The sequence below is a fragment of the Moorena sp. SIO4A1 genome, from assembly GCF_010672065.1.
Classification (GTDB): Bacteria; Cyanobacteriota; Cyanobacteriia; order Cyanobacteriales; family Coleofasciculaceae; genus Moorena.
On the sequence record NZ_JAAHHX010000001.1, the window covers coordinates 115343 to 173013 of the forward strand.

The following is a 57671-nucleotide window of genomic DNA, read 5'->3' on the forward strand; positions in this document are numbered from 1 at the left end:
TCAGGGCTTTGAGGTCAGTGAGGCGCAGTTGCGCTGGATTCCTAGTAATACGGTGGAAGTGACTGACCCAGATCTGGCGCGGACGCTTTTAAAATTAATGGATGCTCTGGAAGAGTTGGAGGATGTACAAAATGTTACCGCCAATTTCGAGATGTCCGATCAGCTGATGTCCCTGAGCATGATCTAGCAGATAAAATATTATAAACCACTATAGGTAATTTTAAATGTTTCTATCTGCCAAGACAAAGCAAAAGCGAACAGATCACCAAAAGGTCTTAATGGCTAGATGCGCAGGCATCGCTCCCCCCCGATTGCTCAAGAGGAGAGTTTTAGCTAAGTCTGGTGCTTTGTCCCAGCATGGAAACAAGCCAAACCATCTCATCTTCAAGCAGTTCTTAAATAACCAGCCTCTCACACTCACCTTCAAGAATGGGCAAACGGCTTGTGCTATTCAAGTGGATCATTCTATGGACTTGTCTGCTGCCCTGAACCAAATCGGTCTTCACGGCTCCCGTCCGGTTCTAGTGGTAGTCGGGGGGGCAAGTAAGATGAGTGATCAGAGTATGGCTCGTCTGCGCTTGTTGTTTGTCAATGTACTAGCTCCCATTGCTGAAACCCTCGGAGCATGTGTGGTGGATGGCGGTACCGATACTGGGGTGATGCAGATGATGGGGCAAGCTCGTGCTGAGATTGCTGGCACCTTTCCCTTAGTAGGTATTGCCCCAGTGGGCAAGATTGCGCTTCCTGATGCACCCCCCTCATCTTCTGATCAAACATCACTGGAGCCAAATCATACTCATTTTGTGCTGATTCCTGGATCTACCTGGGGTGATGAATCCCCCTGGTTGGCTCGTATAGCTACTACCCTGGCAGACGGAAAGCCATCAGTGACAGTAATGGCTAACGGTGGGCCGATTACCTTGCTAGACTTATTTGAAAACAAGAAAGCTGGACGACCATTGGTAGTTCTTGGGGGCAGTGGTCGGTTGGCAGATGAAATTACTATGGCAGTACGGTATCCAGAACAAGAAGCACGAGAATCTGTTACCGAACTATTACAACCAAATCACTTGCAACAAAATCATTTGACCTGTTACGACCTCTCACAACCATTCAGTGAATTGACTAAAATCATCATGGAGGGACAGACCAGACAGTCAAGGTACACAGTCAAGAGTACATAAGCTAAAACGCATTTTAAATCTGTTTTAGCAATGGCTTTAGGCATGCATGCTAAAGGCAAAAGGGGACTGAGATCTATCTTTTTTATGTGATTTCACGCGCTTATACAGTTTAAATGCACAACAGCTTAGACTGCCATGACGTCAGAAGTTGAGCCTACATACTCCCCTGGGCCAAACCCAACCCTCAAACGTGCTTGGGAACGTCAGCGTACCTACAGCAAAAATGCCACAGCGGCTCAGAAACGTTTCTTCCTGCTGCGGATAGGAATTCTGGTATTGAGTGTGTTGGCTACCTTGCTAGCTGTGGTCCACTCAGAGTTGGTAGACGTCCTTGGTGATTCACACCAGACGGTCAAAGTAATTCACTACATTCTTCTACTAGTGCCAATTGCTCTAAGTGTACTACTAGCAGGTGCAGTTAAGTTCGACAAAGGTGGCAATTGGATTCTGTTACGGGGTAGTGCCGAGGCAATTAAAAAGGAAATTTACTGTTACCGTGCGCAAGTTGGGGAATACAGTGATAACACGTCGCGGGATGCTAAGCTGGCACGCAAGGTCAAGGTGATTAGTCAAAGGCTAAAAGGAACCACAGTTCACCACACTAGTTTTAGCCCCTACGAGGGGGAAGTTTCCCGTAGAAAACGCTCATCCTTAAGCAAAGACAAGAAAAGCAAGGACAAGAAACATCAGGAAGCTCAACAGCATCATCAAGACGATAAGTTTTCTGACCTCACCCCCGAACACTACCTAGTCTGGCGAGTGGAAGACCAGTTTAAGTGGTACCGAAAGCGAACTAGGAAACTTGATATACAATTGCATGGCTACCAGTGGGGAGTATATATCTTGGGCGGTGTGGGTTCATTTCTGGTGGCGCTGGGTGAAGACATCTGGGTGGCGGTCAGTACAGCCTTTGCTGCAGCATTTTCGAGTTTCCTGGAATTGAAACGGGTTGAGACAACGCTGATTGCTTACAACCAAGCAGCTGATGATTTGTACGATATAAGCACTTGGTGGCATGGTCTCTCAGACGAGGAAAAATCGGAAAAATTTGAGTTATTGGTGATCAGTACAGAGAGAACTATCCAAAGCGAAAATGTAGGGTGGGTGCAAGAGATGAATGATGCACTAGCAGAACTCTATGGTGAAACCGAGCAGTCGGAGGATAAGGGAACAAACCCGTCTCCGTCTAAGAAAGTGGATACTAAATGAGATCATTTATAATATTATTTACGTGCTTGACAGACTGGCTTTCTTGTGGTGAGCATTGAGGCTATGGGCATAGCACCAGAGGTGACACCTAAATCCTGACCATTGTTAACCTGCTCCCCATCTGTTATATCCGTTACCCATCCGTTACCCATCCGTTGCCCCTATTTCCTTGCTCTGACAAATCTTCAAGCTTGCTCGATTTACGAAATCCAGGGTGTTACAAGTGTAGTGTGAAGTAGATATCCTCACTTAGACCCCTGGACAAATGACTACATTTTTCGATGCCTTCATCTCCTACGGACGTGCTGACAGCAAAGCCTTTGCTAGTAAACTTGAAGCTAGATTAACACAATTTGGCTTAACGGTCTGGTTTGACCAGAAGGACATTCCCCCTGCTGTCGATTGGCAGCATCAGATTGATAATGGCATTGAAAGAACTCATAACTTCATTTTTATCATTTCCCCCCATTCCGTTAATTCAAAATACTGCCTCAAAGAAATTGAACTGGCTATTAAATACAATAAACGCATTATTCCTTTAGTGCATGTTAAATCCCCTCGGGACAAAATTCCTACGATTATCCGTAAACTTAACTGGATTGATTTCCAAGATAAAATCAACGATTTTGAAGCATCCTTTAAACAATTAATGAATTCCATCCGTAAGCATGCTGATTATGTAGAACAGCATACTCGGTTTTTAGTTAAAGCTCTGGAGTGGGACAGAAATCAACAAAAAACGAACCACCTGTTAATCCAGTCAGAACGTATTCAAGCTGAATCTTGGTTAAAGGTGCGGTTTGAAAAAGAGCAGGCTCCTTGTGTGCCAACGGATTTACATTGTGATTTTATTTGTGAAAGCACCAAAAATGCCAATAATTTAATGACCCAAGTGTTTATCTCTTATTCTGATAAAGATCAAGATATAAAGGATAAACTTGGCAAAACCCTGATGCGGGAAGGAATCACAATATGGAAACCTGAAACGGATATTAAAACCGGTATAGAATTCCAAGCGGCAATCAACCAAGGAATTGAGGAAGCTGATAATGTCATTTACTTAATTTCACTTAATTCGATTCAATCAAAATACTGTCAGCAAGAGCTTGAACACACCTTGGCTCACAATAAACGGATTATATCCCTACTTATTGAAGACACTGATATTGACCAAATACCACCAAAAATTAGTTCATTACAATTCCTAGATTTTACTAAGTATAATAATGAAGCAAACTACCGCTTCATGGCTGCTCAATTATTAAAAGAATTAAATCAAGATGCGCTCTATTACGAAGAGCATAAGCTTTTGTTAGTAAAAGCCCTAAAATGGCTGAGCCAAAACCGCAACTCTAGCATTTTATTGCGGGGTCACAATTTAAACTATTACGAAAACTGGCTGAAAGTAAATCGGCAACGTCTGGAACATCCACCCCTAGGATTACATGAAGAATTTCTGGCGGCTAGCAGGAATCAACAGCATGAATCTTATCTAGACGTTTTTATTTCTTATTCCCGTACTGATTCGGATTTGGCTAGGAAGTTAAATGAGGCATTGCAGTTACAGGGTAAAACGACTTGGTTTGACCAAGAAAGTATTCCTCCGGGCAGTGATTTTCAAGAGGAAATCTATCGTGGAATTGAACATTCTGATAATTTCTTATTTATTATTTCCCCTGCTTCGGTAAATTCACGCTACTGTGCTGGGGAGGTAGACTATGCTCAGACATTAAATAAACGGTTTGTGACTGTGCTTTCTTCACAGGTACCAGCAAAAATGCTACATCCTGGATTAGCTAGCATCCAGTGGATTGATTTCAACCGGCATGGAGGAGATTTTTATCCCAATTTCAGTGAATTGGTCAGAACCCTTGATACTGACCGAGAGCATGTGCGCAGTCACACCAAATGGTTGCAGCGAGCTAGGGAATGGCAGCAGTCTAAGCAAGATACAGATTTGCTGTTGCGTGGCAGCGAATTTTCTATTGCCCAACAATGGTTGCTTGATGCCGAGACCAATGATAAACAGCCGACTGCGACACCTTTACACAAGGACTATATTGCTAAAAGTCGGGATGCCATATCGATTTTGAGAAAACGGGAAAAGCGTCGATTAGTTATCTTACGGTTGTCCCTTACTTTGATGAGTGCAGCATTTGCAGCAGCTGTTGGCTTTGGCTTGGTTGCTTTCATGCAATGGAAACGGCCAGAAACGGTTAGGGAAGGTCACATTAATGCTCTGAGTCGATATTCACTGGCTCTGAGAGAATCAAATCAGGAATTTGATGCCCTGATCGAAGCAATCAGGGCTGCACGGCAACTGCAAAAACAGATACGTAGTGTAAAACCTGAAACTGAGGGGCTGGTTAGGACAGCATTGCACGGAGCAATGTCTTGGGTTAGAGAATACAACCGTTTGGTAGGCCATAACAGTTGGGTTACTAGTGTTAGTTTTAGCCCTGACGGTAATCTGATTGCTTCTGCTAGTAAAGACCATACTGTCAAACTTTGGAGCCGCAAGGGTAAGCCACTCCAAACCTTTAAGGGACATGACGGTACCGTTTGGAATGTTAGTTTCAGCCCAGATGGCAAGACTATTGCTACAGCTAGTCAGGATAAGACGGTCAAACTGTGGAGCTTAGACGGGAAAAACCTCCAAACCTTTAAAGGACATCAGCGTGGAGTGCGGAGCGTGAGTTTTAGTCCGGACGGCAGGATGCTGGCTACGGCTAGTAACGATAATACTGTCAAGCTGTGGAGCCTCAATGGCAACCAACTCCAAACCTTTGAGGGGATTGCGGCTGGATATCGCAGCATCAGCTTTAGTCCGGATGGCAAAATTCTGGGTTCTGCTGGAAGTAACAATACTATCAAACTCTGGCACCTGGATGGGACAAGTATTGCAACGTTCAAGGGGCATAAGGCTGAGGTTAATAGCATCAGTTTCTCACCCCAAGGCAAGATGATTGCTTCTGCTAGTAGGGATAAGACTATCAAACTCTGGAGCCTTGATGGTCGGGAACTAAAGACTTTTCCAAAGAAATTCCCTGGAGTCAGAAGCGTCAGGTTCAGCCCGGATGGCAAAACCCTCGCCTCTGCTAGTCGGGATAAAACTGTTAAACTCTGGAGCCTTGATGGCTCGGAACTCCAAACCTTCCGAGGGCATCAGGCTGGGGCTTATGACCTTAGCTTTAGCCCAGATGGCAAGACCCTGGCTAGTGCTAGTGAAGATAAAACCATTAAACTCTGGCGCTTATATGCGAAAACACCTCGCACTTTCAAGGGTCATAGGAGTAATGTCTGGAGTGTGAGTTTTAGCCCAGATGGCAAAACCTTGGCTAGTGCTAGTGAAGATAAAACTGCTAAGCTATGGCATTTAGATTATACCTGTGGCAAGGAAGGATTAGGGGAGAGAAGGTTTAGTAAAACTATCAATGTGGTGGATTTTTGTTTGACTCCAAAGGTTCTAGAAAACCACAGGGATGTAGTGTTTAGTGTTAGTTTCAGCCCCGATGGCAAAACTATTGCTACAGGTAGCCGGGATAGTAAGGTTAGACTTTGGAGTAAGGATGGTAAAAAAATCCAAACACTCCAGGGGCATCAGGCTGGAGTCTTTAGCGTTAGTTTCAGCCCTGACAGTCAGACGATTGTATCTGGCAGTTGGGATAAAGCTGTCAAGCTTTGGACTTTTAAAGGAAGAGAACGCCAAAGGTTTAAAAAGCTTAGGGCTGCGGTTAGAAGTGTTAATTTTAGTCCCGATGGTATGATGATTGCTGCTGGTAGTGATGATAATACTATCAAGCTTTGGAGTCGGGGAAACTTATGTAATGGTGAATTAAAATCAGCAAACTTAAAATCAGTAAACTTAAAAGCAGCAAACTTAAAACCAGCAGTTGGCTCAGACCATAACACAAATTTTTTGCCTTTTTGCTTAACTCCTACTATCCTCAAAGGTCATGATGATGTAATTTGGAGTGTCAGTTTTAGTCCCGACAGTCAGATGCTTGTCTCTGGTAGTGAGGACGAAACAGTTAAACTTTGGAGTAGAGACGGTAAAGAAATCCGAACTCTCAAAGGGCATAAGGGTAAGGTGTTTAGCGTCAGTTTCAGCCCAGATGGCAAGATGATTGCTTCGGCTAGTGGTGACAAAACGGTTAAACTCTGGAATTTGAAGGGGCAAGAACTTGAAACTCTGATTGGACATAATGATGGCGTTTTTAGCCTCAGTTTCAGTCCCGATGGCAAAATCCTGGCTTCATCTGACTCCAGTGGCAATGTGATTATGTGGGATATGGATCTAAGTTTAGATTTCAATGACCTTCTGGGTCGGGCTTGTGATTGGGTAGGGGATTATCTCAAGCACAATTCTGCAATCGATGAAAGCGATCGCACTCTTTGTGATGGTATTAAACCCAAATCAAAATAGACTGGATTAAGGAAAGGCAAGAGGCAAGAGGCAAGAGGCAAGAGGCAAGAGGCAAGAGGCAAGAGGCAAGAGGCAAGAGGCAAGAGTTAATAAAGTAAGAGATAAATTGGGTATAGAAAGGGAGAGACACTTGTGGAAAAAGCATACACAAAAGACTTTAATTCCTGGACACAACAAACAGCACAGTTGTTGCGAGAAGGTCGTTGGCAAGAGATTGACTTAGAAAATCTGATTGAGGAGGTTGAAGACTTGGGCAAGAGTGAAAGGCGGGGAATTACTAGCCAATTGATTCGCCTGCTTTTGCATTTGCTCAAGTGGCAATACCAGCATCAGCGTCGCTCCGATAGCTGGCTGGATTCGATTACTGACGCTCGGACTCAGATTGAGTTAGCTATTGAAGATAGTCCCAGTCTCAGGAGCTATCCCGCTGAGCAGCTGGAACAAAGCTATCAGCGGGCTCGCCGTAAGGCAGCCCAGCAAACAGGAATGTCTGTTTCGGTTTTCCCAGAGGCTTGCCCCTATTCTCTTGAATTGATTTTAGATCAGGATTGGTTACCAGAAGCTGAAAATTAAAGCCTATTTTAGCATAATATAGTGAATATTAAATTAATTGATATTGGGGTGATTAAACCCATAACTTGGACTCAAAAACTAAAGGCACTAGAGGCACGGGTTGATAAATGGGAAACGGATAACCCCTCATACAATTAAGCTGTATTTTTAAAGTTAAGTTATCATGACCCTGATCAAAACTAAACGCTTTAGCCTAGCTGACTATCATCGCTTGATTGATAATGGTTTTCTAACAGAAGATGACCGGGTGGAGTTGATTCGGGGAGAGTTAATACAAATGGTGGCGAAGGGTACGTCCCACTCGGTTTGCAACACTAAGTTATGGCGAGAGTTGGACAGACTAGTAGGCGACCGTGGGGTGGTACGGGGACAGGAACCAATCATCCTATCGAACGACAGTGAACCGGAACCGGATGTTGCGATCGCATGGGGTCAGGCGGATGACTACTTGCCAAATCACCCTTATCCAAAGGATATATTCCTAGTGATTGAGGTGTCAGATTCAACCCTGGAGTATGACCAAACCGTAAAGCTATCCTTATATTCAGAAAACCAAATTCAGGATTACTGGATTGTTAACCTGGTGGCTGGTCAACTAGAGTGCTATACTCAGCCCTATCAAGATACTCAAAGAAATTTCGGCTATCGCTTGACACTCCCCGCCCTATAAGAGCGGGGATTCTTAGTTCTACGACATGCCTTAAAATTAGTTATCCTGAAAGGCAATACTTAAGCCAAATATCCGTCCAGAAGAACCAAATATTGAGCCTAATTTAACTAACCCCAGTGGGCTTGTCTCCCTAAGCGTTGGGATTTCCCGTTCCCGTGTGCCCCACGGTACGTTATATACTTTTAATTTGTACTTTACTGGTTTTCGGTGTCTGTTAAGACCCATGCGTTTTAGAGGTTTTTCGCGCCTCGTGTACTAGCATCGCTTTACGTCGTTGTTGAGTGAGGCAGTACCGACGAATCCTGCCTGTGCTAGGCTACACACTTAGATATATTATACACTATTTTTTTTATAACTTCTGGAAAAGTCGCCCTAGAAGGGCGTTCGCCTAGCGTGGCCATAGGCCAGGCTTGAAACCCAAAATTTTTGGTCAAACGGGTAGTGTTGCCCAATGAAACGGTTACCATTCCTGGTCTTGGAGATCTGTCCCTAGAGTTAAGTCGTGTGTTTCCAGGTTGAGCAAAATTGGATCAGTTGATGGGTTGATCTAAAAGCGTCACCGAAAGTTTTGGGTTTGAAGCCCCGTGCTTCTAGGACGGCTTTTAAAGATTATTGATATACGTCGAAGAGCGCTTCTATGGGTGCGCCACCAACAGATACAGCCAAATAACTTGGACTCCATAGCGCCGTCTTTCGGTATGGTTTGGGGTATCGGTTCTGTCCGTACCTACAACTTGATACCCCCTTTAAGGTATTAACTATTTTTGACACCGATAATTTGGGCAGGTATTCAACTAAAACCTGTACGTGGTCAGATTCTCCATTGAATTCTCGCTATCTCGAACCTAATTTTTTTAGCCACCTCTTAGAACGAGTCTTCAATGGTTTTGAGGCTTGCGTCTCTCAAAACTTTCTGAGGAAACTTGATAACGCAGACCAAGTGTATTTGTAAGTTTGTAAAGCTATGCCGCTCTTTCCGGAACCTCATTGTCACATCCTGTAGACTGATATATAATGGGAATAAATACCTATTATATAAAATGCATTGAAAGCTAGATATAAGTATCGTTTCTATCCGACAGACCAACAAAAGCAAGATTTAGCCAAATTGTTTGGTTGTGTTCGCGTGGTCTGGAACGATGCTTTGGCAATCTGCAAGGGATCTCAAAAGGTTCCGAAGTCTGGGGACTTACAAAAACTGGTCATTACTCAGGCTAAGAAAACTGAGGAGCGACGTTGGTTATCTGAGGTTTCTGTTGTACCCTTACAACAATCCGTTGCTGATTTGGGTGTTGCGTTCAAAAACTTTTTTGATTCCTGTAACGGTAAGCGAAAAGGTCGCAAAGTCAACTCCCCACGGTTCAAAAAAAGAACTAACAGACAATCTGCGCGATTAACTCGTAGAGGTTTTTCTATTCAAGGTGATGGGGTTTATTTGGCAAAAATCGGAGTAGTCAAGCCAATATGGTCTAGAGAATTGCCGTCAAACCCAAGTTCTGTAACCATCATTAAGGATTGCGCCAATAACTACTTCTTAAGCTTTGTCGTGGACATTGAACCCGTTCGAGTCCGTGCCGATAACCAAAGTATTGGAATCGATCTGGGTATCAAGACATTTGCTGTCATGAGTGATGGCACTCAAGCCAAAAGCCCCGATTATTCAAAATTAGATCGAAAGTTGCGCAAGGTGCAACGAAAGTTGGCCAAGCAACCGAAAGGATCTAATCGGAAAGAACAGACCCGCGTTAAAATTGCCAAGCTCAACAACAAAATTGCCAACAAGAGAAAAGATTTCCTGCACAAACTGTCAACCAAGATTGTTAGCGAAAACCAAGTAATTGTCTTGGAAGATTTGAACGTGTCAGGAATGGTTAAAAACCGCAAGTTGGCACGAGCGATTAGCCAGCAGGGCTGGGCTGAGTTTAGGACGCTTTGTGAGGCGAAATCTAATAAATATGGGCGAAATTTTCAGGTGATCAACCGTTGGGAGCCTACCAGTCAAATCTGCTCAGATTGCGGCTTCAAGTGGGGCAAGCTCGATTTATCTGTGCGTTCAATTCTCTGCGTAAATTGTGGAATCGAGCAGGATAGAGATGAGAATGCCGCTAGAAATATAGAAATGGTCGGCATGGGGCATCGGCACGACCTTAAACGGACAGGGAGGGTCGGTAAGACTACTTCGGTAGCACAGCCCGATGAGCTGTCAAGAATCACCGGAGCTTCAGCGGGCGTGAGTATGTCAAAATGAAAAAGAGTATATATTACTATTTACCGAGACACTTACTACTATAGTTATGGCGCTGGAACTGCTGATTCAAACTACCTCAGCAACCCATCAAAGTTTTGATTACGACCTAGCCATTGTCGGGGGTGGCATTACTGGTTCTACCCTGGCCTGTGCGTTGAAACATTCTGGGTTGAGCGTATTACTCATAGAAGCCAAACCCAAGTCAGTGGCAGTTGCCAGGGTACAAGCCTATGCTTTGTCTATCCTCTCAGGGCGTATTTTCGCAGGTATTGGGGTTTGGGATAAAATCCTGCCACAGATTAGCACATTTCGGCAGATCAGGCTTTCCGATGCTAACCATTCCGGTGTGGTGCATTTTTCCCCTTCAGATTTAGGTACCAACGCCCTAGGGTATGTGGGAGAACACCGTCCGGTGCTAACGTCGTTGCAAGAATTTTTGACAGATTGCCCCAATGTTGACTGGCTGTGTCCAGCAGAAGTAGTGGATGTAGACTATCAGGAGTCTGGGGTCGAGATTACTGTCAAGGAGGGTGATACTAAGCATCGAATCAGGACAAGGCTCGTGGTGGCGGCGGATGGAGCGCGATCGCAAATTCGGACTAGGGCTAGGATTACGACTCGTGGCTGGAAATACTGGCAATCTTGTGTGACTGCCCGGATTAAAACCGAAAAGCCCCACAATAATACGGCTTTTGAACGCTTCTGGCCTAGTGGTCCGATGGGGGTGCTGCCCTTGTCAGAGAATCGCTGCCAGGTGGTGTGGACAGCACCCCATGCTGAAGCCAAAGCTTTAAAAGAACTAGATGAAGAAGAGTTTCTCGCTAAGCTGGAATACTACACTGGTGGTCTGTTGGGTCGCTTGGAGTTGGAATGCGATCGCTATTTGTTTCCAGTGCAATTGATGCAGAGCGATCGCTATATTCAGTCACGATTGGCACTAATTGGTGATGCTGCCCATTGTTGCCATCCTGTCGGTGGTCAAGGACTAAACCTTGGGATTCGCGATGCTGCTGCCCTTGCCCAAGTCTTGACTGAGGCACACCAAGCAGGGGAAGATATTGGAGCCATAGAGGTTCTTAAGCGCTATGAAAACTGGCGCAAGCAAGAGAATCTTGTAATACTAGGGTTTACCGATACCCTAGATCGGATCTTTTCCAACAACTGGTTACCAATAGTCGGGATACGCCGTCTCGGGTTATGGATGCTGCGCCGGATTCGTCCAGTGAAGATTTATGCCTTGAAGTTGATGACTGGTTTAAGGGGAAATATTCCTGAAGTTGCTCAACACTAGAGCAGTGGCTCTCGCACTCAATTGCTGCTAGAGAGCGCTGCGATCAGAATTCTGGTTAAGGGTTCTAAATCGGTTGGTACCCGGTAGAGAGTCAATATTTGGGTGATTAATTTGTCTTGACGGTGCAGAATACCAAACTGCCAGATTGTTCCAGTTGAAACCGCTCCAAATAGCTGTGGCTGTTGCTCAACCGATGGGCATTTTTCCCATTGATCGAGGGCAATCAGTTCCACTGCCATCTGAGTGAAACCATTGGTAAGATCCTCTTGCTTTGCCTCAACCACTAACAGATTAGTCGTTGTCCTGAGCAAATAGTCCAACGCGCCTTGAAGCTGATTGCTTACCTTGAGTGAATACTCAATTCGCAACTGCGCCCTTGTGTAGTGAATCAAATCTGCCATCACAGGTGCAATTAACATCTCCCGCCGGGATTGTTCGTTGCTCAGATCCAGGTAAGGTAAAATTTCTTCGAGGCGTGATTGGCGCTCCTGCAATCGATCTAACTCACCCCGATATTGCCGTAAATCCAATAAGCTACGTTCTAGTGAATAGCCATATTCTGCCAAGATTTCATCCGTCGGAGTTTTCAGTTTGGCTATTTCACTGAAGCTATAAGAACGGTTGGGGTCGAGCAGAGGCATAGGATGGAAACCAGAAATCAGCGATTAAGGGGAAATATTCCTCAAGTGGATATACAATAAAGCATCACTTAAGTCAATAGAACACTTCTTTCTAGTTTGGCTTACCTCGTCAAGCCAGTAAGACCTCGACAAAAATGTTTAGTTTCGTATAGCGTTGTCGAGGATTTATTTTTTGTGTGTTAACTGACTCGATATTTTGAGCCATAAACGTCTCGATCCGGAACAAGTTTATTGATAGTTTATGATTATAAATTATAAGTATAACACAGATAGAATGTTTTTTTCGTTAATCGTCAGATAAAATTTCAACAATCTTGACACTAACTACCCGCCACACCCCTCACCCCATTACCAGTCGATATCTGTTATGGTATTGGTCTCAAAACTATTCATTTTAACTACCTAGACAGAGAAAAATATGGAAATTCGAGGGATCGATACACCACGGTTAGACTGGACTGGCGATGCCCTAGCCATTGGGTTATTTGAGGATGCTGTAGACCTGACTGGTGATTTAGCCGAGTTGGATCAGAAACTGGCTGGTACGATCACAGAATTGATCGAGGAAACAGAATTTAAAGCTAGCGCTAATAGTTCTGCTGTCACCCGTGTGGGATCCGGTAGCCCAATCCGTAAAATTATCCTGGTCGGATTGGGTAAACCAGATGACCTGAAGTTAGATACACTGCGCCGTGGGAGTGCCACAATTGCCCGGACTGCGAAACAGCAAAAGATTACAACTCTTGGAATTAGCCTACCCGTGGTTAATGATGACCCCACAGTAACGGCACAAGTGATCACTGAGGGGATAATCCTGGCACTACACCAAGACAATCGCTTTAAGTCGGAATCCGAGGATAAGGGCGCAAAGCTCGAACAGATTGATTTACTGGGATTGGCTGGGCAAGAAGCAGGGATTGATAAGGCTCAGAAAATCTGTGAAGGTGTAATTTTGGCACGAGAGTTGGTGGCAGCACCAGCTAATGAGGTGACACCAATTAGTTTGGCTAAGACAGCAGAGGAGCTGGCCTCAGAGTATGGTTTTTCCCTGGAAATCTTGGACAGGGAAGCCTGTGAAGAACTGGGAATGGGTGCTTTCCTAGGGGTTGCCAAAGCTTCAGATCTGCCCCCCAAGTTTATTCATATTACCTACAAACCTGATGGCACGCCAAAACGCAAATTAGCGATTGTGGGTAAGGGGTTAACCTTTGACTCCGGTGGCTTGAATCTTAAAGGTGCTGGTAGTGGCATCGAGACTATGAAAATCGATATGGGGGGTGCGGCGGCTACCTTGGGGACTGCTAAGGCAATTGGCCAGTTAAAGCCAGATGTCGAAGTTCACTTTATCAGTGCGGCCACGGAGAATATGATTAGTGGTCATGCTATGCACCCAGGGGATATTCTTACTGCTTCTAATGGTAAGACGATTGAAGTCAATAATACGGATGCGGAAGGAAGACTGACCCTAGCAGATGCTTTAGTGTTTGCGGAAAAATTAGAGGTGGATGCGATCGCAGATTTAGCGACCTTGACTGGTGCCTGTGTTGTAGCATTGGGAAATGATATTGCTGGTTTATGGACAACCGATGAAACCATAGCGCAACAGTTTAAAGAGGCAGCAGAAGCGGCTGGTGAAAAACTCTGGCAGATGCCCATGGAAGAGAAGTACTTTGAGGGATTAAAGTCTCAAATTGCTGATTTCAAAAATACTGGGCCCCGTGCAGCTGGTTCGATTACGGCAGCGTTGTTCTTGAAGCAATTTGTTAAGGAAACGCCTTGGGTACATATCGATATTGCTGGAACAGTTTGGACTGAGAAAGAAAATGGTTGTAATAATTCTGGTGCGACTGGCTTTCCAGTTCGTACTTTGGTGAATTGGGTATTGAGTGAGACTTAGAGTAATCGGTAATCGGTAATGAGTAATCGGTAACTGATCCAACTATACTTAAGATCATTACTTAAGATCATTAAGATCATTCCTTAGTTTAGCAATCCCATAGTAAGGCACGGCGGAAATAAAGATACTTTTCAAAGCGATGCAGCGCGGTCTTGGGGGTTTCCCCCATGAGCGACTGCCATAATTTTGAATTTTAAATTCCGCCCAGCATTACTAGCTATGGGTTTTCAAAAGAAGCAATTGGCTAAAGTACATAATTTATTAGTTTTAGGGAATAGGGAATAGTAAAAAACTTCTTTGTACCTCATAAGTATGGACAACACTATTATAAATCGAACTGAGGTATTACCAAATTTTGATTTGAGCTTTTTTTACATAAACAAACTGGGATCAACTTGAAAAAAAACTCCCAAGGTTTTGGCTTGATATTTGCTAATTTCTCGCTTCCCATTAACGATGTCATCAACGGTTTTTTGAGAGCCAATAATTCCCACTAAATCCGCTGGTTTTATGTCTTTTTGATCCATTAAAAAAAGTAACATAGACTGAGGCTCAGATCTAATCCCTGGGGAGTAATAGTCTTGTTCAAATTTTTCAATTAATGTAATCAGCAATTCATAAATTTCATCTTCTTCTGGTGTTCGTTTAGGTCGGTGCATCAACTCTTCTACAAAAGCTAAAGCTTTTTCATTCTCTTCTTCTGTTTTAATCATTTTAGGTTGATATTTTACTAACAGTTTTTTGTATGGCTTTTGATTAAAAGTAAGGGTCATTCTTCCAGTTATTATAGTCGTATTCTGCGTGATTCAGAATATACTTGATGTAAATTAAATGCTTTTCATAATCTATACTTACAATTAAGCGGTACTTATTCCCCTTAATATTAAAAACTGTAAAATTTCCTACTGCTTCAGCTTTTCTAAAAACTGATTGTACCTCAACTAAGTTAGACCAAGTAGCCTGATTGGCAATCTTATACCAGTTATCGAGAGCATCATGGCAATCAGCGTGTTTTTCACTAAATTCCCGCAAACGTCGATAGCTGATCACATGCATTTGATATCCTCTTTGGTGCCCTGAACCTAGACACAACTCTGATTTCCTGTCTTGATGCAATAGCGAGTGGGGGAAACCCCCAAGACCGCGCTGCATCGCTTTATTTTGAAACCAAAGGGAATAGAGCTATTCCAAGTTATGTTCACTAACCATTACAACGGTTGCTTAATCTGATTGCCTTGAATGGGACTGGTCTTGAACTGGAGGGACAAAAATGATTGATAACGCCCAAATTTATTTAACCTGGGAAATCCATATTATCTGGTCTTAAATGCTTCTATGGTGTTGTGCAGTGGTTTAATCACATCCTGATTTACCTGAGAGTGAAATGCTTTTTGGGGCTTGAAGCTCGAAGACAGATAAAATTATTATTCTTAAGGGCACAGTAGTTCTTACTTTGAATACCAACCAATGATCAGGATATCACAATAATGGTCATGGTCACACAGAACGTAGTGCGATCGCGTAGCGTGACCGTAGGTCAATCGCATTTTGGGAAGTCTGTAGTCTGTAGGATGGGCATTGCCTGGGCAAATCCGGGACTTATCACCATCAGCTAACCGTAAGTGATAGGTTAAAACAGAAGCCATCATTCTCCCGATTGACACTTGAAACCCCACTCTAGTTACTGGCAACTGCGACCTTACCTTCGTTCCCAACGCTTAACTCTGGCCCAGACATTGGTTTCTACATTAGTATTCACTGTCTGCTGGCCCCTACTCCTTTGGCTATCTGAGCCCTTTTTTGATGTGGTCGGACAGGGAAAACTGGTCAGGAGTCTTCAGCTAGCTGGGTTAGCTGCTGTTGTGTTTCTGACCCAGAAAATAGCGCAGTACTGTTTATATACCCTATCAGCAAAAGCTTCACTACAGATTGCCCTCCATTTACGCCAAAACGTTTTTAACCATTTGCAGCGCCTCAGTATTGGTTACTTTGAAGCTGCTAGAACTGGTGACCTTACCTACCGACTCACGGAAGACCTCGATCGGATTGGGGAGGTGATTTACAAAATTGTTCGTGATTTTATTCCTTGTGTCTTGCAACTGATTGTAGTACTAACTGCTGTCATCTATATTAATCCAGAACTGACCCTAGCCATAGTAATTATTGCACCATTGATGGGCTTGTTGATTGGTTGGTTTGGGGAACAGATCCGTAAATTCTCCCATCGCAGCCAAAATCGGATATCGGATTTGTCCGCAATGCTGACGGAAGTGTTTAGCGGGATTCGCTTAATCCAAGCTTTTGCCGCAGAAGACTATACCCTGGAAAAATTTAGTCAAGAAGCAGAAAACAACCGCAAAGCCAAGTATGCTGCTGAACGCCTCAGAGCAATTCAGTTTCCAATAGTTGGTTTTCTCGAAGCCTTGTGCTTCTTGTTACTATTATTGTTGGGAGCATGGCAAATTGCTGAGGGTAACCTCACTGCTTCCAAGTTTGTCAGTTACGGTATCGGTGTTGCCATGTTGATTGATCCGATCAATATCTTAACCCAAAACTATAATGAGTTCAAACAGGGAGAAGCATCGATAGACCGCATCTTTGAACTATTTGCCCTTGAGCCAACGGTAATCGAAAAACCAAGCGCTATAGTTTTACCCCCAGCAACGGGTAGGGTGGAATACTGTAATGTCAGCTTTGGTTATCAACCTGGTGAGCCTGTACTGAGAAATTTGAATTTAGAAATTGCTGCGGGAGAGGCGATCGCATTAGTAGGCGCTTCGGGTGCTGGTAAAACTACTTTGGTTAATCTCCTGCCTCGCTTCTATGATCCGCAATCTGGAGAAATCCTGATTGATGGGATCAATATCCAAGATATTACCCTCAATAGTCTACGGCGTCAGATTGGCATTGTCCCCCAAGATACTACTCTCTTTTCAGGTACTATTGCTCAAAATATTGCCTTTGGTCAGTTAAAACCTGACTTTAAAGCTGTTCAGGAAGCGGCTAAGATTGCCAATGCTCACCAGTTCATTATTAAACTATCCCAAGGATATCACACTTGGGTAGGGGAGAGGGGAATTAATTTATCGGGAGGGCAACGACAACGGATTGCGATCGCACGAGCGGTACTGCTCGATCCTAGAATCTTGATTCTCGATGAAGCCACCTCCGCTTTAGACTCAGAATCAGAAGCCTTGGTACAAGAAGCCTTAGAACGGATTATGAAAGACCGCACTGTTTTTATTATTGCTCACCGATTAGCAACAGTGCGCCGTGCTGACCGGATTCTGGTAGTAGAACAAGGACGAATTGTTGAATCCGGAAACCATGAGGGACTGTTAGATAAAGGTGGTCGTTATGCTCGGTTTTATGCTCAGCAATTTAATTGATCTAGTAAATATAATCGGGAATCGGGAATCGGGAATCGGGAATCGGGAATCGGGAATCGGGAATCGGGAATCGGGAATCGGGAATCGGGAATCGGGAATCGGGAATCGGGAATCGGGAATCGGGAATCGGGAATCGGGAATACACTGGAGCATGCCGAAAGGCCGGTCAAAAGACTGAGTTTACCCAGGAGCTGGGTGAGGTGAAAGTCTCACGCCCAGTTCTGAAGCGGAGGTGCTCCCCTTAATAGGGGACATCGACCGTAACTGATATCCGTAGCCCAGTACTCGCACTCAACCCCCTCTAACTGCTTCAAAGCTGAGGCTACTACCTCGGTAAGCAAGCCATTGCCTGCACCCACTTCGAGAATGCGTAGAGGACGCCCTTGCTGCTGGGAAGCCAGCTTGGCTACCAATTCTGCTGCCACCTGACGATAGATGGGTTCCCTACTGTGTTCAATGGTGTTTTCCATGGTTTTGGCTAAAAAGTCGGAGCGTCCTTCAGGGTAAAGCACGCTAATAGCCGGAATCTTTCCAGTCAAGGCAGCAGAGTAATGGATCGCACAATGGTCTAAGAGTTCAACCAAACCCCGAAAATCTGGATAATGACGACGCAGGTTTGCACTTAGCTCTTCGGGTTCCTTGACCCGATCTGCCTTAGCTCCGAGGTAATAGAGACCATCCTTATAGCTAATAATTTCTGCTGCCATTAGTAAGTCGAGGATATAAAGAACGCATCCCTCTAACTCCGGCAAAACCCTTAGGCTTTCCAAAATAGCTTTATACGAAAGACTTTGGGAAGAATCGGTTTGTACAAAGGCAGTCTTTACATAATTGAACCCATGGGCGCAGCACAAGTCCGTTAATTTTTCGGTCAATCCTGGATAATCGGAGATTGCTGCAATAGCTAGTTGATCAGAAAGCTTAGCTTCAACCTTTCGCAATTCCTCAATCGAGGAACTTAAATCCGGCAACCGCTTCTGCTTCAAAATTCCTTCCCAGGAATCCCGATCAGGAAATGACGAGCGGGTGAGGAGAGCAATTTTCCCTGCGTAGTACTTTGCCAGGAAGGTAGCCAGGGTAAGTCCAACTCCCCCTAGTCCTCCTGCAATCAGGTAAACCCCACCCTGTCTCAGTCGGGGTTCGGTTCGATCGTTGCTGCTCTCTGGGAGCTGCAGCGATTTGTAGGTTCGTGCCAACCGAGTTTCTTCCCGATAGGCAATGACTGCATCCTCCTCAGGGGCAACCGCTTCCGCCAAAATCCGATCGAGAAGGTTTTGTCTCTGAAGTTGGTTTTTTGGTAGCTCTATATCAAGACTGCGGCAGTTGATTTTGGCATATTCTTGGGGAATGACTAGGGCAGGACCAAGAAGAAGTGCTTTAGCTGGACAAGGTAGATCGCTTGGTTCAATTCCATGAAGATTTGTGGATATAATAGTTAAATTTGCTGTTGCTTGGGGACCTAATGCTTGTACCAAAAAAAGGAGGGAGTTAAAGACAACCTCTGGGTTGGGTTCTGTTTCAGGAGCAGTAACAGACCCAAAGTGGCAAATCTGTTGAGGGGTGCTATGACGTTGCTCCAAAATTTGGAACAGATCCCGATAGTGTTGGGCTCTATCGGGGTTCAGGCAATAGTCCCAATCTGAGAGGGCTTTAAATTCAGCACCTGGTTGAAGTTTTACCGTAGCCACCCCGATTTCAGCTTCCCGCAGATATCGGGCGAAACCCTCTCCAATGCTGCAATCATCCAAAAACAGCAACCAGAACTCTCCCCGTTGGGCGATGGTAGCAGGGCTAACAGGGGCTAAGGGCAGCTTCTGCTCCCAGTGAGGCCGATAGAACCATCCTCCCAGATCAGGCTGTTTGGATAGGGGGAAAGGGGTAATCGGTTTTGCTATGGGAGTAGGAACCGATTTAGCAACAATCGGACCAGCCGGTTTAGCCCAATAGCGTTGGCGATCGAAGGGATAGGTGGGAAGAGGCACTCGCCTTGGGGCTGCGTCACCCTGGAAAGCAGCCCAATCAATGGAACTGCCTCCACACCAAGCCTGAGCCAGAATATGACCGATGACTTCTTCACTGTCCTGAGGAAGGCATCCGACGCTGAAAACCTCAATTCCAGGAGAGTCATCCACAAGAACCGTCGGTCCGAGATAAATCGGTAATTGTTCCGGGGTCAGGGAAAATTGGGAAGTTGCCTGAGAGGATGGCTGTTGACTCCAAGAGTTCAGTCCTCCTCTTGAGCCATAATGATTGCTTGAGATCGGTCGAGGCAAACTAGCTCTGGTGCCACGTTGTTCAATTTTGCAGGCAGCAGTTGCGAGGTTTTACTGTCAGTAATAATGATCTCAAGCTCTGTATCTTGCACGATAAAACGGATTCGGGCTGCTGGATCTTCTGGGTTGAGAGGAACATAGCATGCACCAGCCTTAAGAATTGCAAGTTGGGCAATAATGCTGTCGATTCCACGTTCAAGGTAGATCCCGATCGGCATTTCTGGTTTCACACCCAGGGTTTTCAAATATCGAGCCAGCTGATTGGCCTTGACGTTCAGTGCCTCGTAGGAAAGTATCTGTTGGCCATATATTAGTGCAACTGCTTCTGCTTTTTCTTTAGCTTTGATTTCAAATAATTCGTGGACTGTCTTCTCGCGTGGGTATGGAATCTGGAAATTGTTAAGCCCCGCACCTATCAGTTCCATCTGTTCAGACGCCTCTAGGATTGGCACCTGCTGAATACTTTGACTCGAATCGATGCTTAGAGATTGCAGCAGAGTTACAAAGTTATTTGTTAATCCCTCGATTGTTGATGACTTAAACAGATCGGTGTTGTAAACTATATAGCCAGTTAATCCATCTTCAACCTGGAACAAATGTATCTCCAGATCAAAGCGTGCAGTGTATTCTTCAAAGGTTTCCAATGCGACATTGAGACCTGGCAAGATTGGTGGCTCCATTGGCGCGTTCTGAAGAGCAAAAATTACTTGCACTAGCGGATTTTGGCTGCTGTCTCTTTCTGGGGCAAGAGCCTCAACCACTTGCTCAAAAGGAAAGTCCTGGCGTGCATAAGCTGAAAGCGAGACCTGGCGTACCTGTTGCAACAAATCTGTTAAAGTCATGTCTCCAGAAACGTGGCAACGAAGTATTAGCGTGTTGACGAAGAAGCCAATGAGATGCTCGATTTCACGGCGGTTGCGGTTGGCAATTGGTGTTGCAATGGCTAGGTCTTCCTGACCTGAGTATCGATAGAGCAGAAGGAAAAAGGCCGCTACCAAAGTCATGAAGAGAGTTACACCGTGATCACGACTTAGCCTTTGGAGAGATGTTGTTATCTCGGGCTTAAGGCCAAACTGCACCGCTTTACCAACAAAGCTTTGAACCGCTGGACGTGGATAATCTTTAGGCAATTGTAAGGGAACAAGTCCTGCTAATTGGTCTTTCCAGTAAGCCAGCTGACTCTCCCGTACCTTACCCTGTAGCCAGGCCTGCTGACCTACAGTGAAATCAGTGTAACGAATTGGCAGTTCAGGAAGGTGCAACGCCTCTGCTGTTGTAGCTGCATGGTAGTACTGACCAAGTTCGCGGTTAAACACCCCAATCGACCACCCGTCGGCTATGATATGATGCAGATTGACGAAGAAAATGCGTTCCTCATCTGTGAGTCGAACCAGTGTAAAGCGAAAAAGTGGTCCGTTGTTGAGATCGAAATGCCAGAGATATTCGGTCTTCGCTATCTCTACAATTTTTGTTTGGGTCTCACTATCCCCCATACCTGTGAGGTCAATAATGTTAAGCCCTACTTCCACCGATGTCTCTATCCTTTGCACTGGATAGCCATTGACAACAGGGAAACTGGTACGTAGCGATTCTTGACGCTCAACAATGGTATTTAGGGCATTTGCTAAGATCTCCTCATTAAGGAATCCTTCAATGCGATAGGCGATCGGAATGTTGTAAGCTGGGTTGCCCGGAGCGAAATTGTTAAGAAACCAAAGACGTCCTTGAGCAAAGGAGAGGGGTACATCGCCCTCTCGCGAAACGGGAAAAATCTGGGGTAGGACCTCGGCAGGAGCACGGCGCATAGCTGCGATCCGGTCACTCAGTTGTGCTATTGTTCGAGCTTCAAACAGAGCTGATAATTGCAGTTCGACCGAGAATACTTTACGAATACGAAAGATAGCTTGGGTTGCTCGGAGGGAGTGCCCGCCGATTTCAAAGAAGTCCTCATGCAAACTGACCGACTCTAACCCAAGCACTTCGCACCAGATCGCCTGAAGAATTTCCTGTTCAGGAGTGTTCAGTTTTGTTGCTAGAGGCTCTTGAGTTAACAGCATTTCGGCCTGTGAATCCTCTAAGATATTACCGATAGGGTTGCTGGGATAATCTGGGTCTAACGGTACGTAACCTCCATTTGCTTCGGGGGTGCGCTTGTCCTGGTGCTCAAACAACTGGTGGATGGACATATCCTGGGCATAGTCGGCATATGCGTCATTCCACTCCTTCAGCAATTCTCGACCTTCTGGTTCTGTGGAGAGAGGCAACTGTGACAGTGGTGCCTCTGGATTTGCGGCTGCGCCCAATAATAAAGTTTGGAAATGACCCAGCCAGAGCCGAATTGTTTGGGAGTCGAATAGATCGCTATTGTAATCGCACATCACAATCAGCTCGCTGTTTGTCTGAAAAATATCGAAAACCAGATCAAACTTAGCTCCCTTCCCATGATTCGGTGCCAATTCAACTTCCAGACCCCAAAATTCTGGATCGGCGCTAATTTTGTTTAAATTAAATGTAGTTCCAATTAGGGTAGTTCGACTCAGAACGCGCGGTAGCTGTAACTTTTGACTTAAGTCGATAAAAGGATAAATTTGATGGTCGTAACCATTCAAAAACACCTTTTTGACCGTACTAGCATAGTCTTTAAACTTCGGATCGGAACCCACCTTCACGCGCAATGGCAAGAGATCGGCACAGTGACCCACCATATATTCACAACCTGCAGACAGTTGTCCTGCTGTGGGAATGCCTACAACAATGTCGTTCTGATCGCTCAACCGATGTAGCAACAAGATAAATCCAGCTAGCAGCGTTGTAAACAGGGTGCATTGACATTGCCCACTCAGGCTTTTGAGGCGATCGCACAGAGATTTACCCAGTTTCAGAGTTTTGCGATCGCCCCTGTATCGATTGACCAATGGTCTCTGGCGATCGGTGGGCAAATCCAGTACAGGAACGGAATCAGCAAATTGCTGCAACCAATAAGCCTCCGCAGAGGCCATTTCCGGACTTTGCCGCCGAGCCTCAATCCGTCGAACGTACTTGCTATATTGCATGGGTTCCGGCAGATCGTAGGAAACCCCTTGGCACTGCGCTGAATAAATTACACCCAGTTCTCGAAACAAAATTTCCATGGACCAACCATCAACAACCAGGTGATGAAAAGTTAGAACCAAAATATGGTGTTCTTCCGAGAGCTTTACAACCAAAGGGCGGAACAAAGGACCGACTTCAAAATCAAAAGTTTTTCCGGCTTCTTGCACCAAAAACTGGGATACTTCTGGATCGCGCAAGTCATTATCTAAACCAGAAAAGTCCACCAGAGGAATATCTAAGCCCCCGCTCGGAGCAATCCGCTGGTAATCTCCCGTTGGGCTAAAAGTGCTTCTGAGGGCTTCGTGACGATTGACCAATTCCCTGACTGCCTTGCCCATCACCTCCAAATTCAACTGGCCCCGCAAGTGAATCACCATCGATTCGTTGTAAGCTTTGGATGCTCCCTCTGCTATTTTAGAGGCCATCCAGACTGCTTTTTGGGGTTCTGTAAGGGGTAGCTGAACCTCTTTTTTGTCTTCATCACTCGGCTTACTTAGCTTAGATGGCGAACTCGGTAAAAATCCCCCTGCTTGCATATCTTCTATACTTGCTTTTACCGCCCGAATAATCTGTTCGATATCTTCATCGGTATGAGCCGTAGACAAAAGCAGGTTGCGCACTTCCGCCACGTAAATCCCTCGCTCCAGCAAATGATAAAAAAGCAAATTCATCCAGAGGTGCTCCGGGTAAGTAAACCGGAACAATGACCCGAAATGAACTACCTGAATTGGCAACTGCTTTTCCCTGAAGTAATCATTGAGATGGTTGGCTAATTTCGTGGTTTTCTTTGTTAACTCCGCTTGCAGTTGGGGTCCTTGGTCTTTGATGTGGTTGAGAACTGCCCATACAACACTCATTACAAGGGGATTCTTGAAAAAGGTGCCTGCAAAAAACGTGACGTCTGGGGAGGGAGAAGACTGATCTCCATAACTCCAAAATCCACCGTCCAATGCGTCCATAAAACTAGCCTTACCAGCTACTGCTCCAATGGGCAGTCCAGCTCCCAAGGCCTTGCCATAGGCAGTAATATCAGCTTTAATCCCCCACAATGCCTGGATGCCGCCGGGGTGCATCCGAAAACCTGTAATTACCTCATCTATAATCAATGCAACTCCCGTTGAGAGGGTTAATTCTCTGAGCTGGTGCAGGAACTCTCGGGGTTGTAAATCCGGCTTACGACTCTGTACTGGCTCTACTAAAACAGCTGCCAACTCGTGGGCATGAGCTTTGATAATATCCAGAGATTTGGGATTTCCGTAGTCAAGCATTATGACTTGTTCTGCCTTATGCTTTGGAACTCCTAGAAAAGCTGGAATGGTACGGGATGTTCCGTCTTGATTATCTATTTTGCCGACCAACAGCTCGTCTGAATGTCCGTGATAAGAATTAGCAAAAAAAGCAATTTTAGTGCGTCCTGTAGTGGCTCTGGCTATCCTGATTGCTCCCATCACTGCTTCGGTGCCTGAGTTGCAAAAGCAAACCCGCTCTTGACCAGTTAGCTCGCACATTAACTCGGCAACTTTGCTTATAAGATGCGGTTGCGGACCATTTTGGAGCCCTCGTTGAATGTGCTCTTGGATAGCCTCGATAACAAAAGGTGGCGAATGACCAAATAAGAGCGGACCAAACCCCATGGTCAGGTCTATATACTCATTGCCATCAACATCCCAGATTCTCGCACCAGCTCCGCGCTGAATGTGGAGGGGATATATCATCTCCTTGATAGAGCTATCGAACCATTTGGCTGCCCTAGGATTAGCTAATACTTTACGAGCAGCTTGGGTCAATTGTTTTGATTCTTGGGTGCGTTGGACTACTCGAGCTATTAAGCCATCCAAATGTTGTTGCTGCTGGACAGTGAAGCCTGCACCTTCTGATTTCTTGGTTCCCTGTTTAGACACCAGCTTGGAGGAACTAGACCCACTTACTTGAGCCAGTATCACCACCTGTCCCAGGTTATCGTCTGCTTCAACATCTGGCAGTATCGCTACCGAACTAAAACCACTCTCCTGCAAAAGCTGCAGCCATTGCCTTTTATCGATCAGGGGGTGATCCGATCGCAGATCCACATCCGCAAATCGCCACCATCCCTTTAACAACCCAAATGTTAGGTCAACCCACCGTTGTCGATGGGTTCCCTCTAAAAGCACTAAGACTCCCCCTGGTGCTAACAACTGCCTCACATTCGCCAAGGTCTGCCTCATGTTCTGCGTGGCATGCAACACATTTGCTGCTATCACCACATCTTGGCAATGAGGCTCAAATCCCTGCAAGCTGGGGTCTTGTTCAATATCGAGAGCTTGATACTCCACAAACCGATAGTCCCCAAAACGCTCCTGAGCCAATGCAGTGAACAGATCTCCCACATCGGTAAAACAATATTGAGTTCGATCCTCTGGCAGATGGGGTAAGAGGTAACTGGTGGTGCCCCCTGTCCCAGCACCAATTTCCAAGATCCGCAGTTCCCTTTGCTGGGGAGCCCCTGCCACTGCCGTGGTTACCACCTGCTGCACTAGCTTGTTGAACACCTGAGCCCTTGGAGAATCTTGATACAGTTGGGTAGCGGTGCTCGTGTCCCAAGCAGGAAACATCAATTTCACCGGATCCACTGCTCCTCGCAACACTGAACTGAGCTGGGAGCCACAGCGATACAATAACTGCCATTCTGGCAGCTGCTGCAGAGCAGGACTATTCTGTAGGGCAGGGTCATCACACGTCGGCAACGGTTGCAGTACCTGCCATTGACCCTGATGTGGTTTGAGGATTCCTTCCGATGATAAAATCTGTAGCAATCGAACCAACAACCGCTGATGTTGGGGCACAACTCCCAACCGTTGAGCCACCGTAGCTAAACTAATAGACTCTCCCACCTGATAAGACCAACCCAGATTCCTTAGTGCTTGGATTATAAAGGTCAGACTCACCTGTTCCAGTTGTGGTACCAGTTGGGTGATGTAATGGTGTAACTTTTTGTTTTCCACCACCAGTTCCTGCACCTCGGGTTGCAAGCGAGTCGCTATAAAGGCTGGATTAGGTATAAAGTCAGGCGCTTCGACTAACCCTGCACCTTCTGATTTCTCGGTTTTTGGGGACAGTTTTATGCTCTCTGGACGACCCGTTTCCAACTCTAGGCTCTGCTTCTGTAGGCTCTTTTGTTTGTTGCTAGAGGGTTGGGAAGGCAGTCGTGCCTGAGTTGGGGTATTCCCCGAAGAACCGTTGCGTAGCAATTCTAGGTGTTTGGACATCAGCTGAAGCTGCTGGCTCACAACCCGTTCGATCGCCGTTTGAGAAGTTAATGGTCCGTGAGAAGTTAATGGCTCCGATATCTGTTTCGCTAGAGCCCTGCTAGCAGCACCGCCATTTTTACTTGGCTTCTCTTGTTTTTCTAAAGATAAAGACTCGGGTTTTGTCCGTGCCCAGGATAATCGCGTGGCTTCGGGCATTTTTTCGGCGATGTACTCAGACAAGTCATTGATAGTGGAATTATTCTCCAACATCGAGCGAAGTGAAATATTCACTCCTAGTTTTGCTTTAATTGCTCCTGCGATTTCTACAAAGGCAATCGACTCCAGTCCCATCTGGAAAATGTTGGCATGGGAGTCTAATTCCTCTGCGCTTTTACCCACAATTAAGGGGGCAAAAATTTCCTTAAGTATTGCCTGAATATCGCTTTTGAGATGTTGTTCTGACATGGCTTTAACTATTATTAACTATTATGTATGTATGGCGATTTAAAATAAATAAATAAAATTTATTTATTTTATGAAATTACCTGATACTCGTTGAGCAAAATTTTTCCTTTGAGATAGGTTGTAGTTCCCAACCCAAATAATGGCTTTATTCTGCGTGCAATAAATCTAGATGTTGATACATAATCTCTATCTGTTGGGTGATAATTTTTTTTATTTCTGTTTCTGGACATCCGTTATCATCATATTCATCCTGGATGATAATTTCCTCTATTTCTGTTTCTGAACATCCGTTATTATATTCTTCCTGTTGGGTGATGATTTGCTCTATTTCTATTTCTGAAGATTCGTTATTAGATTCCTCTAGCAGATGTGGTCTATCAAAGCGAGTCTCATCTACCCAGTAGCGTTGTCGCTGGAAGGGATAGGTGGGGAGAGAGACTTTGCGCCGCCCTAGATAGTCTTTGTCAAAACCAAACCAATCAACCTTCACCCCTCGCACGTATAGTTCACCGAGACTCGATAGCATCTGCTGCCATTCATCCATACCCGGACGCAATGAAGGCAACCACACTCCTACACCTTCCGGCAAACATCGCCTTCCCATACCCAATAATATTGGTTTGGGTCCTATTTCCAGGAATAGATCCATTTGCCTCAAAGCTTCCATACTTTGCGAAAACCTGACTGGTTGGCGCACGTGATTTACCCAATATTTACTCGTAGCAATGCTATTGTCTGCTTTACCTCCCGTGACGTTAGATATTATTGGGATCCGCCCTTGACTGTAGGTTATTTGCTTCGCCACTGCTTCAAACTCGGCCAACATGGGTTCCATTAACGGTGAATGAAAAGCGTGGGATACTTGCAGTTGCTTTGTTTGGATTCCTCCAGCTTCTAATGTTTGTAGTAAATACTTTACTTTCTCTGCCTCCCCAGATATTACCACACTTTGGGGTCCGTTGATCGCTGCGATTGAAACACTAAAGTGTTTACTACCAACAGAAGCACTAACAGAAGCACTAAAGTGCTTACTACAAAATGCGATCGCTTCTCGCACCTGGGACTCTGACGCCATGACTGCAACCATCACGCCACCTGGGGGCAACTGTTGCATCAACCGTCCCCTGGTTGCAATGAGTTTGAGACCATCATCCAAACTCCAAATTCCCGCCACAGTTGCAGCTACATATTCACCCACGCTGTGACCCATGACTGCATCCGGTTCGATACCCCAAGATTGCCATAGTTTGCATAGAGCGTATTCTATAACAAATAGAGCTGGTTGAGTGTAAGCCGTCTGTTCCAAAACCGACTCGTCTGTTTCCGATCCGTAGAGAACTTCCAATATTGGTCTGTCCATGTAGGATGAAAGCTTTTCGGCACACTGGTCTACAGTCTTTTTAAATAACGGCTGCGTCTCGTACAATTGCCTGCCCATGTTGACATATTGAGCACCTTGACCGGTGAATAAAAAGGCTATTTTCGGTGCTGCCTCGCCGGAAAATTCCCCCGACGATATTCCCGCTACTTCCTGTCCCTTTTGGTACTCTCCCAGTTTGGCCGCTAATTCTCGTTCGTTAGAGGCTATGACTGCTAGTCTGTGGTTGAAATGGGCGCGTCCTGCGTTCGCTGTATAGCAAATGTTATCCAACTCTTCTTTCTCAGCATTGCTTCGTTCTGCTAGATATTTTTGATAACGAAGGACTAACTCCCGAAGTGCTGTTGACTTTTTCCCCGACAGCGTTAATAGATGGAAAGAGCGTTCTGTTATGTCTTCGCTACTTTTGCCTTTTGACTTTTGCCTTTCGAGTAGCGGTGCTTCTTCCAAGACTACATGAGCATTTGTGCCGCTAAAACCAAAGGAACTAACACCGGCAATGCGAGTTCCATTCGTTTGCCAAGGCATGATCTGGATCGGTACTTTTACTGGTAATTCTGACCAATTAATATAAGGATTCAGCTTTTTCAGATGCAGTAAAGGCGCTATTTTTTGATGTTGTAATTGCAGGACTACTTTAATCAAACCTGCTACGCCTGCAGCCCCCTCCAAGTGACCAATGTTCGTCTTAACTGCACCGACGAGCAAAGGTCGTTCTTGAGAGTGGTTTTTTTCAAATACGGTTCCGATCGCTCCTATTTCAATGGGGTCTCCCAAGGAAGTTCCTGTACCATGAGCTTCGATATAACTGACATTTCCCGGGTCTACTCCCCCATTTTCCAAAGCTTGACGAATAACTGCTTGCTGAGAAGGACCTTTAGGTACCGTCAAACCACTGCTATAACCATCTTGATTAATAGCTGTTCCGCGAATAACCGCCAGGATATTATCATCATCAGCTACTGCTTCTGACAAACGTTTGAGTACAATCATCCCGCATCCTTCACCACGGACGAACCCATTGGCAGAAGCATCAAAAGTCTTGGACCGACCATCTGGCGATAGCATCTGAGCCTTAGAAAAGTTAATACTCAACTCTGGAGAAACCAATTGATTCACTCCCCCAGCCAATGCTAGATTGCACTCTTTATTTCTCAAACTAGCGCAGGCTAAATGAATGGCTACCAAAGAAGATGAACAAGCTGTATTTACGGCAAAACAAGGTCCAACCAGGTCTAAAGTATAGGAAATTCGCCCAGCTGCTGCGCTGTTGATATTCCCGGTACCCATATAGGCATCAATTTTTTCCTTACCTTGACTGACTACACGTTGCATGTATTCATTACTACATATACCAATAAATACGCCCGCTTTGCTCCCCTTCAATTCTTCGGGATTTTTCCCATAATTTTCTATAGCTTCCCAAGTTACTTCTAATAATATTCTTTGTTGAGGGTCTAGACTTATCGTTTCCTTAGGAGTCAGGCTAAAAAAATCAGCATCAAACTCCTGCACGCCATCGATAAACCCTCCATAACGAGTACATATTTTGCCAGGAGTTGTCGGATCCGGGTCGTACAGATCGTCAACATTCCATCTGTCTTTTGGCACTTCAGTGATGGCATCTACTCCGTTTTCCAATAGTTCCCAGAATTTCTTTGGAGTCGATGCACCTCCGGGGAAGCGACAACCTATCCCAACAATCGCGATCGGTTCTGCTTTGTCCCTACCTTTTACTGCCTCTAGTTCGGCTTCTAACTTAGCAATCTTCTTAGAGGCCATTTCCATTAGCTTGGCGTAGCCTTGTTCCTGGTTATTGCTCATGTCATATCCTCCCAATCTGCACCTAATTGTTCTGCCAATTTTTTAGCAGTCTGTTCCAATTTTATAACCAAATCTCCCTTGTCCTCCTCTGAGACTTCGCCATCATCTAATCCCAGATCTCTTTCAACCAGTACATGCTTAAGCAAATAATCTACTAGCTTATTAACTGTCGGATAGTCGAAAGATAGCGTTGATGGCAGACCACATTCCAAACTTGTTTGCAACCTATTCCTCAACTCTACCGATGTCAATGAATCCATTCCCATACTAAAAAAGCCTTTTTCTAATGAAATTGATTCTGGATGCTTTATTCCTAGCACTCGGCCTACTTGACTGCGCACAAGCTCTACTAACATCTCTCTTCGTTGGCTGGAAACCACCTCTTTCAACTGCTGTATCAACCCTAATTTCACGGTCTCGGCAGTTGTCATAGCTGTTTGTTTCCAATCTGCCAAAAACGGCCATTGTGCCATTCGGTCTTGCCAAGCAGACCAGTCCATCTGCACTACCGCTACTTCCACACTGGCACCACTCATTAGTAACTCTAGTGACTCTAGAACCCGTTGTGGCGCGATTGGTTGGATACCTTGCTGCTGAAAACTTATATCTGCACCGCGTTCTGCTGCTTTTCCTATTTGAGAAATCGTACCCCAATGTATACTCAACCCCGGTAACCCCATACTACGACGATAATGGGCTAAACCATCTAGAAACGAATTCGCTGCCGAATGATTTCCTTGACCGGTTGAACCTAAAAGAGATGCTGTAGAAGAAAATAGTACAAAAAAGTCCAATGGTTGGTGTTGGGTCAATTTATGCAAATGCCAACTCCCTTGCACTTTCGGAGCCATCACCTTAGCAAAACTCTGCCAAGTCTGGTTTTGAAGAACTCCATCTGATAAAATCCCTGGCGCATGGATCACCCCTGCTAAAGGAATCTTTGACTGCTCTATATTGTAGAGCACTCTTGTCATAGATTCTAAATCTGACACGTCTGCTTTTTCTACTACCACCGATGCTCCTGCTTTTTCTAACTCAGTTATTTTCTTCCTCGCAGCAGCATCCGGTGTCCTGCGTCCTACCAATACTAAATGCTTGGCTCCCTTGGACACCATCCAACGGGAAACCAGTAAACCTAAACCGCCCATACCTCCTGTAATCAAGTAGCTTGCATCTCCACGGAAAGTTAAAGGCTTTTCCTTGGTGTCTACCCCTGGTTGTTCTGTTTGAGTTACCACAATCTTGCCAATATGTTTGGCTTGTTGCATGTAACGGAATGCTTCGAGGGCAGACTCTATGGGGAATAACTTTAATGGTGGTGGTTTTAGCCAACTTCGCTCGAACTTTTCTATTAACTGCTGGAACATTGATTGGATTAACTCTGGTTGTTCCCGAGCTATTTGGGTGAGATCCACTGGAAAGTATGAAATGTCTGACTTATTCCGTGTCATTTGCTCTGCTTCCCAAATATCTCGAACCGCCAGTTCCACAAACCGACCTTGGGAACTTAATACTGAGAGGCTTTTGCTAATAAATTCCCCTGATGTCAAAGAGTTTAGTACGATGTTTACTCCTTTTCCTTGAGTGCTTTCTATTATTTTGTCCGCAAACTCTACTGTGCGAGAGTTCATGACATGTTTGACACCCATTTGTCGTAGGGTTTCCCACTTGGGTGGACTAGCAGTGGCAAATACTTCCGCTCCTGCATTCTGGGCAATTTGCACTGCAGCCATCCCAGTTCCTCCTGCAGCGGCATGGATCAAAACCCGATCACCTGCTGAAATCTTAGCTAAATGATGCAAAGCATAATATGCTGTTAAAAAATTAACCGGAATCGATGCCGCTTCTGCAAAGCTGATTTTTTCTGGTTTGAGGGCGACTAAGCTCGCCTTAACGGTGATGTATTGACTAAAGCTTCCCAGAGCCATTGCCATCACCGCGTCTCCCACCTTAAACTCTTTTACCCCTGCTCCCACAGCTACTATTTCCCCTGCACAATCTCCGCCCATTATCGGAGTTCCCGGATATATATTCAAAGCTATCAGCACGTCTCGGAAATTTAGCCCCGTGACCTTAACTTTAATTTCTACTTCCCCTGCTGCTGGAGCACGCCTGGTTAATGGCTCTAAAGTTAAGTTGTCTAAACTTCCCCTCTCTGACATTACCAGTCTGAAAGGTTCTGATGGAATTTTCAGTTGTCGTGCTGCTGCTTGACGATGATGACTTGCAACTAACCGAGGTACGTAACGTTTGTCTCCTCGTAATGCCACCTGGTTTTCTATATCCTCTGACCAAATTTCATGGAACAGTACATCTGCTTGATGCTCTACTGTCTGGTTTGGGTCTAAATCTATCAGCGTGCAGTGTAAATCTGGGTGTTCCAAGCCGATCGCTTTCCCCATTCCCCAGACTGAAGATTGGCTCACTCCTGGGATTATCCCTCGATCTCCCGATAGTGTTTGAGAGCCTGACGTCGTTAACCACAACCGTGGTGTTTGGACCCATTTCCTTTTTACCAATGCTTGAACCAAAAACAAGGTGGTGCCGCACCCCAGTAAGGATAAATTAGCCAATTCCTCAGCATTCATATTTTCTGCCATTCCCGTTTCCGCTGTCCAACATTGAACCACTCCATAGAGGAACGGGTTTTTGTCGGTTACCTGAGCAATGGCTTGCTCTATATCTTCTGGGTTATTGGGGTTAATGGTAAATTCTTCTGCTGTTATTTGTTTGTATTGCTCATCTGCAAATACTAACGTACAAGAGTCTCCTTGTGCTCGCAGTTGCTTTGCTAACTTTTGGGCTATCCCTTGTTTATCTGCTAGCAGCAACCAACCTTTGCGTTCTGATGCTGTTTGTGAAAACCTGGTTTTCGACCCTTGAGCCACTATCACCGTTTGTTGAGACAATATTTCCGGCATTCCCTCTATTTCCGGCATGGTGACTACTTGAGTAAAACCCATTTCACCAAGTAATTGCTTCCATGTAGTTCTACTCAACAGCGGATAGTCCGGTCGCAATTCACTATCTTGGAATCTCCACCATCCTTCCAATAATCCGAATACTAAATCCAGCCATCGTTGACAACTTGTTATTTCCAGTAATACCAACATGCCCCCTGGTGCCAGCATTTTCCGCACGTTTGTTAATGTCTGCTTCATACTCCTGGTTGCATGAAGAACATTGGCTGCAATAATCACGTCGTATTGATGAGCGTCAAATCCTTGAGTTGTCGGATCCTCCTCAATATCTAATGCTGCATAGCGCAGGAATCGATATTCCTTGAATTTCTCTTGAGCCTTACTTGTAAATAATTTCCCTATATCCGTAAACAGATATTCTGTTTGATTTGGATTTAGATGGGGCAATATATAGCTTGTCGTCCCTCCCGTTCCCGCTCCTATTTCTAACAACCTTATCCCTCGTTGTTGCGGGATCTTCTCTATTGACTTGACGATCACCTGCTGCACGATCGCGTTCATCACTTTAGCTATGGGGGTATCTTGATACAGTTGTGTTGCTGTAGTAAAATCTCCTGATGGGAATACCAGCTGCACTGGATCTTGCGTTCCCCGCAAAACCTCACTTAGTTGAGATGCACAACGATTCAGTAGAGTCAATTCTGCTACTGCATCCGGATATTGACTGATTAGAGTCTCAATTTTTTCTCCCGGCTGGACTGGGTCTAAGGTCTGTTGCATTTGCCACTCCTGCTGGGAATACTGCACTATTCCCTCAGAAGCCATTATTTCTAGCATTCGCTTGAATAGTCGTCTTTGGCTGGGAACTATACCTAACCTTTGGCTAACTGCCTCTGTAGAAAAGCAATCGCCTACCGAGTACGGCCAGTCCAGCTCCAGCAATGCTTGCACTATGTACTCTACACTTAATTCTTCTAAACTAGCAGCGCTTTGGGAGGATCTTTTCTGGTCTACTGTTGCTACTAATTCTGTCAGACTCTGACTCAACTGCTCCTCTATTTCTACCGGTTCCAGCATATCCGAGGTTGGGAGCAGTCTACCCAAACGCCCTTTTGCTCTCCATTCTACTTCGTACAAACAGTCATCAATAGATTTCGCTTCTGTTCCCAGTAGCGTTTGAGGGGTTGCCTGTTTTACTCGCAACCCTTCTACTTTCGCAACTATCTCTCCCTCTTGACTGACCAGGGTCACTTGCGTGCTGATACTTTCTGCACTTTTGACCTCAGACTCCGTTAGGGACGCGATCGCCCACAGCTCTACTCCCGAACGAGTATGTATTTCTAACTTGTCTATCCCTATTGGCAAGTAAGTTTTGTCATTGTTTGTCTCAGGCAGTAGGTGATAGGTTATCTGCAACGCTGCATCTAACAGTGCCGGATGAAACTGATACTGTCTTGCTTCTCCTTCTAGCTCTTCGGGTAATTTTATCTGCGCTAGCACTTGGTTTGGGCCAGCACTCAAACTTTTAATGCCTTGGAAACTGCTGCCGTAGTTAAGCCCTATTTCCCGACATTTTTGATAATGTTGTTTTACTTCTATGGCTTGGTTACAATCAGCCAAGTACTTTTCTATGTCTACTTTCGCTTTGCTTGTCTCTGGCGGCAGGGGTTTTATTTTCCCTGTTCCGTGGAGGTGCCATACTTCCCCTTCTTTGCTTGCACTTGACTTCTGACTGAATATTTGCCATTTGTATGTTTCTTGATCTAATGGTGTCAGTATTGTCTGAACTGAAAACTGTTCCCCTTGAGACCAACTCAATCCACGTCCAATTACTAGATCTTCTACCACGACCCTGGGAGTCTTAAATCGGTAATGAGCTGCTGACGCTGCCATTTCCAAGTAGGCTGTTGTCGGAAATAGGGCTTTATTGAATACTCTGTGGTGGCTCAGGTAGCTTGGATAGTTTTCCTCGATGTACGATTCAAAAATTTGTTGTTCCCCTGCACAATTTAATCTTTCACCTAACAGAGGGTGGCTTTTTTTCGACACATACCGTTTTTTATGGGATTTATTTAAATTTTCTATCCAATAACTTTCCCTCTGGAACGGATAAGTAGGAACTACGACTTTCCGACGCCCGTACTCTGTGTCAAACCCAAACCAATCTATTTGGGATCCCTGCACATATAGCTGTCCCAAACTTTCAAGTATCTGCTGCCATTCTGTTTTTGGGGGACGCAGCGTTGGCAACCATACTGCCTTATCTTCCCCCAAGCACTGACGCCCCATCCCCAACAGAATGGGTTTGGGTCCTATTTCTAGGAATAACTCATATCCTTGCTCCAGCAAAGTTTGCATACTGTCAGCAAACCGTACTGGTTGTCGAACATGACCGGTCCAATATGCAGCTTCCGTGATTTCATCTTCCACTTGACGTCCGCTGACATTAGATATCAGTTTTATCTGAGGCTTGCTATAGGTTACTGCTTTAGCTGCGGCTTCAAACTCACCCAGCATTGGTTCCATCATCGGGGAATGGAAAGCGTGGGACACCTGTAGTTGTTTGCTTTTGATTCCTTGTGATTCTAGGGTACTGAGGATCTGGTTTACTGCTTCCAACTCCCCAGAAATTACTATGCTTTTCGGTCCGTTGATGGCTGCGATCGCTACTCGCTCTACGTAGGGCGCGATCGCCTCTCGTACCTTGGACTCAGAAGCCATCAGGGAAACCATCGCGCCTCCACCAGGCAACTGCTGCATCAACCTGCCCCGTGCCGCAATTAATTTCAGACCATCTTCGAGACTGAAAACCCCTGCCACACAAGCTGCCACATATTCTCCCACACTGTGACCCATCACCACATCCGGTTTTATGCCCCAGGATTCCCATAACTTAGCCAAGGCATACTCAATGGCAAACAAAGCTGGTTGGGTGTAAGCAGTTTGATGCAGTACCGACTCATCCTGACTATCATCGGTTAATACTTCCAGCAGCGGGCATTCCAACTCGCCTCGCAACAGTACCTCGCAGCGATCGAGTTCCTGACGGAATACCGGTGCTGTTTCGTACAGTTCCCGTCCCATGCCAACATACTGGGACCCCTGTCCCGTAAACAGAAACGCCACTTTTGGAACCCGTTCCTCTGCTTGACCTACGATCGCCCCTGTCTCCGAGTGCAAGTCCTGCAACTGTTCCATCACTTCCGCCGATGATTCTCCCACTACAGCCAGGCGATGCTTTAGGTGCGATCGACCTGTATTTGCGGTAAAGCAAATGTCCGACAAAGCCAGTTCCGGGTTTTCCTCTAAGAAGGTTGCATATTTGCCCGCCAACTCTCCCAGGACTGTTTCTTCCTTTGCCGAAACTGTGAGTATATGCCAAGGGCGATCGGGTCTGGCCTCCTGCTTCGGTGCTAACACTGGTGCTTCTTGGACGATCGCATGCGCATTAGTGCCGCTAAATCCAAAGGAACTGACTCCTGCCAAGCGGGGCTTTTCTCGATCAATCTGTTTCCAGTCCAAGAGAGAAGTAGGTATCGCCAAAGGCAACCCATCTCCCGTGATATGGGGATTGAGCTTGTTAAAGTGCAAGTGCGGGGGTATCTGCTGGTGTTGGAGTGACAAAACCACTTTTATCAATCCAGCCATACCTGCGGCTGCCTCTGCATGCCCGATATTCGTCTTCACCGAGCCAATCATTAGGGGGTTATTTTGCGATCGCCCTTGGCCGAAAACCCCTTCTAAAGCTTTGACCTCGATCGGGTCGCCTAAAGAAGTTCCCGTACCATGAGCTTCGACATAGCTCACTTCGTGGGGTGAAACCCGCGCTTCAGACAAAGCCCTTTTGATCAGACTTTCCTGAGCCTGTCTGTTAGGTGCCGTTAAACCATTACTTGCCCCATCCTGGTTGACAGCCGAACCCCGCACTATTGCTAAGATATTGTCCCCATCTTTTATTGCTTGTTTTAAGCGCTTGAGAACCACTACCCCACAGCCCTCACTGCGGACATAGCCATCTGCGGAAGCATCAAAAGTTTTGCAACGACCATCTTGAGAAAGCATGCTGGCTTGGGAGTAAGTTATGCTCAATTCCGGAGAAAGCAGCAGATTAACACCCCCTGCCAAAGCCAGGTGACACTCATTATGCAGCAGATTTTGACAAGCCAGATGAACCGCTACTAACGAAGACGAGCAAGCCGTATCCACCGACATAGTCGTTCCTTGCAGTCCGTAGAAATAAGCTATACGACCCGCTGCCACCGATGCCGAGTTGCCAGTACTAAAGTATGCCCCAAAATCAGCAGGTTGAGTTTGCTTGACAAAGAGCAGTTCGTAGTCATGGGACATTATTCCCACAAACACCCCCACTCGCTTACCGACCAGAGATTCGGGAGCTATTCCCGCATACTCTAGCGCATGCCAACTTTCCTCAAGCAAGCAACGGTGTTGTGGGTCTGTATAGGTTGCTTCTCGCGGTGCTATATGAAAGAAACCCGCATCAAAAGAGTCCACCCGGTCTATAAAACCTCCAAACCGACTTACCATTTTGCCTGGTTTTTGCGGTTCGGGGTCAAAGTAACTGTTAACATCCCACCGACTTTGAGGCACTTCCGATATCCCGTCCTTGCCCAACCGAAGTAGCTGCCAATAATCCTCGGGACTATTTACCCCTCCAGGCAACCTACAAGCCATGCCAATTATTGCCACACCGTCCTCTGGAAGAATAGCACCGCTTTTCCTCTGCGATTTCCTCCCAGTCTTGACTTTTTGGCCAATCGCCTCTTCCTTCCCGTCTCTTCCACGAGGTCTTGTCGGTGTTAATACTTCATCTGGCAACGAAATCTCACGTCCTAACTGGTTGAAGTAACCCGCGATCGCTGCTGGCGTGCCGTAGTCGAAGAAAAATGTCGAATCCAACGAAGTTTCTAACTTCTTCTCCAGTAGACTTTTTATCTCTAGTAAATCCAAAGAGTCGAGACCCATCTCCCTGAGGGGTCGCTTATATGAGAAAGCCTCCATCCGTTTTTTCCCCAACACAGTTTTAATAGAGCGCTCTATTAAAACCGTGACATCCCCAAGCTTTTCGGTATCGTCAAGCTTATCCAGAGACTCAACTGCCGTCCACTCCGCCTTTGGAGCTTCTAGCTTCTCCTGTAGTTCGTATTTGATCAGTACCCCAAACCCTTGATTGTCCACATCCTCTGGGCGGTAGTTAGGGACAATACTAACTACTGTTGCGCCACCTTCTATATGGAACCGAGGTATTGGATCGAATATTTGACCTCTTTCATTGCGTTTTTCAATATATTCCCTGATTGAAATATGAGAATGATTTGCATAGTCCTTGCAACGAGTCACGCCTGCTACGCACTCAATCCCCTCCTTTAACTCTGCCCATTGAAGGGTGAATTGACGTAGCATATCCCCCAACCCCAAGCCTTGCCTTTCTGGATTTACATTCAAGCTCAGAAGTTGAAGCACTGGACCATCCTTTACGTGTAGTTCTGGCAAAGTTTTGAAATTTGCCGATTTTAAGCTTTCAACGCTTTTTATTCTTTGGGTGTAAATTACACCGACAACTTCTCTGTCTATTTCCAGGACCAGATGGTTACTATATCCCTCTTCTAGTCGTTGCTGAATTTCGCCAACCGACAATTGTAAATGCTCCGGCCAGCATTTTTTCTCAATATTTACCAATGCTGCAATATCTTCAGCATAGGGATGTCTAATTTTATAGGCTCTCTTCTCAAAGCAGTTTAAGGAAATACGGGTAAATGGTAAAATCTTTGGATATCTTCTCAAATATTTTGCTTTCGGAAATAGACCTACCTCAGCCGCTGCCATTAGAAAAACATCTGCTTCTACCAAATGTTGTTTTGAAAAAGCTTGACACGCATCGAAATGTAGAGATTCGCTTTCATCTAGGAATTTTTGTACCACTGAAGCAGTTAAACTGTGAACTTCTAACAGCAATAATCCATGTCTGGTCACAATGTTCGACCATCTTCCTAAATGCTCCACTAAACTTTGTACGGCAATGTGAGGAGCTATCAGTTTTCCCTCTTCGTCTACATCCACAACTTGATAATCCAACCGGGAACGCGATCCCGCCGTTTCCGTGTCTGTCGGAGGAATAAATGGGCGATCGTGATCTAAAAATGAGCGGACATGTAAAACCTTTTCTGGATCTATCCCCTCTGCCTTCAAGTCTGCTAATAATCGTTCGGGATTTCCAATATCTCCTTGAATAACCCGATGAGGAATCTCAGCTAAATTTTTATCTGTTACATTCAATGATTCCTGATTGTAATCTACTCCCACGATATAAACTGGATACTTTGTTAATACTTCCCCACGAGCAGATTTCCCTATAATTACATTGTAAATTCGCTTGAGAAGCGTTCCATCGCCGCAACCCATGTCAACTACATAGCTAGGTTGCTCTTCAAAAGGTCGTTGATTAAATATAGATATAATAATTTCTTCTGTATCCGCAAAAAATTTCTCGTGTTGAAAACCACTACCCACTACGTTTAACGTTCTATCGACATGTATTTCATGTCCCCCATCATCTCTCTGAAACACCTTATGAGGATTCCCAAATAGCAGATCGTCTATCTGTAACAACATCGGAGTATAGGATGCTGTTACCCCTAAGTTCATAGACCTCTGTGACATGAAACGACCGACGTTCGTTAAATTTATACCTTCCTTTTCCGCGATCGCCCATCCTAAATTAACAAACAGAGTCGTCAATTCTTGCTTTACCGAATCCTTCAAATCCGAAAACAGCGAACCAGACTTACCCGCAATTAACTTCTCTTTTTTCAAGGCTAACAGTATAGGAACAACTAATACTCCATCTATCAAATCACTTAACCTGGCATCATTAATATCCCATCGTCGTTCCGAACGCTCAATCCAGCTTCCTATTCCCTTTTTATGTTCTCCTTTCAAATACAAATCAAAGGGGAATTTATAGAGGCTGACCATATCGTTAGGTATTTTTTTATGAATTTGACCTCTATCCCCAAACGAGTAAGCCCCCACATCATTTTTTTCTAGGATTTTTAGTGACTGTAGAAGTCTAAGGGCTACCTGCAGATGCCCGCTATTTGCCTGGAAATGCTCTACTATCTCCTCTAAATACAGTGACTGTTTCTGAGCCAGTAACTCAAATATTCCTCGTTCTCTACATGCCCAAATAACTGGTATAGCCACAAATCCATGAGCATAGCGGTTAATTAGATCTAACATTTGCTTCTCTAGCTTCCTCCAAGTCAAGTACAATTCACTTTTTCCATCTCTTCCCTTTTGCCTACTTTACTTCTACTCTCCTGCTATCCTCCTTACTCTTCCCTTTCCCTGTTTACCCCTAACGTTTACTGCTGTAACCTGCAAGACACTTGGGTTAAATCGGGAGCATGTCACAATTGCAGAACATTTGAACTAAATCTCATGCCCCCTCGTGGGTGTAAGCTTGCTCTGATGGTAGATAGTTCATTTGTTCAGCAACTTTGACCTGTTCCCACAGCAACAGATTGGTTAGTACGTGCTAGACATGCTTGGGCATGAGTTTTTTTGTAAGTATTCAGCTATCAGCTAATGCGCTACGCGCACGCTGCTTGAGGTGCTATCAGCTAAGTAGTCGGACAAAACTAAAATTAACTCTTTAAATAGGGAGCAGGGACTTCGGAGCAGGGAGCAGAGGGACTTTTGGCAACTTTACACAAATTAATACAGTTAGGTTTATTTTTGTCCAGGTACTTATCAGCTATCAGCTATCAGCTATCAGCTAATGCGCACGCTACTTGAGGTGCTAATCAGTCACAGCGTCGTTCGCACAGCGTGGCCAAAGGCCAAAGCCTGTGCCACACTACTTGATGTGCTATCAGCTAATGCGCTACTTGAGGTGCTACTTGAGGTGCTAATCAGTCACAGCGTCGTTCGCACAGCGTGGCCAAAGGCCAAAGCCTGTGCCACACTACTTGATGTGCTTATGAGCATAGGGCAAGCTACACCGAACAGCTTTTGAATAAAATCGGTAAGCATTGGAATAATGCTGCAGTGTTGTCACAGGACTTGTGGCCTATGTCATAAAGCTGACTGCTGAGTGCTGACTGCTGTTCGCGCAGCGTGCGCGTAGCGCATATGCTTACGTTTTTTTGATCATAATCACAACTCGTAATTGTATTCAAGAAAGGAAAGTTTACTTCCTTGACTATAAAGGTTAACTCTAATTAAAAGTATTTTTCAACTCATAAACCTCATATAAAACCTCATATAAAACCTCAGATCAAACCTCATAAACCTCAGATCAAACCTCATAAACAGGGTAAACACCTGTCATTTTGGATCTATTAATACTGAAATAACTACAAAAATAGAGTGAATAAGCTCTTGTAGGGTGCGTTAATGAAATGTAACGCACCATCGGTATACAAATTGAACCCAAACCATTCTTAACCAATCCCATGGTGCGTTAAGGCTTCAACCCTTGGTTATCTCATATAATCGTCTCAAGAAAACCGCCTAACGCACCCTACTGGCGTGGCAAGCTTAATTTGATGCATTAGAAACAGATGGGGGAGTGTGGGGAGTGTGGGGAGTGTGGGGAGTGTGGGAAGATGGGGATCAAAAATCTATTGCACTATTTTAAGCTTGCCACGCCACTACAAATTTCAAAAATTCTATTCATCCTAGCTCCAAATTGAAACCTATTCAATTATCCCATTTGCGCCGAGGCGCACGCTACGCGAACGATAAAAATTTAAGCATTAAACTGATAGCTGATAGCTGATAAGTACCTGGACAAAAATAAACCTAACTGTATTAATTTGTGTAAAGTTGCCAAAAGTCCCTCTGCTCCCTGCTCCGAAGTCCCTGCTCCCTATTTAAAGAGTTAATTTTAGTTTTGTCCGACTACTTAGCTGATAGCACCTCAAGCAGCGTGCGCGTAGCGCATTAGCTGATAGCACCTCAAGCAGCGTGCGCGTAGCGCATTAGCTGATAGCTGACCGCTGACCGCTGATAGGGCGATCGCTGATAGGGCGATCGCCTCTTGTCGGGTGGGCAAATAGACATGATTCCTAATTAAATTGCCAAACTATCATAATTTGCACACCCTACCCTACCGAATGCGATCGCGTAGCGTGGCCCTATAGTTTAAAATAAGGGAAAAACCACTTAAATCAATTGGAGAAACCCCTTGGCAGCCCTTACCGACATTGGCTTGCCTGATCAGTACTGATGCCAATAGTAATCGTCCAGTCATTGCAGGAACTCGAACCTCTGTGCGCCGAATTGCTGGCCTATATAATCAAGGTAACAACGCGCTATGAAATAGCGAGACGATTACATCACCTAACAATCACTCAAATTTATGCCGCATTAACTTATTATCATGCTAACCGTCAGGAAATAGACGAAGATATCGCAGCCGAACAAACCGCCTATGAAGAACTGGCCAAACAACATTATCAGGCAACCAAACCCTAAACATGACACAGATTCGCCTTTATTTAGATGAAGATACCATGGATAGCGATCTGCATATCGGCCTTGCGTCTTCGCAACGTGAATGTTGTCTCGACAGGGGAAGCTCAAATGTAAGTATTCAGCTGTCAGCGAACAGCGATTAGCGCTACTTGAGATGCTACTTGAGGTGCTATCAGCTATTAGCTTATGGGCTATGGGCACGCTACTTTACGAATAGCTTTTGAATACAATAAGCTGGGAGCATGTCAAATTCGTAGAACAAATGTACTAAAATAACTCATGTACGCTATTAAAACCCTGAAAACACTGTAGTTCAAGCGTTCTCACCAAATTGACCGGCTCCCCATGCTCCCCCTATTACCTATTCCCCATTCCCCATTCCCCATTCCCCATTCCCCATTCCCCATTCCCCAGATAAGCGTACTAATGTTTCTGCATAAGTGACATGCTCCCGGTTAAATCCGCTATAATAGGAAGATAAAATAGGAATATCAAAGGCGCTAGATGCTGCCAATAGAGGTTCGGGAAAAAAGTCCTCGATTCGTACCTGGGCAAAATATCTATATAACTTTTCACCAATCCAACTCCCAAAAAACAGGTGAACATGAAAGATGCTGACTTGGTGAACTACACTCTGAGCTGTACACCCCTAAAAAACATTAACCAATAGTGCTGCTCACTGCTATATTCTGCTCGGCGCAACGAGCAGGACGGCTTGAGCTACCTTGTGGAAACTGGGAATTTTTGTTTTGGGTAAGCCTTCGATTCCCGGCAGAGCATAAAACCACTGGGAACTTCTTTAGTAGCTTCACAAGTCATTACTTTTGCCTCTACTAATCAACCGCTACAACTATAGATTAATGCGATCTCCCAATCAAGCTTTTTAAGGTTTTTTTTAGATTACACCCCTTATGAGGCCAAAAAGTTAAGGCAGAATAGATTTTGTCAAGGTATTGTTAATTAATCTTTACCTTACCTTCAATCTCTTTAGGTGCGCTTTCCGTGATGGCGAGGGATTGCTCGCCATCACGGGTCGCACCTGCTGTGATTGGCATTGACGATTTATACCCTTTGAGGACAGATGATTGAATGACTTGTGTTTGGGGAGCGGGTATCTGGCGATCGCCTTGCCAAGAAACACGATCGCCAAAACTAGGAAAATCTCAAAAGCATGAATTAGCAACCACTTTTACAACCAGTAACATTTTGTAACTAAGCCATTGACAAATGATACACAACCTTAACTTGTGACGAATGGGTGTATAGAGAAGGAGAGGGAGCAGGTCAAAGTTGCAGAACAGATGAACTATGTAGCATCAGAGCAAGGTTAAAAGACTAGTAGTTGAGTCCCCGTTTTTGATAACGATACTTAGCCACAATCGGATAAACTACATTACGGAGCCGGTTGAGAGCTCCCACAGGACGATGAACTACTAAGCCATTCCACGGGGAAAATCGTAGGTTTTCAGCAGAGTCGTATTGTTTGTCAAAATCGATGATCTGATGCTTGACGGTGAGGCGACCAACGGTAAAAAATGGTGATTTCTTCTCACTCCAACGAATTGTGACATCATCGATGGACATTTTCGGGTTGGTTTGGAATTGGATACCAAAGTCCCAGCAATAAAGAGCATCGGTTTTTGATAGTTGTTCGATCAGCTCATCTCGATAGTAATTGTCCGGTTTACTTTCATCCAATCCCAGAGCCTTGGCGCGATTGATGAAGGGAAGTTTAGGAATACCTGGTCGGGACTGATATCGCATGCTTTGATGGGGAGGCTGGCATGAAACAGGGGTAAACGCATATTTGATCACAGCGGGATACTCAACAGGAACTAGGCCCGGTTGAGACTGATCAAAATCTGATTTGAGTCCAAGGGCATAAGCAGAACCACTCCAATACCGTTCCGTTAATAAACTCTTTGGGGTTCGAGCTGTTACTTTAGCTAGGGCTAGGAATTGCCTGGGATGACTTATGAGCCACTTCTGGGCAGCTTGCTCTGACTCAACTATGGAGCGAAAAAATTCCTAATAATATTTGATGGTTTTGATAAAAAAGATATTAGCATTTTGAACAATAATATCTTGAGTGTTTGGCTCGTAGCTTTGTTCTAAACTTTATCCTTCAACACCAATCACTTTCACAGACATTGAGCGTGTGTCTGAGACATAGTCGTTTTCAACATTTGTTCGCCCATTAGCAAATCGCAGCTGAACAGGATATTGTTTTGGTGTCGCAAAAAGTCCTTGCTTGAGGGAAATCCCATTGAGTTGCTTTTGAGTAAGCCGAGTTCGTTTCGCCAGTTCGCTCTTAATCTTCTGTTCATCAAAATCAAAAATTTCTAGGTTTCCCTCCACCGATGCGTGGGTTTTGGCATGGGTGTCTCGCAAAGCCCGTTCCTCATCCTTGTAAAGCTTATCCATCTGAATCCTGACTTGCTCTGCTACAAGGTTGTAATAGTTTTGTTCGTCCTTTTCGGGATATTCTGTAAATAGCTTCATGGTTATTTTTTTAGAGAAAAAAATCAGTAATTTGTGGTGATAAAAACTCCGTTAGTATAGCAGCAGATTTGATTCGGTTACTGTCAAATTAAGTGAGCAGATAGCTGGCGATTGAGACTCAAATTTTACTGAAATAAATGGTGATTTATCAATCAGAGAGCTGGAATTTTTACTTTAATTTTTCTTTGACAATACCCGATGCCTTGCTTACGGATTGTCAAATGTTACTTTATAGCTTTTATCCGGCTGTTGAGTATTGCGGTTTACCACATCTGAGAGAGTATTTGTGTTTTGTATTACTTCCCAACCGACCGGGGAAAAGGTTTCTTCGTTGAAGATATTTTCTGCCAACAGGGGATTAGTCAATGCTTGGGAAAACGCATCAATTGCTATCAGTCGGTTAACCAGGGGAGCTACTGCTGCATTTGGTGGCACATCCTCGGCATAGAGTCCCACATAGAATTCAATATTGTTGACATCACCGTATAACCGTTTTAGTTCCCTTTGAGTATCTTCATCCGCCGTGATCTGATCGAAATCCGTCACCCGGGGAAACTTAGACATTTCCCGGTAATCATTATAGCTGGCCAGTTGAGCTTGACGACCTAAGTCGATACTTGCCAATTCAACAGGTATCAGGAATTCTGCCGTGTTGAACAAACCAATTTTGGTGCCTGGTTGGGAACAGGTCTCCTCAAACAATGGTCCCAAGCCTTTATTGATCAGCATCTCATTATTCCAGAGGCTATCCACCATCGGAATTTGCTTACTGTCATAGGTCAGAGTCTCGGGAAGGGCACTGTGCCAACGATATACCAAACTAAATTCCACTGTCATCCAATTCTGGCGATACCACTTCTGATTGGTAAACGCTGCAGGGTACAGCGGCGAAAAATTATGCCTCAGATAAGTTAGACTGTAGGGGAATTGAAGCTTTTAAAACCTTAAGCATATACCTTGGTACCATACTGGCTCGTTTGACTTTTTGACGAGTACTGCGTTTATAACTCGTTTCAAGATTGAGTAGATTGAGACTAAGCGCGCTTGAGTAAATCCATATTCTGTGGTGCATGCCCTGTACGAATCCGCGTCGCATCCTCCCCAAAGGTGACATCTAATACGAGCGTGGAGTTGGTTTTCAATGGACCAGTGTTGTCGGATTGCTAAGCCCGACGTGTTGAGGGGTGGTAAAGAAGTGAGGTAAAACATCACCTCACGGGTAGTCTTGTTCCTATGATGGCGGGTGCGAATAACCATTACAATGGTCTGTAATCCAGACCACTGGGACTGTTTGTACAAATCGAAGTCTATTTGAGCAAGAGTTACTGCCTTTGAAGTTACCGTAAGAGAGGGTCGCCTTTATGGGTGATCGGTTTTGTATAGAACCCATTTGAGATCTCAGTAATGGAGTAAAATAGGGAAAAAATGCCGTACTCAATTAGTCGAGGTGATCTTGAATGGGAAATAATCGAGCCTCTGTTGCCCAAAAAGAAGCAAACTAGACAACCATTGTGGAGTAAGAGGCAGATATTAGATGGTATCTTGTACCAACTCAAGAATGGTTGTAATTGGTGTGATTTACCTAAAGACTTACCTCCCTATTCCACAGTGTTTTGGTACTACAAACAGTGGCGTACGCAAGGAGTAATCGAAGAAATTAGGGACATCCTACATCGTCGAGTACGTGAGCAAGTAAAAAAAAAGGGCAATGGACAACCCTGATGATTATCGACTCCCAAGCAGTGAAAAACACCTGCAATGCCAGCATCTCTTCCAAAGGATTTTGTTTTTACAAAGCTACTAATGAAAGACATCTAGCAGTAGATACCTTGGGTTTCCCTTTTTTTAGTCACTGTACCAAAGCCTCGGTGTCTGACGATGTGGGATTAATTGAAATGTTGTCTAACCACATTGATTACTTCAAATCTAAACCCGTCAATATTGCCAAGATTACCATCTTACAAGACCGGCGGATATCACCGATGAAAAGCTGACACAGGAATTAGAGAAAATTTATCCTCAGATTATGACCAAAATTAGATTTAAGCTTTCGGCGAAACCATCCAAAGCTCAGAAGGAAAAAGAAGGTAAAAGTGGGTTTGTACCAGTCAAAGCTTGGTGGGGAATCGAAAGAACGAATTCGTGGATGGAAAGATCCAAGAGGTGCGACCCGTGGCGAATTTAATTGGCCGTTCGCGTTCGCGCAGCGTCGGCTTTGCCGAAAGCGTCGCCTACGGCGAACGGAAAGCGCACCTGAGGATTAACGCAATGCCATCTTTGTTCGCGTAGCGTGGCCTTTTGGCCAGGGTCGGTATTTCTCCGGTACTAGAGTCGCTTCGTCACGTAGGCGTCTGTCCTTACTCACTTCATTATTATACACTTTTCACGGCAGTGCGAGGGATTGCTCGCACTGCCGTGTCGCGTTTCCTCCCGGATAGGTTTGAGGAAAAGTGACTGTCCTAAACTAGGCTTCGACTGCTGTAACTTCTGACCCGGATTAAAATCGCGGGGCTACCACGCTCCCGCATTCTCCCGTGTGAGTGTGCCATCAGCTTTTTCCCCTGCCCTGTGTTCTTCAGTTGATCACTATGCTACAGCGCTTCCAAATCTTAATTTGTCAGAGACGATCCGCTACTGCCGGGGGAAGGGTCCTTAGCCATGAGTTAGACTAGCGTAAGCATTATCATCAATACCTAGGGCAAAAACTGTTCTTCATACTTACGCCATGGAGCTAAATACCCCTATCCTAATTACAGAAAGCAATTGTTCGCGTAGCGTGGCCTTTTGGCCAAGGTTTTATAAATATTTATTAATCAAGGCTTGACAAACGGCATTTTTGTTTAACTTGTCACCTAATACCTAACACCTAACACCTAACCCTCAAAACTAAATTGACACAGTACTAGCTTAGTTTGAGCCCCTGATTAGACCTGAGAGGCTCAAGGGTTGCCATAATTTTTGTAAAGTATAATGAATGATTTATTCGCAACTACATGGCTGATATAACTGCCTGGGTGAATCTCCTCACCCCCATACCATTCCTCCCCCCTGAACACCCTCTCCCATACCTATTGGCAACAGCAACTGAAGCCACTGCTAATGAAGCAGAAAACGGGTCACTGGTTCTTGCAGGAGTGCTATTGAGTCTAGTGGTGATCTACTTCGCCAGTAAACTCGGAGGCGAAATTTGTGCTCGGATTAACTTACCACCGGTATTAGGGGAATTGGTCGGTGGTGTAGTTGTCGGGGTTTCTGCCCTAAATCTGCTAGTTTTCCCAGAAGGGGGCAGTGCGGCTAGCAATTCCGTAATGATGACCTTTCTCCAAACTACCGCTGGTCTAACCCCAGAAGCTACCAACTCAGTATTTCAGTCTACTAGCGAGGTGATTTCCGTCTTAGCGGAACTCGGCGTGATCATCTTGTTATTTGAAATTGGACTAGAGTCTGACCTCAAAGAACTGATCCGTGTTGGTCCGCAGGCCGCTGTGGTAGCTGTAGTTGGGGTGGTTGTTCCCTTTGCTGCTGGTACTGCTGGTTTAGCTTACCTATTTGATATTTCTGCTGTCCCTGCTATTTTCGCTGGTGCTGCCCTAACTGCCACTAGTATCGGGATTACCGCTAAAGTCCTAGCAGAAATTGGACAGCTCAGTTCTAAAGAAGGGCAAATTATCATTGGTGCTGCTGTACTCGATGATGTCTTAGGAATTATCGTCCTGGCTGTAGTGGCTAGTTTGGCAAAAACTGGGGAAGTCGTGATCACTAATGTGATCTATTTGATTATTAGTGCTGGTGTCTTCCTAGTTGGAGCAATTCTAATCGGTCGCTTCCTCGGTCCGTATTTCGTTGCCTTGGTCAAGGAAATGAAAACACGAGGTCAGGTATTACTGACAGCACTCATTTTTGCCTTTGTCTTGTCCTATATTGCCACAGCTATCCAATTAGAAGCCATTTTGGGAGCCTTTGCTGCTGGGCTAGTCTTGGCAGAGACGGATAAGCGTCGAGAATTGGAAGAACAGGTCCTACCAGTGGCAGATATACTTGTGCCGATCTTCTTTGTTACAGTGGGAGCCAAAACTGATTTGAGTGTGCTTAACCCAGCAGTTCCCAGTAATCGCGAGGGTTTGATCTTGGCAACTTTCCTGATTGTGGTTGCAATTCTTGGTAAGGTGATCACAGGATTGACAGTCTTTGGTCAATCAGGAATTAACCGTCTGGCTATTGGAGTTGGCATGATTCCCAGAGGTGAAGTGGGGCTAGTCTTTGCTGGTGTTGGTTCAGCAAGTGGTGCTCTTTCAGAAGCAACTGAAGCAGCGATTATCATGATGGTTATCTTAACGACTTTTATTGCTCCGCCTTTGTTGCGGTTGGTCTTTCAAGAGCCATCTGAGCAGGTGGAAACAGCTGGAGAGTCTTGAGACTTGTTCTAATGGTATCTGAGCTGGCTGATTAAAGACAATTATTGATGCAGGATTCTTGAAGAATCCTGTTCAATTTAGTTGATTGTGTATGCTTTAAGATTTGACAAAGCTAAGTGTGTTAACTAAAACCAAATTTTCGATTCAGAGCAACCCGTGTATACTGAAACTCTTGAAACTTAACCAAGCTACTCTACGTCCGAGTCTGTTAACGGTTTTAATCAGATGAATCAGATTAATCTGATTCATCAGACAGACTAGACATTGCTTGACTGGGCTATTAATTAGGGGTATTCATCGTGAGCGGTTAGGGATTAGCGGTTAACTATAGCCTACTCTAGGCAGCTGTTGGGGTCTAATACTTAACCGCTAACAGCTGGTATAACCAATTGCTATAACCAATTGCTATAACCAATTGCTATAACCAATTACCTAAGATACATGATACAGGAGTAAGAATTGTGAGGTTTCGCTGGCTACTGCTACTCTCCAGCTCTTTGACATTTTCTCTATTTTCATTGGCGGCTCAAGCCCGTGAACTACTATTTTGGCAATATGATCGCAATCAGAATCGCCTGGAATTTACGACTGATGTGGGTGTACAACCCACAGCCCAACTCATTTCTAATCCTACCCGGTTAGTCATTGATTTACCAGGAATTAACGTCGGAGGTCCATCAACAAATCAGCGTCTAAGCGGGGGGATTCGAGAAGTGCGAGTGGGTCAATTTGAGAGACAAACTACTCGGATTGTGGTTGAATTGGCTCCTGGTTACACTATAGACCCCCAGCAGGTAAAATTTCGGGGTATTAGCCCCAATCAGTGGACTGTACAATTACCTCAGCCTTATCGAGGGTCATTGCCGGTTCTGCCTAACCCAGCACCGCCATCTCTACCACCGGCTGAGCCACCGACCCGCACTCAATCCCCTCCACCACGGCCAACTATTCCGAGATCCAATCCAACTATTCCGAGATCCAATCCGGGGATTCGCCGACAAGGCTTTCAGATCAATAGAAATGGATTTTTTGTCAGTACCGATGGTGGGAAACCCATCATTCAAATCGAACGAAGTCGCAATAACCGCCGCATTAACATCGACCTAGAAGGGGTTACGATTGCCGAGAGTCTGTTAGGGGAAGATTTGGAGGTAAATCGCTACGGGGTTAGCAAAATCGAGTTTGAAAAGAAAAAAGAGTCCCCACCGATTGTCCGGATGACCCTGAATGTGGATAGTGACAGCCCTGATTGGCTAGCATCGTTCAGTGAAAGATTGGGGGGGGTGTTGATTTTCCCTAGGGGTGTCCCGGCTCAAAGGTTAGATAATGGACCAACATCCAAAGTGCCAACGAAACCGATTCAATCCCGTGGCTCGGCTAATACCGGTAAGTTAGCCACCATTGGGTCAGTGGAATTGGCTAGCAATCAGACTCAGCTGTTGATTAAAGCTAACCAACGGGTCAGAGCCACTAGCAAATGGGATCCTCGTTCAAAGGCTTACCAAATTACTATACCGAATGCCAAACTAGCTGAGAAGTTCAGTGGCCCTCAACTTAATACCACTAGTCCCGTATCAGAAGTGATGGTGCGACAGGAGGACAAAAACACGGTGCTGATTTTGGTACAGCCATCAAACGGTACCCGGATTGGTAGCCTCAATCAGCTCAATGATCAGCTGTTGGCTCTGCAACTGAGACCATTGATATCACGCAGGCCAACCAGGATACCCCCCCGCTCGATTCCTGTGCCACCGCCTAACTCGATTCCTGTGCCACCGCCTAACCGGACTCGCCCACCAATTCCCAGACGTCGGGTTCCCAAAGAGCGCCTGGTAGTGGTCATTGATGCCGGACACGGTGGCAAAGACCCTGGTGCTATTGGGCTTGGGGGTATACAAGAGAAGGATGTTAATTTGTCGATTTCCCGACAGGTGGAAGCGCTGTTGGAAAAACAGGGGATTCAGGTTGTCATGACTCGCTCAGATGACCGATTCATCAGTCTGAATGGACGAGTTCAAGTGGCAGAACGGACTGATGCTGATTTATTTGTAAGCATCCACGCCAATGCTATCGGGGGTAAGCGACCGGATGTGAATGGATTAGAGACTTACTACTACTCTACTGGTCAGAGTCTTGCCCAAACCATCCACTACACTATCTTGCGGAGCGTGGATGTTAGTGACCGACGTACCCGACGGGCGAGGTTTTATGTGCTCAGGAAAACCTCCATGCCAGCAGTTTTGGTAGAAGTTGGTTTTCTAACCGGCTATGAAGACTCAGCTAAACTGAAAACTGCCGCCTATCGCAGCCAGATGGCTAGAGCGATCGCTCGTGGCATCCTCCTATATATTCGGCAAAATCGGTTGACCTAAGTTGAGTTCTAATATTGTGTCAATTCTTAATTGATAATTGTTAACCTATAATCTAACGATTTTCTTGTTTTGAGCGAACCCAAGTAATCTGTTTCTTGCCCCTGGGTGGGTAGGTGCCAATTCTTAACCAATGATCAATAACCCAATTTTGATCTCTCGAACTCAACCCCAGAGTCGTCCCATCGGGATTTTCGACAGTGGTGTGGGGGGTCTGACTGTTCTGAGGGAACTATACAAACAACTACCATCCGAATCAATTATTTACTTTGCTGACACAGCACGGCTACCCTACGGTACCAGGTCTGCGGATGAAATCGTGCAGTTCGGCTTCGAGATTCTCAGCTGGATGGTGCGACAGGAGGTCAAAATGGTGGTGATGGCCTGCAATACCAGTTCGGCTCTGGCATTGGAAACTCTGCGTAGTGAGTTTGACATCCCAATTCTGGGGCTGATTCTACCGGGTGCCCGTGCGGCAGTCCACCAAGGTCGTCGCGTTGGGGTGATTGCTACACCAGCTACGGCTGCCAGCAATGCTTATCGAAATGCTATTTTGGAGGTTGAACCAACTGCTCAGGTATGGCAAGTGGGTTGTCCGGAGTTTGTGCCATTAGTGGAGCAAAATCGCTTGTGCGAACCCTACACTAAAGCGATAGCACGGCAGTACCTAGAACCTTTGCTAGCAGCCCAAATCGATACCCTAGTTTATGGCTGTACTCATTATCCCCATCTAGAACCGATCCTGCGGGAAATATTACCCCCAGACGTTAAATTGGTAGACCCAGCGAAATACGTTGTTGCTGCTGCTGCTCAAGAACTGGATTTAATTGGAGGGAAGAATACTGGTGAGGCAAGACCAACTCGCTTTGGGGTCAGCGGTTGTCCTCAACAGTTTGCCCAACAGTCCCTACAATGGCTGGGTTACACTCCAACAGTTGAAAAAATACACCTACCACAGGTGTCAATCCCTACAATACCTTTAGGTGCGACCTCTGGCGAATTTAATTCGCCAAGGTCAAGCGCACCTTTAGAATCGGTAGATTGACCATTGAACTTCCCCATCCGTCGCAGGAATGGGGTATCCTTTGCACAACCTAATTGGCTGTTATCGACCTGGGCGTAACTTTCCCCCGCACGGTCGGTAGCTGAGTAGGGTCAATACCCAGTTTTTGAGACCCTTACTTTTTATATTAACACTATTTGAGAGTAAAAATTCATCCTCAGAGACGAAACCTTAGGATAGTGGAGCCTTAATCAAAAAGTTTTAACCCTTTTATGAATAGCCGACTAACCATAAAGGCTCCACTATCCTTACGGTAACTTTAAGACCTAATAGGACGGGGTATTCTTTTCCCTCTCAAACTCTCCCACTCTGATAATAGACCGATTTTTTTCACTATAAATTTGGTTGTGGAGGCAATTGTCACCGCATCCCATTTCTCTTAGGTGAAGTCCTTGCTCACAGGCGACTTCACCTAAGTTAGTTATTATCAAGATTAATTTTTCGCAATTTTTTCGATCACTTTAACCCCTTTAACTCACCCTAGATCTAAATCAAGCTAAATCAAGGTTTGGCTCGGCTTGTCATATCATCTCCGGATAATTACCCTTAATAATCTGTCGCCCACGGGAACGCGCACCAAGAGACGGGAAAGGGGAATTACTCGTTTTGTAAATTTTTGTTTCAAACTTATCACAATTAACGTAAAAGCGAAAACTCACGCTGAAGACTAACTTAGTAACTCAAAACCCTAGTGGTTGAGTAAGCAGTCAGCTATGAGCTTAGTCAAGAAACAGAGTCAACTCATGGGATTTTTTTCCTGGGAGACTCTTGTATCTTAAAATCTGGTTTGTCGCTTATTTTGACCCATTACCAATTGCGAATTACTAATTTACCCTTAACCTTTCCCAATAAAAATTAGGGATATAATAATTAGTAAAGCAGATTTTATCGCCAATAACGTTACGTTTATTTTATAAGTCATCTAACTATGTCAGCTCTAACTATTAAAGACATCAACACCGATAGCCTTTCTGTAGAAGAACGCTATGCACTTGACATTATAGTCAACCTGCCAGTGCCTCAGGTTAGTAAACTCCAAGAATTAATGGAATTGGAGGTAGAAGACGTTATTAGCCCTATAATTTTAGAAAATTTTATTGAACTGTGTAAAGAATGCGGCTTGGACTTGTCTGAGGCAGGAGTCAATAAGTTTAAAGATGCTAACAAACTTGGTAATACTGGAGCTGTCAGAGGAATTATTGGTCCTCAAACGGCTCAGTTTTACTTTGATGCTATCATCAATAAAGTAACACCAGAGTTGCCCCCAGGTACCGATCGAAATATTAACCAAGCTGGTTTAGATCTGGTTAAAGAGTTTGAAGGACTCCATAAAAGGTGCCCCGATGGCAGAGTAGAAGCTTATATCGATCCGGTGGGAATTCCTACTATTGGATGGGGTCATACAGCTGGTGTTCGCATAGGAGATATCATCACTGTTGAGCAAGCGGAAAAATTGCTCAGACAAGATTTAGAAAGTTCTGAATCTACGGTGAGTAATCTTGTCAAAGTATCACTGACTGATAATCAATTCTCTGCTCTAGTTAGCTTTGTGTTCAATATAGGACCAACAGCGTTTAGGCGCTCTACATTGTTACGTAAGTTGAATCAGGGTGATGTTCAAGGGGCGGCCAATGAGTTTCTTCGTTGGAACAAGGGTGGTGGTCGAGTCCTATTAGGCTTGAGCAAACGCAGAGAAGCGGAGCGTAAACTGTTTCTGAGCTAAGTCAAATTGAACGCGATTGCGTGGCCTTTTGGCCAAGGTTAAATGTTAAAGGTTGAAGGTTGCAGGTTGCAGGTTGCAGGTTTAAAGGTTTAAAGGTTGAAGGTTGAACGCGATTGCGTGGCCTTTTGGCCAAGGTTGAAGGTTAAAGGTTGCAGGTTTAAGGTTGTCAGCCAAGGCTAGACCTAATCCCTAACCCCTCTAAGTTTGGCAAAATGTATAATAAAAGACCTATCACCCAGTAAGGTCATTACTCACCTTACTAAACCAAAAGTTTATTTGGGCTACAGGCATGACCAAACAAGCACCTACCTCCTTGCTTTCCCTAAACGTGGCACCGACTCAAGTAGTGCGTTGCTCCTTGGAAGACTCAGGAAATGCGATCGCACGGCTGGGAAATCGTCCTTTGATTGTAGGAGGCCAGCATACTCTGGCTACCCTAGCCTCATCACTGGAATCGGTTTTGGAACAGCATCAACTCAGTTATGAATGCGCATCCTACAGTCCTGATTGTAGTGAGAAGTCTTTAGCTAAACTCTCAGAAGCCGTTGCTGCTCATCAATCTGACTTAATTATTGGGATTGGTGGTGGTAAGGCGTTGGATATTGCTAAAATCCTAGCGCACCAGTGCCAGTTACCTGTAGTCACTGTACCCACCTCTGCTGCTACCTGTGCCGCTTGGACAGCTCTATCTAATATCTATTCTGACCAAGGGGCTTTCCTGTATGATGTTGGACTTGACCGTTGCCCAGATTTATTGGTACTTGATTACAGCTTGATTCAGACAGCGCCCCAACGTACCCTAGTTGCTGGGATTGGTGATGCCTTAGCGAAGTGGTACGAAGCTTCAGTTAGTAGTGGTAGCGCTACAGATACTCTAATTATTGCCGCTGTCCAACAGGCAAGGGTATTGCGAGATATTTTGTTCCAAAAGTCCGTTGATGCTCTAACCCAACCTGGTAGTGAAGTTTGGCGGGAAGTTGTTGATGCAACAGTTTTACTGGCTGGTGTGATTGGGGGCTTGGGTGGAGCTCGATGTCGTACTGTTGCTGCCCATGCTGTACATAATGGTTTAACTCATATACCAGCAGCTCACGATTCTTTACATGGTGAAAAGGTTGCTTATGGCATTTTGGTGCAGCTGCGTTTGGAAGAAATGCTTCAGGGGAACCAACTGGCAGCATCAGCACGGCAACAGTTGCTGAAGTTTTATGCTGAGCTTGGTTTGCCCCAAACTCTCCAAGACCTGGGATTGGGGTCGATTACCTTGGCTCAGTTACAGAAAGCAGCTGAGATTGCCTGTGGGGAAAATTCTGATATTCATCGGCTACCGTTTAAGGTGCTTCCAGAACAGCTGATGGCAGCAATGGTTTCTACTAGGGTCCTAGTTGAGGGGAGTCGTAAGGAGTTAAGTTTGCCAGCGGTTGAAGGTTGTTCGCGTAGCGTGGCCAAAGGCCAAGGTTGTCTGTCAGAATGAAGAATGAAGAATGAAGAATGAAGAATGAAGAATGAAGAATGAAGAATGAAGAATGAAGAATGAAGAATGAAGAATGAAGAATTACACATTCTTCATTCAACAATGTTGTTCGCCCCGTATTCGGTGTAGTGTAGGTTCCACCTTGTCAGGTTGCCGGTTGCCGGTTGTTCGCCCCGTATTCGGTGTAGGGTAGGTTGTCTGTCAGAATGCAGAATTAATTCTTAATTCTTAATTCTTAATTCTTAATTCAAAAATTTTGAAGGTTGCCGGTTGCAGATTTTGAGCTCAAACCTGATAACCTTTAATATTACTAGCATTTTCCCATACACTGGCTCTCAACTCCTTCCCGTAGCGTGGCCTTTTGGCCAAAGTCAAAAATTATAGGTCTTGACCTTCAACCGGCTAACTTCCAAACCTGACACTGATGATGGTAGATTTGATTACCCCAGCACAACGACTAAGCGCACTCCCTCCCTATGTATTTGCTCGTTTAGATGAATTAAAAGCAAGAGCCCGTGAGCAAGGGCTAGATTTGATAGACTTAGGGATGGGTAATCCTGATGGTTCAGCACCCCAGCCGGTGATCGAAGCAGCGATCGCAGCCTTAAAAAATCCCGCTAACCACGGTTATCCTCCGTTTGAGGGGACTGCTAGTTTCCGTCGGGCAATTACGAATTGGTATCACCGCCGCTATGATGTGGAGCTAGACCCAGACAGTGAAGCTTTACCTCTGTTAGGGTCTAAGGAAGGACTAGCTCACCTAGCCTTAGCCTATGTGAATCCGGGAGATTTGATTTTAGTACCTTCTCCTGCTTATCCAGTACACTTCCGGGGTCCGTTGATTGCTGGGGGGGAAATTCACAGTTTGGTTTTGAAACCGGAAAATGATTGGCTGATTGATTTAGGGGCGATTCCGGATCAGGTTGCCCAACGAGCTAAGATCCTCTATTTTAACTATCCAAGTAATCCAACCACCGCTACCGCCCCAAGGGAGTTTTTTGAAGAAATTGTTGCGTTTGCCCGTCGGTACTCAATTCTGCTGGTACATGACTTATGTTACGCCGAATTAGCATTTGATGGCTATCAGCCTACTAGTTTGCTGGAAATTACTGGCGCTAAAGATATTGGGGTAGAATTCCATACCCTATCCAAAACTTATAATATGGCTGGCTGGCGCGTTGGCTTTGTAGTGGGGAATAGCCGCATTATTCAAGGGTTGCGTACCTTAAAAACTAATCTGGACTATGGCATCTTTGCTGCCTTACAAACTGCTGCTGAAGCGGCCTTGCAACTGTCAGATGTTTACCTTCAAGACGTCCAAAACCGTTACCGCCGCCGCCGAGATTTCATGATTGAGGGTTTGGGAGAGTTGGGTTGGCAGATTCCTAAATCCAAGGCAACTATGTATCTGTGGGTTCCTTGCCCAGTAGGGGTAGGTTCAACGGATTTTGCTCTGAATGTTTTGCAGCAAACTGGAGTAGTCCTCACCCCAGGAAATGCTTTTGGTATCGGGGGTGAAGGGTATGTGCGGATTAGTTTGATTGCGGAATGCGATCGCTTGGGTGAAGCCCTCAATCGGTTGAAACAAGCTAATATCCGCTACCAAGCCCAATCAATGGTAAAGGTTGAAGGTTGAAGGTTCGAGGTTGTAGGTTGCAGGTTCGAGGTTGCAGGTTGCAGGTTGCAGGTTGTAAGTAGGTGCAGGTAAGTGAACTCAAGAACTGTTGGGGGGATTATATCAAATCTGGTAGCATCGGTTGACAACTTGCAATTGCCTCAATTGACTCTCTCCCCATCTCCCCATCTTCCCATCAATGTTTACAATATTACTTCCCGCAACTGCCAATCTTGGTCACCCCTTCAGGTAATATACTTGAACACCAATTTTTATAAAGAGTCTGCTGGGGTGTGAACGTAA

The 57671-nt window shown here is 45.1% G+C and carries 38 protein-coding genes and 2 pseudogenes (1 of these 40 cut by a window edge); 21 read left to right on the forward strand and 19 right to left on the reverse strand.

Going from position 1 to position 57671, the window contains the following annotated elements; genetic code table 11:
* The 3 genes from F6K53_RS00480 to F6K53_RS00490 form a co-directional block, all read left to right on the forward strand.
* Positions 1-187: the end of a YebC/PmpR family DNA-binding transcriptional regulator gene (locus tag F6K53_RS00480; RefSeq protein WP_293027962.1), read on the forward strand. The gene continues 581 nt to the left of window position 1, outside the view; 187 of the gene's 768 nt are visible here — the last part of the coding sequence; its start codon lies beyond the left edge, outside the window; its stop codon occupies positions 185-187.
* A gap of 91 nt (positions 188-278) precedes the next feature.
* Positions 279-1184 carry a hypothetical protein gene (locus tag F6K53_RS00485; RefSeq protein WP_293067693.1) on the forward strand — a complete coding sequence of 302 codons (906 nt, stop codon included), beginning with the start codon at positions 279-281 and terminating at the stop codon, positions 1182-1184.
* A 135-nt stretch (positions 1185-1319) separates the two neighbouring features.
* Positions 1320-2393: a DUF4231 domain-containing protein gene (locus F6K53_RS00490; RefSeq protein ID WP_293079567.1), complete on the forward strand. Its 1074-nt coding sequence runs from the start codon at positions 1320-1322 to the stop codon at positions 2391-2393.
* Between the two features lie 14 nt (positions 2394-2407).
* On the opposite strand, the gene F6K53_RS00495 is transcribed toward F6K53_RS00490, so the two are convergent.
* Entirely contained in the window at positions 2408-2545 is a 138-nt protein-coding gene (locus tag F6K53_RS00495; RefSeq protein ID WP_158517527.1) for a hypothetical protein, read from the reverse strand.
* A gap of 113 nt (positions 2546-2658) precedes the next feature.
* On the opposite strand from F6K53_RS00495, the gene F6K53_RS00500 reads away from it, so the two are divergent.
* Positions 2659-6819 carry a TIR domain-containing protein gene (locus tag F6K53_RS00500; protein ID WP_293079572.1) on the forward strand — a complete coding sequence of 1387 codons (4161 nt, stop codon included), beginning with the start codon at positions 2659-2661 and terminating at the stop codon, positions 6817-6819.
* Here F6K53_RS00500 and F6K53_RS00505 read toward each other — a convergent pair.
* The gene (locus F6K53_RS00505; RefSeq protein WP_293079575.1) at positions 6800-6964 is read right to left on the reverse strand and encodes a hypothetical protein; all 165 of its coding nucleotides are present in this window, start codon (positions 6962-6964) and stop codon (positions 6800-6802) included. The genes F6K53_RS00500 and F6K53_RS00505 overlap by 20 nt on opposite strands.
* On the opposite strand from F6K53_RS00505, the gene F6K53_RS00510 reads away from it, so the two are divergent.
* Positions 6952-7392 (forward strand): DUF29 domain-containing protein, encoded by a 441-nt coding sequence (locus F6K53_RS00510; protein WP_293037642.1) that lies wholly within the window; start codon positions 6952-6954, stop codon positions 7390-7392. The genes F6K53_RS00505 and F6K53_RS00510 overlap by 13 nt on opposite strands.
* Positions 7393-7555: 163 nt before the next feature.
* On the forward strand, positions 7556-8062 hold the full coding sequence (locus tag F6K53_RS00515) for a Uma2 family endonuclease (RefSeq protein WP_293037645.1): 507 nt from the start codon (positions 7556-7558) through the stop codon (positions 8060-8062).
* Between the two features lie 609 nt (positions 8063-8671).
* Here F6K53_RS00515 and tnpA read toward each other — a convergent pair.
* Positions 8672-9056: pseudogene (gene tnpA, locus F6K53_RS00520) on the reverse strand (IS200/IS605 family transposase).
* 51 nt (positions 9057-9107) lie between these two features.
* On the opposite strand from tnpA, the gene F6K53_RS00525 reads away from it, so the two are divergent.
* Positions 9108-10310: a transposase gene (locus F6K53_RS00525; protein ID WP_293079578.1), complete on the forward strand. Its 1203-nt coding sequence runs from the start codon at positions 9108-9110 to the stop codon at positions 10308-10310.
* 46 nt (positions 10311-10356) lie between these two features.
* Positions 10357-11601: an FAD-dependent hydroxylase gene (locus tag F6K53_RS00530; RefSeq protein WP_293079581.1), complete on the forward strand. Its 1245-nt coding sequence runs from the start codon at positions 10357-10359 to the stop codon at positions 11599-11601.
* A gap of 17 nt (positions 11602-11618) precedes the next feature.
* On the opposite strand, the gene F6K53_RS00535 is transcribed toward F6K53_RS00530, so the two are convergent.
* Positions 11619-12242 (reverse strand): hypothetical protein, encoded by a 624-nt coding sequence (locus tag F6K53_RS00535; protein WP_075903707.1) that lies wholly within the window; start codon positions 12240-12242, stop codon positions 11619-11621.
* Between the two features lie 418 nt (positions 12243-12660).
* On the opposite strand from F6K53_RS00535, the gene F6K53_RS00540 reads away from it, so the two are divergent.
* A complete protein-coding gene (locus F6K53_RS00540; RefSeq protein ID WP_293037654.1) occupies positions 12661-14139 on the forward strand; it encodes a leucyl aminopeptidase in 1479 nt (492 codons plus the stop codon).
* A gap of 371 nt (positions 14140-14510) precedes the next feature.
* Here the strand turns inward: F6K53_RS00540 and F6K53_RS00545 are convergent, their stop codons facing one another.
* The 3 genes from F6K53_RS00545 to F6K53_RS00555 all read right to left on the reverse strand — a co-directional run bounded on the left by F6K53_RS00545 (position 14511) and on the right by F6K53_RS00555 (position 15788).
* On the reverse strand, positions 14511-14852 hold the full coding sequence (locus F6K53_RS00545) for a transcriptional regulator (protein ID WP_293030498.1): 342 nt from the start codon (positions 14850-14852) through the stop codon (positions 14511-14513).
* 43 nt (positions 14853-14895) lie between these two features.
* Entirely contained in the window at positions 14896-15195 is a 300-nt protein-coding gene (locus tag F6K53_RS00550) for a type II toxin-antitoxin system HigB family toxin (RefSeq protein WP_008189566.1), read from the reverse strand.
* Between the two features lie 392 nt (positions 15196-15587).
* The gene (locus F6K53_RS00555) at positions 15588-15788 is read right to left on the reverse strand and encodes a hypothetical protein (protein ID WP_293037657.1); all 201 of its coding nucleotides are present in this window, start codon (positions 15786-15788) and stop codon (positions 15588-15590) included.
* A 15-nt stretch (positions 15789-15803) separates the two neighbouring features.
* Between F6K53_RS00555 and F6K53_RS00560 the strand changes: the two genes are divergently transcribed.
* Positions 15804-17528: an ABC transporter ATP-binding protein gene (locus F6K53_RS00560; RefSeq protein ID WP_293079586.1), complete on the forward strand. Its 1725-nt coding sequence runs from the start codon at positions 15804-15806 to the stop codon at positions 17526-17528.
* Here F6K53_RS00560 and F6K53_RS00565 read toward each other — a convergent pair.
* The 5 genes from F6K53_RS00565 to F6K53_RS00585 all read right to left on the reverse strand — a co-directional run bounded on the left by F6K53_RS00565 (position 17478) and on the right by F6K53_RS00585 (position 39966).
* Positions 17478-17681, reverse strand: a complete 204-nt coding sequence (locus tag F6K53_RS00565; protein ID WP_293079589.1) for a hypothetical protein — start codon at positions 17679-17681, stop codon at positions 17478-17480. The genes F6K53_RS00560 and F6K53_RS00565 overlap by 51 nt on opposite strands.
* Before the next feature lie 56 nt (positions 17682-17737).
* On the reverse strand, positions 17738-19801 hold the full coding sequence (locus tag F6K53_RS00570; RefSeq protein WP_293079592.1) for a KR domain-containing protein: 2064 nt from the start codon (positions 19799-19801) through the stop codon (positions 17738-17740).
* The gene (locus F6K53_RS00575; protein WP_293017303.1) at positions 19753-26586 is read right to left on the reverse strand and encodes an aminotransferase class III-fold pyridoxal phosphate-dependent enzyme; all 6834 of its coding nucleotides are present in this window, start codon (positions 26584-26586) and stop codon (positions 19753-19755) included. The genes F6K53_RS00570 and F6K53_RS00575 overlap by 49 nt, the downstream gene beginning before the upstream one ends.
* A 145-nt stretch (positions 26587-26731) precedes the next feature.
* On the reverse strand, positions 26732-29788 hold the full coding sequence (locus tag F6K53_RS00580; RefSeq protein WP_293017304.1) for a type I polyketide synthase: 3057 nt from the start codon (positions 29786-29788) through the stop codon (positions 26732-26734).
* Complete coding sequence (locus tag F6K53_RS00585; RefSeq protein ID WP_293070703.1) at positions 29785-39966, reverse strand: type I polyketide synthase; 10182 nt, start codon at positions 39964-39966, stop codon at positions 29785-29787. The genes F6K53_RS00580 and F6K53_RS00585 overlap by 4 nt, the downstream gene beginning before the upstream one ends.
* 541 nt (positions 39967-40507) lie before the next feature.
* On the opposite strand from F6K53_RS00585, the gene F6K53_RS00590 reads away from it, so the two are divergent.
* Positions 40508-40744: a hypothetical protein gene (locus tag F6K53_RS00590; RefSeq protein WP_293070702.1), complete on the forward strand. Its 237-nt coding sequence runs from the start codon at positions 40508-40510 to the stop codon at positions 40742-40744.
* A gap of 1095 nt (positions 40745-41839) precedes the next feature.
* On the opposite strand, the gene F6K53_RS00595 is transcribed toward F6K53_RS00590, so the two are convergent.
* Positions 41840-41965 carry a hypothetical protein gene (locus F6K53_RS00595; RefSeq protein ID WP_293047441.1) on the reverse strand — a complete coding sequence of 42 codons (126 nt, stop codon included), beginning with the start codon at positions 41963-41965 and terminating at the stop codon, positions 41840-41842.
* Between F6K53_RS00595 and F6K53_RS00600 the strand changes: the two genes are divergently transcribed.
* Positions 41959-42207 carry a hypothetical protein gene (locus F6K53_RS00600; RefSeq protein ID WP_293047443.1) on the forward strand — a complete coding sequence of 83 codons (249 nt, stop codon included), beginning with the start codon at positions 41959-41961 and terminating at the stop codon, positions 42205-42207. The two genes, F6K53_RS00595 and F6K53_RS00600, sit on opposite strands and share 7 nt — an antisense overlap.
* A gap of 361 nt (positions 42208-42568) precedes the next feature.
* On the opposite strand, the gene F6K53_RS00605 is transcribed toward F6K53_RS00600, so the two are convergent.
* Positions 42569-42721 (reverse strand): hypothetical protein, encoded by a 153-nt coding sequence (locus F6K53_RS00605; RefSeq protein ID WP_293047445.1) that lies wholly within the window; start codon positions 42719-42721, stop codon positions 42569-42571.
* A gap of 575 nt (positions 42722-43296) precedes the next feature.
* Here F6K53_RS00605 and F6K53_RS00610 point away from each other — a divergent pair.
* Positions 43297-43419, forward strand: a complete 123-nt coding sequence (locus tag F6K53_RS00610; protein WP_293017309.1) for a hypothetical protein — start codon at positions 43297-43299, stop codon at positions 43417-43419.
* 123 nt (positions 43420-43542) lie between these two features.
* Here F6K53_RS00610 and F6K53_RS00615 read toward each other — a convergent pair whose 3' ends face one another.
* The 4 genes and pseudogenes from F6K53_RS00615 to F6K53_RS00630 form a co-directional block, all read right to left on the reverse strand.
* Positions 43543-43971, reverse strand: a complete 429-nt coding sequence (locus F6K53_RS00615) for a catalase (RefSeq protein ID WP_293079595.1) — start codon at positions 43969-43971, stop codon at positions 43543-43545.
* A 354-nt stretch (positions 43972-44325) separates the two neighbouring features.
* Positions 44326-44709, reverse strand: a complete 384-nt coding sequence (locus tag F6K53_RS00620) for a hypothetical protein (protein ID WP_293079598.1) — start codon at positions 44707-44709, stop codon at positions 44326-44328.
* 207 nt (positions 44710-44916) lie between these two features.
* The gene (locus F6K53_RS00625; RefSeq protein WP_293079601.1) at positions 44917-45546 is read right to left on the reverse strand and encodes a peroxidase family protein; all 630 of its coding nucleotides are present in this window, start codon (positions 45544-45546) and stop codon (positions 44917-44919) included.
* Positions 45547-45730: 184 nt separating this feature from the next.
* Positions 45731-45873: pseudogene (locus F6K53_RS00630) on the reverse strand (ISAs1 family transposase); the annotation flags it as partial.
* A 261-nt stretch (positions 45874-46134) separates the two neighbouring features.
* Between F6K53_RS00630 and F6K53_RS00635 the strand changes: the two are divergent.
* The 6 genes from F6K53_RS00635 to F6K53_RS00665 all read left to right on the forward strand — a co-directional run bounded on the left by F6K53_RS00635 (position 46135) and on the right by F6K53_RS00665 (position 54279).
* Entirely contained in the window at positions 46135-46431 is a 297-nt protein-coding gene (locus tag F6K53_RS00635) for a transposase (protein ID WP_293017313.1), read from the forward strand.
* On the forward strand, positions 46431-46703 hold the full coding sequence (locus tag F6K53_RS00640) for a hypothetical protein (protein WP_293017314.1): 273 nt from the start codon (positions 46431-46433) through the stop codon (positions 46701-46703). Before F6K53_RS00635 ends, F6K53_RS00640 begins: the two co-directional genes overlap by 1 nt.
* 999 nt (positions 46704-47702) lie before the next feature.
* Complete coding sequence (locus tag F6K53_RS00650; RefSeq protein ID WP_293072331.1) at positions 47703-49124, forward strand: cation:proton antiporter; 1422 nt, start codon at positions 47703-47705, stop codon at positions 49122-49124.
* A 461-nt stretch (positions 49125-49585) separates the two neighbouring features.
* Positions 49586-51496 (forward strand): N-acetylmuramoyl-L-alanine amidase, encoded by a 1911-nt coding sequence (locus tag F6K53_RS00655; RefSeq protein ID WP_293079604.1) that lies wholly within the window; start codon positions 49586-49588, stop codon positions 51494-51496.
* 130 nt (positions 51497-51626) lie between these two features.
* Complete coding sequence (murI, locus tag F6K53_RS00660; protein WP_293017318.1) at positions 51627-52538, forward strand: glutamate racemase; 912 nt, start codon at positions 51627-51629, stop codon at positions 52536-52538.
* 946 nt (positions 52539-53484) lie between these two features.
* Entirely contained in the window at positions 53485-54279 is a 795-nt protein-coding gene (locus tag F6K53_RS00665; RefSeq protein WP_293017319.1) for a lysozyme, read from the forward strand.
* A 1-nt stretch (position 54280) separates the two neighbouring features.
* Here the strand turns inward: F6K53_RS00665 and F6K53_RS00670 are convergent, their stop codons facing one another.
* Positions 54281-54412 (reverse strand): hypothetical protein, encoded by a 132-nt coding sequence (locus F6K53_RS00670; RefSeq protein ID WP_293017320.1) that lies wholly within the window; start codon positions 54410-54412, stop codon positions 54281-54283.
* Positions 54413-54568: 156 nt separating this feature from the next.
* On the opposite strand from F6K53_RS00670, the gene F6K53_RS00675 reads away from it, so the two are divergent.
* The gene (locus F6K53_RS00675; protein ID WP_293079607.1) at positions 54569-55753 is read left to right on the forward strand and encodes an iron-containing alcohol dehydrogenase family protein; all 1185 of its coding nucleotides are present in this window, start codon (positions 54569-54571) and stop codon (positions 55751-55753) included.
* Between the two features lie 424 nt (positions 55754-56177).
* On the forward strand, positions 56178-57389 hold the full coding sequence (locus tag F6K53_RS00680; RefSeq protein WP_293072161.1) for an aspartate aminotransferase: 1212 nt from the start codon (positions 56178-56180) through the stop codon (positions 57387-57389).
* The last annotated feature ends 282 nt before the right edge of the window (positions 57390-57671 follow it).

What these genes read in the sequence shown, in the direction of transcription:
- F6K53_RS00485 (WP_293067693.1), top strand. Translation starts at nt 279, where the DNA reads ATGGCTAGATGCGCAGGCATCGCTCCCCCCCGATTGCTCAAGAGGAGA.
- F6K53_RS00490 (WP_293079567.1), top strand. Translation starts at nt 1,320, where the DNA reads ATGACGTCAGAAGTTGAGCCTACATACTCCCCTGGGCCAAACCCAACC.
- F6K53_RS00495 (WP_158517527.1), bottom strand. Translation starts at nt 2,545, where the DNA reads ATGGGTAACGGATGGGTAACGGATATAACAGATGGGGAGCAGGTTAAC.
- F6K53_RS00500 (WP_293079572.1), top strand. Translation starts at nt 2,659, where the DNA reads ATGACTACATTTTTCGATGCCTTCATCTCCTACGGACGTGCTGACAGC.
- F6K53_RS00505 (WP_293079575.1), bottom strand. Translation starts at nt 6,964, where the DNA reads ATGCTTTTTCCACAAGTGTCTCTCCCTTTCTATACCCAATTTATCTCT.
- F6K53_RS00515 (WP_293037645.1), top strand. Translation starts at nt 7,556, where the DNA reads ATGACCCTGATCAAAACTAAACGCTTTAGCCTAGCTGACTATCATCGC.
- F6K53_RS00530 (WP_293079581.1), top strand. Translation starts at nt 10,357, where the DNA reads ATGGCGCTGGAACTGCTGATTCAAACTACCTCAGCAACCCATCAAAGT.
- F6K53_RS00535 (WP_075903707.1), bottom strand. Translation starts at nt 12,242, where the DNA reads ATGCCTCTGCTCGACCCCAACCGTTCTTATAGCTTCAGTGAAATAGCC.
- F6K53_RS00540 (WP_293037654.1), top strand. Translation starts at nt 12,661, where the DNA reads ATGGAAATTCGAGGGATCGATACACCACGGTTAGACTGGACTGGCGAT.
- F6K53_RS00545 (WP_293030498.1), bottom strand. Translation starts at nt 14,852, where the DNA reads ATGATTAAAACAGAAGAAGAGAATGAAAAAGCTTTAGCTTTTGTAGAA.
- F6K53_RS00550 (WP_008189566.1), bottom strand. Translation starts at nt 15,195, where the DNA reads ATGCATGTGATCAGCTATCGACGTTTGCGGGAATTTAGTGAAAAACAC.
- F6K53_RS00555 (WP_293037657.1), bottom strand. Translation starts at nt 15,788, where the DNA reads ATGATGGCTTCTGTTTTAACCTATCACTTACGGTTAGCTGATGGTGAT.
- F6K53_RS00565 (WP_293079589.1), bottom strand. Translation starts at nt 17,681, where the DNA reads ATGCTCCAGTGTATTCCCGATTCCCGATTCCCGATTCCCGATTCCCGA.
- F6K53_RS00575 (WP_293017303.1), bottom strand. Translation starts at nt 26,586, where the DNA reads ATGTCAGAACAACATCTCAAAAGCGATATTCAGGCAATACTTAAGGAA.
- F6K53_RS00580 (WP_293017304.1), bottom strand. Translation starts at nt 29,788, where the DNA reads ATGAGCAATAACCAGGAACAAGGCTACGCCAAGCTAATGGAAATGGCC.
- F6K53_RS00585 (WP_293070703.1), bottom strand. Translation starts at nt 39,966, where the DNA reads ATGTTAGATCTAATTAACCGCTATGCTCATGGATTTGTGGCTATACCA.
- F6K53_RS00590 (WP_293070702.1), top strand. Translation starts at nt 40,508, where the DNA reads ATGCGCACGCTACTTGAGGTGCTAATCAGTCACAGCGTCGTTCGCACA.
- F6K53_RS00600 (WP_293047443.1), top strand. Translation starts at nt 41,959, where the DNA reads ATGCCAATAGTAATCGTCCAGTCATTGCAGGAACTCGAACCTCTGTGC.
- F6K53_RS00610 (WP_293017309.1), top strand. Translation starts at nt 43,297, where the DNA reads ATGACTTGTGTTTGGGGAGCGGGTATCTGGCGATCGCCTTGCCAAGAA.
- F6K53_RS00615 (WP_293079595.1), bottom strand. Translation starts at nt 43,971, where the DNA reads ATGCGATATCAGTCCCGACCAGGTATTCCTAAACTTCCCTTCATCAAT.
- F6K53_RS00620 (WP_293079598.1), bottom strand. Translation starts at nt 44,709, where the DNA reads ATGAAGCTATTTACAGAATATCCCGAAAAGGACGAACAAAACTATTAC.
- F6K53_RS00625 (WP_293079601.1), bottom strand. Translation starts at nt 45,546, where the DNA reads ATGACAGTGGAATTTAGTTTGGTATATCGTTGGCACAGTGCCCTTCCC.
- F6K53_RS00635 (WP_293017313.1), top strand. Translation starts at nt 46,135, where the DNA reads ATGCCGTACTCAATTAGTCGAGGTGATCTTGAATGGGAAATAATCGAG.
- F6K53_RS00640 (WP_293017314.1), top strand. Translation starts at nt 46,431, where the DNA reads ATGATTATCGACTCCCAAGCAGTGAAAAACACCTGCAATGCCAGCATC.
- F6K53_RS00650 (WP_293072331.1), top strand. Translation starts at nt 47,703, where the DNA reads ATGGCTGATATAACTGCCTGGGTGAATCTCCTCACCCCCATACCATTC.
- murI (WP_293017318.1), top strand. Translation starts at nt 51,627, where the DNA reads ATGATCAATAACCCAATTTTGATCTCTCGAACTCAACCCCAGAGTCGT.
- F6K53_RS00665 (WP_293017319.1), top strand. Translation starts at nt 53,485, where the DNA reads ATGTCAGCTCTAACTATTAAAGACATCAACACCGATAGCCTTTCTGTA.
- F6K53_RS00675 (WP_293079607.1), top strand. Translation starts at nt 54,569, where the DNA reads ATGACCAAACAAGCACCTACCTCCTTGCTTTCCCTAAACGTGGCACCG.
- F6K53_RS00680 (WP_293072161.1), top strand. Translation starts at nt 56,178, where the DNA reads ATGATGGTAGATTTGATTACCCCAGCACAACGACTAAGCGCACTCCCT.